Source organism: Arthrobacter sp. P1_B3 (assembly GCF_056406615.1).
In genome coordinates this window covers 1-53,418 of the sequence record NZ_JBFTZV010000027.1, presented here as the reverse complement: position 1 = coordinate 53,418, position 53,418 = coordinate 1, and the positions used below count along the sequence as shown (strand labels likewise).

The window sequence follows — 53,418 nt, the reverse complement described above, 5'->3', positions numbered from 1 at the left end:
ATTCCGGAACGCTCCGACCAGGAAGCGAACCGCAAGCGACGGGGCAGCAAGGGCGGAAGACCTGTGGGTCTAGACAAAGATGCCTACAAACGCCGGAACGTCGTCGAAAGGGCCTTCAACGTATTCAAGCAATGGCGCGGGCTCGCCACCCGATACGACAAGCTCGCCCTCACGTACCGCGGCGCCGTCGTCCTTCGCGCGATCACCGTCTGGCTCAAAGTATTAGGAGACACGCCCTAGCAGTTCACGGCAGTGTTTCGCGCGACCACTGCCGTGATCTGTCGTCTCGACGGGGACAGCAGTCTGAGACCGGGTCAGTCGCGCCGGGCCCCAATCCGGGCGGTGCGGGCAGCCGTGAGCCGAATGAGTTCGGCCGGATCCAGCTCGATGTCCAGGCCGCGCCGTCCGCCCGAAACGAGAATGGTCTCCAGCTCCAGGGCGCTGTCATCCACCACCGTGGGGGAGGACTGGCGCTGCCCCAGCGGTGAGATACCCCCGAGCACGTAACCGGTCCGCCGCTGCGCCGCTGCCGGGTCCGCCATCTCTGCCTTCTTGCCGCCCAAGGCTGCGGCCATCGCTTTGAGGTCCAGGCTGCCGCTCACGGGCACGACGCCGACGGCGAGCCGGCCGTCGACGTCGACCATCAGGGTCTTGAAGACCCGGGCAGGGTCGACGCCGAGCACTTCGGCCGCTTCCAGGCCATAGCTGGCCACCGCGGGGTCATGTGAGTAGGGGTGGGCGACAAAGGGAACCCCGGCGGCCGCGAGTGCTGCGGTGGCCGGAGTTCCCTGCGACGCGTGTTTGCGGGCCATGTGCTCTGGCTGTCCGGCGCTGGAAGTTAGGACTGCACCGGCAACTGCCGGGTTCCCGAGGCGACGACTTTCCGCTTGATCCGGCCCAGCATGGCTGTCATCCCGCGCATGCGCAGGGGAGTGATGGCCCGGGTGAGGCCCAGCAGTTCGGGCATGTCGTCCGGGACTGCCAGGATTTCCGCGGCGCTGAGCCCGTCGAGTCCTTCATGGAGCACCCCGGCAAAGCCACGGGTGGTCGGGGCCTCCCTGGGTGCCTTGAAGTAGAGCCGGACGCGCTCCGGGGCGCCGCCGTCGGCCTGTTCCGTCTCGACGGTCAGGAAGAGCGGCGTCTGGCACTCCACTACCTGCTCCAGCAGCTCCGGGTGGTCCCGGAGCCGCTCCGGAAGTTCCGGAAGTCCTTGCGAGAACTCGAGGAGAAGCTGCAGGCGGTCCGCTTCGGTCAGGGCCTGGAAATCGTCGACAATGTCCGCCAGCGCGGCGGGGAGGGCTGAAGTATTCATCATTCCCAGCTTACGCACGCGTGACGATTGTGTCCTTGTCGCTGTCCCTGCCGCTGACGGTTCCGGTTCATCATGGCCGTAACTACCGGCCGGCCGGAACCGCGCCGCGCTCGGCACCCTTGACGATCGGGACGCGCACGGCGTTGCCCCATTCGGTCCAGGAACCGTCGTAGTTCCGTACTGTCTCGAAGCCCAGCAGGTACTTCAGCGCAAACCAGGTGTGGCTGGACCGCTCACCGATCCGGCAGTAGGCCACGACGTCGTCGCCTGCCTTCAGGCCGGCCTCGCCGAGGTACAGGGCCTCGAGTTCGCCGCGGTTCCGGTAGGTGCCGTCGCCGGCCGCCGCGCGGGCCCAGGGGATGGAGGCCGCGGTGGGGATGTGGCCGCCGCGCAGCGCGCCCTCTTCCGGATAGGCGGGCATGTGGGTCCGCTGGCCCGTGTATTCCTCGGTCGAGCGGACGTCGATCAGCGGCTTGCCGAAGTGGGCCAGGACGTCGTCCTTGAAGGCGCGGATCGGGGCGTCGGTGCGCTCCACGACGGGGTAGTCAGCGGGGGAGGCCACGGTTGTTACGGTGGACAGGGCCCGGCCCTCGGCGATCCACTTGTCCCGGCCGCCGTCCAGGAGCCGGACGTCCTCGTGGCCGAAGAGCGTGAAAACCCACAGGGCGTACGCGGCCCACCAGTTCGATTTGTCGCCGTAAATCACCACGGTGCTGTCCCGGGAAATGCCCTTGGCCGCCGCCAGCGCGGCGAAGGCTTCGCCGTAGATGTAGTCGCGGGTCACTTCGTCGTTCAGATCCGTGTGCCAGTCAATTTTCACGGCGCCGGGGATATGGCCGGTCTCGTACAGCAGGACGTCTTCGTCGGATTCGACCACCACCAGGTTGCCGCCGTCGAGGGCGCCGTCCTCGATCGCCGTGGCCAGCCACTCCGTGGACACCAGGCGGTCGGGGTGGGCGTAGGCGGCGAATTTCTCGTTCTGCTCAACGGGGTAGGACATTGTGATGGCCTTTCACTGGAACGGTCAGGAGGCCGGGCGCGGAAAGCGTTCGCGGCGCCGGGCCTGTTACAACACTAGTCACGGGCCAGTGGGAATGCTCCACCGGGTTCACACGGGGAAATGTGGTCTTCCTCACGCCGGCCGCGGATCCGCACCCGCGCACGCGGGCCGGGCATGCTTTGCCGGTATTCTTGCTGGGGACAAGAGACCAGCAGAACGGACCACCTTGGTACAGATCGAACAGCTCGCCGCCCGTACGCCGGCAGTTTCCGTGGACGAACTCCTCAACGGGTTCTATCCGTCGCCGCGGTTCGGTGAGGTGTCGTTTTCCAGCTACCGGCCCGATCCCTCCCAGCCCAGCCAGGCCCACGCGGTTCATTCCCTGCAGCATTTCGCGGCGGGCGTGGGTGCCCGTGACGGAGACGGCCTGTTCAAGCGGCTCTTCGGCAAGAAGGACACGTCCCGGGCCGGGATCTACCTCGACGGCGGATTCGGTGTGGGCAAGACCCACCTGCTGGCGTCGCTGTGGCACGCCGCCCCGGGCCCTAAGGCGTTCGGCACATTCGTCGAATACACCAACCTCGTCGGGGCGCTGTCCTTCCGCAAGACCGTGGAGGCCCTGAGCCACTACAAGCTGGTATGCATCGATGAATTTGAGCTCGACGATCCGGGCGACACTGTGCTCATGTCCCGGCTCATGCGCGAACTCGCCGACGCCGGCGTGAAACTTGCCGCGACATCGAACACCCTGCCGGGCTCCCTCGGCGACGGGCGCTTCGCCGCCGTCGACTTTGCCCGCGAAATCCAGGTGCTGGCTGACCAGTTCGACGTCGTAAGGATCGACGGCGAGGACTTCCGTCACCGTGGCCTGCCGGCCGCGCCCGCGCCACTGCGCAATGATGACCTGACCCACCACATGCATGCCGAATTCGACGGCAAGACCGTGGCCCGCGATGAGTTCAGCACTTTGATCAACCACCTGGCCGGCGTGCACCCGAGCCGCTACCGCCAGCTGCTGGAAGGGATCGAAGGCGTCGTCTGGAAGAACGTGCACACGATTACCGAGCAGGCCGTCGCGCTGCGCTTTGTGGTGCTGGCGGACCGGCTGTACGACAAAGACGTGCCGATCCTTGCCAGCGGTGTGCCGTTCGACCAGCTCTTCACTGAGGAAATGATGACCGGCGGGTACATGAAAAAGTATTTCCGCGCCGTCTCCCGGCTCACCGCGCTGGCCCGCGAGGGCCAAAACCACGAACCGTCCTAGCGTCCAACCCCTCCACCTACAACGCGGGGTCACTTGCGGCCCATTCTGGGCGCGATGTGACCCTGCGTTGCTTCGTTAAGTGCCGCTGGGCGGCGTGCGGCCGAACGCCGGAGCCGCCCTTAAATGCCGGAGGTGCCGGCGCCACCTCTCGGCGGGACCGGCACCTCGCTGACGTATCTGGGTCAGAGGCCTGGCTGGCGGGGATCCCCGGTTACGGGGGGCTCGCCGGCTACGGGAGTCTGATCGGCGACGGGGGCCGTGCTCGGCCGGTCGTTCGCCTTGTCCACGAAGTCGGAAGCGCCCCGCTGCACGGCATCGATCTTGTCGGCGTGCTTTCCGCCGGTCTTAGAGTCGACGAAGTCGCCGGCCTTTTCGATGCCGTCCTTGATGGCTTCTTCGTTGCCACCAATTACTTGCTGAGCCTTGCCCTTTAGATCGTCAAGTAAACCCACGGGCACCTCCCTTCGGTCGCGGAGCCAGATCGCTCCTAGCGATTTCTACCCTAGCGGGAGGTGGCGGGGGTGCCAAGGGTGTCCGCCCAGAGGATAAAAGATGCCAGGGCCAGGTGCACAGGGTAGAAGGACCCCCAGTGCACAAAAAAGAGCACCTCCGGGGGGAGCTGCTCTTGTGGTGGGCGATACTGGGATCGAACCAGTGACCTCTTCCGTGTCAGGGAAGCGCGCTACCGCTGCGCCAATCGCCCGCAACCGGAAGGATCCGGAGTGGAGTTGTAATGAAGAGAGCGGACGACGAGATTCGAACTCGCGACATCCACCTTGGCAAGGTGGTGCTCTACCAGCTGAGCTACGTCCGCATTTTAGTCCATGCCGGCTGGGCCGGTGGTGCTGCATCAAGCAAGTTGCCTTGCTTTGGTGGGCGATACTGGGATCGAACCAGTGACCTCTTCCGTGTCAGGGAAGCGCGCTACCGCTGCGCCAATCGCCCCTTGCATCCGGCCGAAACCGGAAACCAGGGTTTTCACCGAGGTGGGTACGGGATTCGAACCCGTGTATACGGCTTTGCAGGCCGCTGCCTCGCCTCTCGGCCAACCCACCGTGTAGACAGGATTCCGAAGAACCTTTGCCGTGACAGTGTCCTGCGAGCGGACGACGAGATTCGAACTCGCGACATCCACCTTGGCAAGGTGGTGCTCTACCAGCTGAGCTACGTCCGCATTGTCGGCGTGCGTTTCCGTGCCGCATTCGGCAATTCCTCGCGTTCCAACGAGTAAGAACTCTATAGGAGGTTCCGGGAATCTACAAATCGAGGCTCATTGGACCGCGTTCGATGGCCTTACTTCCTTGATTTCTAGGGGATTTTGCTAATTACAGCGCTGTAATTAGCGTCCAACTCATGCCGCGGCTCGAAGCAGTACGGGACCGGTGCACTGCACTGTCGCACTGGGCTGCTGAACTGGACTGCGGCGGGGGAGATCGGTGCCCGTATGAGTGGAGGCTGAGGCGCAGCATGAGTGGCGGATGAGTGGCGGAGCCGGGTTCCCCGGGCCCGATTTCTAAAATCCGCCCGGGTGGGCTAGCATTCAATGTCGTTAGGGCGATTGGCGCAGTGGTAGCGCGCTTCGTTCACACCGAAGAGGTCACTGGTTCGAACCCAGTATCGCCCACTAACGAAATGGTCCGTTCCGCTGACTCAGCGGGGCGGACCATTTTGCTTTTCACCGTTGTCTGACCCCCGTGAAAGAGTCTTCATATGACCGCTCCACTCCTCGCCCACGCCACGGACTATGGCCGCATGTACGCCCGCTCCACATCGGCACAGTTCTCCGTCCCTTCCATCACCACGGTGATCGGCCAGCAGCCACACGGCCTGGATGGCTGGTTTGGATACATGGGTGCGAACAGCCTGGCCCAGAATCCAGAGCTCCCCGGCATCCTGGGGAGCCCCGCCAAGCTGCGCCAGGCGGTCAGCCGGGCTGCCAAAGCGGCGGAGTCATACCGGGACGACGCCGCCAAGCGCGGCGACCGGGTCCACAACTACTGCGAGCAGGTTGCGCTGCGCGCACTCGGCCGGCCGCACCAGATGAAGGAAACACGGGAGGCCCTGGCCGCCAACGGTGAGGAAGCCTTCGCGGCACGCTTCGACGAATGGTGGGAGCTCTTCGAAGTTGAACCCATCGCCCCGGAGATTACGGTGTGGAACAAGACTGTCGGCTACGCCGGCACGCTGGACCTCGTGGCAAGGATCAATGGCAGGACCTGTCTTATCGATTACAAGACCAAGGGCACCAGCCGGGACGGCACCGTCAAGCCGCTGGATGACAAGGTGGTCATGCAGCTCGTGGCCGGCATGAAGGCAGAAGAAAGCCTGGTCGATCCCGTAGCGGGGGAGTGGGAGGCCTGGCAGCACGGTGAATCCCCCATCCTCCTGGCCGTGGCGGTGGGCGAGACCGAAGTCCGTCCGCAGCGGGCCAACCCGGAGGTCCTGAAACACCATTGGTGGAAATTCTGCGCGCTGCGCCGCGTGTGGGAGATGTCAGCGGACACGGCGACCGCCGGGGCAGCACTGCTCCCGCTGGCGCCGCCCGTGAAGCGCTGAGCCGGAAGCACTGAACCGTCAGCAATGGAGCGGCATCGCTGAACCGTCAGCACTGGATCGGCAGACCTGGACCGAAGCGCTGCGCCGGCCTCCCGGAACAGGCATCCAGAGCAGGAGCCCGGCAGCTGCAACTAAACTGGACTGGATCCCTAGCCGCTCACCGTGAGGACAGACTGCACATGGCCATTTTGAATATCCGCATCATCGGGGATCCTGTGCTGCGCACAGTTGCCGATCCCGTGACGGAATTCGGGCCTGAACTGGCAAAGCTCGTCGCCGATATGACCGAAACCATGGAGGACGTCGAGGGCGCCGGCCTGGCCGCACCCCAGGTTGGAGTCAGCCTGCGCGTCTTCACCTACCGGATCGGCGGCGTCGAGGGTCACATCATCAACCCCGTGCTGGAAAACAGCGAGGACTTCCAGCCGGACCAGGTCGAGGGCTGCCTGTCCATCCCGGGCCTCGGCTTCCCCGTCCGCCGGTATCGCCATACCCGGGTGACCGGCGTGAACCTCCACGGCAACCCCGTCGCCGTTGAGGGCGAGGACATGCTGGCGCGCTGCTTCCAGCACGAGACCGACCACCTGGACGGCATCCTCTACACCGACCGGCTCGAGGGCGATGACCGCAAGGCCGCCTTGCGCGCCATCCGCAATGCCAACTACGACGCAATTACGGAGCAGACAACCAGCAAGCGCGCGAAGAGCGTCGGGACGAGCTTTGGCGGGTCCAGCTTCGGAATCACCCCGTGAGGGTCCTATTCGCAGGGACTCCGGCCGTCGCCGTGCCGTCCCTGGACGCGCTGATTGACGCCGGGTTCGACGTCGTCGCTGTCCTCACCCGCCCTGACGCCCCGCTGGGACGCAAACGGGTCCTGACGCCCTCGCCCGTGGCGGCCCGGGCCGCAGAACTCGGCATCGAGATCATCCACGCCACCAAAGTAGATGCCGGGGCCACCGCCCGCATTGCCGCCGCCGCGCYGGACGTCGCGGCGATCGTTGCCTACGGCGGCCTGGTTCCCCGTGCGGCCCTCGCTGTTCCCCGCCACGGCTGGGTGAACCTGCACTTCTCCCTGCTGCCGGCCTGGCGCGGCGCCGCCCCCGTGCAGCGCGCCGTCATCGCCGGCGACGACGTCACCGGCGCCGTCACCTTCCGTCTGGAGGAGGGGCTGGACACCGGTCCGGTCTTCGGAACCCTCACCGAGACCGTGCACGCCGGCGACACCGCCGGGGCCTTGCTCGAACGGCTCTCCCACAGCGGTGCGGTCCTGCTGGCCCAGACCCTGTCCGCCATCGACGCCGGCAAGGCCGTCGCGCTGCCGCAACAGGGCGATGTCAGCCTGGCACCCAAACTCAGCCTCGAGGACGGCCGGCTCGACTGGCAGCAGCCTGCACTGGCGATCGGTCGCCGGGCCCGCGGAGTCACGCCGGAGCCCGGCGCCTGGACCATGCTGGATGGCCAGCGGATCAAGCTGGAGCCGGTGCTTCCGGCCCCGGAGTCCGCCGCGCTTCGGCCCGGACAGCTGGCCATGGACGGGAAACGGGTCCTCGTAGGTACGGGTTCGCACCCGGTGGAACTGACGCGGGTCCAGCCCACGGGCAAGAAAATGATGACCGCCGCTGATTGGGCGCGTGGGCAGGCAACACTTGAAAGCGTGGTATTCGAATGAGCGAGTCCGGGACCAGCGGCAGCAGCCGAGGCAGTGGCCAGGGCGCCCGCGGCGGCAGCCGGCGCAACGCCCAGGGCAGGGAACGCAACCGCGGCCCGCAGCGCGGCTTCACCGAGAGCGCCCCATCCCAGCGGACCCGCCGCGCCGATCCGGCCCGTCTGGTGGCCTTTGAGGTGCTCCGCGCCGTGGAGGCCGAGGACGCTTACGCGAACCTGGTGCTGCCTGCCCGGATCCGGCACCACGGGCTGGACAAGCGCGACGCCGGATTCGCCACCGAGCTCAGCTACGGCGCCCTCCGCGGCCAGGGCACGTACGACGCCATCCTGGCGCGCTGCGTCGACCGGCCGCTGGACCAGCTGGATCCCGCGGTCCTCGACGCCCTGCGGATCGGCGCGCACCAGCTGCTCGCCATGCGCGTGCCCGCCCACGCCGCCCTGGACCAGACTGTGGGGCTGGCCCGCGCGGTGATCGGCGCCGGTCCCTCGGCCCTGATCAATGCGGTGCTGCGCAAAGTCTCCGCCCGCACCCTTGACGAGTGGCTCGAGCTGCTGCTCAGCACCGAGACCGACGCCACCACCATCGCGTCCATCCGCTACGCCCATCCAGAGTGGATCGTGCGTGCGCTCCGGCAGTCGCTCGTGGCCCACGGCCGCCCGGCCGCTGAGATTGACGGGCTCCTCGAAGCCGACAACGCCGCGCCCGTGGTGAACCTCGTGGCGCTGCCGGGCGTGGGCAGCTTGGACGAGGCCTTGGAAATGGGGGCTATCCCGGGTGAACTCGTTGAGGGTTCCGCGCTCTCCAGCGGCGGGGACCTCGGCCGGCTCGCCTCGGTCCGGGACGGAAGCACCCGTGTCCAGGACGTCGGCTCGCAGCTCGTGGCCCGCGCCATGGCCGCCGTCGATCTCGGCACAGGCCCCGGCACAAAAACCAGCGCGGATCCCGACGGGGAAACGGGGACGGACAGCGGGAGTGCGGGGGAGCGCTGGCTGGATCTCTGTGCCGGCCCCGGCGGCAAGGCCGCCCTGCTCGCTGCCCTCGCCCGGCAACGCGGCGCCCACCTGCTGGCCAACGAATCCGCCCCGCACCGTGCCAAACTCGTACGCCAGGCCCTCTCCGCGGTCCCGCGGGACGCCTGGGAGGTCAGGACCGGGGACGGCCGCGACATCGGCGCCGAAGAGCCCGAGTCCTTCGATCGTGTCCTCGTCGATGTCCCGTGCACCGGGCTGGGTGCCCTGCGCCGGCGCCCGGAGTCGCGCTGGCGGCGCACGCCCAAGGACCTCGTGGACCTTGGCCCGCTGCAGCGCCAGCTGCTCAACTCCGCGATCGACGCCGTCAAGCCCGGCGGCGTGGTGGCCTACGTGACATGTTCGCCGCACCCGGCAGAGACGACCGCCGTCGTGAGTGATGTCCTGCGCAAGCGCGAGGATCTCGAGCTCCTCGACGCCGGCGCCGCGCTGGACAGTGTCAGCCTCACCGGCCACCTCGAGGCCGGGCACGAGCTCACCGCCCAGCTCTGGCCGCACGTGCACCAGACGGACGCCATGTTCCTGGCGCTGATTCGCAAGTTGGCCTGAGTTTCACTGATACTGGGGCACTGCCAGCTACATATGAACCAGCTAAGTACGAACGAGAAGGAAATCCATGGCCCAGTGCTGCATCAACCCGAGCATCCTTTCGGCTGACTTCGTCAATCTTGAGGCCGAACTGCGCCGTATCAGCAATGCGGATGCGGTGCACGTGGACGTCATGGACAACCACTTCGTGCCCAACCTGACAATCGGGCTGCCGGTGGTGCAGCGCATCCAGGCCGTCAGCCCGGTGCCGCTGGACGCCCACCTGATGATCGCCGACGCTGACCGCTGGGCACCGGGCTTCGCCGACGCCGGAGTGGCCTCGGTGACGTTCCACGCCGAAGCCTCGATCGCGCCGATCAAACTCGCGCGGGAACTGCGCGCCCGCGGCGCCAAGGCCGGCATGGCGCTGCGTCCGGGGACTGCCGTGGAGCCCTACCTGGATATGCTCCCGGAACTGGATCTGCTGTTGATCATGACGGTGGAGCCAGGATTTGGCGGGCAGTCCTTTTTGGACCTGACGCTGCCCAAGATCCGGCGGGCCCGCGCGGCCATTGACGGCTCCGGCGTCGCAGTGGCGCTGCAAGTCGACGGCGGCATCACCGAGGAGACGATCGTGCGTGCCGCCGAGGCGGGAGCGAACGTCTTTGTGGCAGGGTCAGCCGTCTACGGCGCGGAGGATCCGGCGCAGGCCGTCGAAAGGCTCCGGGCCGCAGGAAGCCGCTGACGCGACGGGCCGGGGCGGTCCCCGCGATGGCTCCCGGCTGCCGCCCGGCCCAGCGCGAAGATGACGCCCGGCGTAACATCGGCATCCCGGGAATAGCCCGGTCAGCCCGGCAGTTGTGTCAGAATAACAACACACATACGTGCTCCGGGGTCGGTGTAAGTCCGAACCGGCGGTGACAGTCCGCGACCCGCGCGCCAGCGCCTTCCCTCGGGAAGGATGCCGGCAAACGGTTGAATCGGTGAAATTCCGGTACCGACAGTTAAAGTCTGGATGAGAGAAGCACGTACAGCTGTTACTGCGGCGCCCAGAAGGCGCCGCATAATTGTGCTGTCGTATACCCCCGGAGCCATCGCGGTTCTTGAGGGAAGGAACGACACACGCATGGACCTCTTGCGATGGCTCTTCGAAGCGCAGATCCCGGTAGGCGGATCTGTCCTGATTCTTCGTGAAGTGCTAGGCAACATCTTTGGCCTCGCCAGCGCCTTCGGCGGCATGCGCCGCCGGGTCTGGGCATGGCCGGTCGGCATCGCCGGCAACCTACTGCTGCTGACGGTCTTCCTGGGCAACGTCTTCGGCTCCGCCACGCCCGCCACGCTGTGGGGCCAGGCCGGACGCCAGATCATGTTCATCGGCGTCGCCCTCTACGGCTGGTACCGCTGGCAGCAGGGCAAGCAGTCCGCCAGCGGCGGGGCAGCCGTCGCGCCGCGCTGGGCCAGCAACAGGACCCGGGTAATTCTGGCCCTCAGCCTCGTGGCCGGGACTGCCGCGCTGACGCCGCTCTTCGACTCGCTGGGCTCCTACCCGCCGGTCTGGGCAGACGCCTGGACGTTCATGGGCTCGCTGCTGGCGACTTACGGCATGGCCCGCGGCTGGACGGAGTTCTGGCTCATCTGGGTGGCGGTGGACATCGTCGGTGTGCCGCTGCTGTTCAGCGCGGGCTACTACGCCAGCGCCGTCATGTACCTCTTCTACGGCTTCTTCACGCTCACCGGATTCTTCGTCTGGTGGCGTGCGTCGAAGCTGGCGAACCGGCCGGTCACTGTCGAGACCGCCTTCCCCGACCCGCTGGTGGTCAAGTGAGTGCCCGCAGCGGCGCCGGCGTGAGCGCCGGATTCAACCCCGCCCCGCTCAATCCGGCCCCGCTCAATCCGGCCCCGCTCAATTCTGCCCCTCTCAAGGCAGCCCCGTTCAGCGCTGCCGAAAACGCTGCAATGCAGGCTGCCCTGGCCGCCGCGGCGCAGGGTCCGCGGGGCGCCAACCCGCTCGTGGGTGCCGTCGTCGTTGGCCCCGACGGAACGGTCCTCGCCACCGGATACCACCGCGGAGCCGGGACTGCCCACGCCGAAGCCGACGCCATCGCCCAGGCGAAGGCGGCGGGACTGGACCTCCGCGGCGCTGCGATCGTGGTCACCCTGGAGCCCTGCAACCACTGCGGGCGCACCGGCCCTTGCGCGCAGGCGATCATCGACGCCGGCATCACCGACGTCATCTACGCCGTCGACGATCCCCATGATCCGGCCGCCGGCGGGGCCGTGACGCTCCGCACCGCGGGTGTCCGGGTCCGCTCCGGACTGGCGGCCGAGGCCGCGCTGGACCTGAACCGGCGCTGGTTCGATGCCGTCGCCGCCAAACGGCCCTTCGTCACGCTGCACATCGCGCAGACCCTCGACAGCCGCATCGCTGCCAGCGACGGCACCAGCCAGTGGATTTCCAGCCCGGAATCGCTCGCGGACAACCACGCCCTGCGGGGACGGATTGATGCCATCCTGGTGGGCACGCAGACGGTGCTGATCGACAACCCCCGGCTCACCGCACGGAACTCCGACGGCGAAGCAGACGGCAAACAGCCGCTGCGCGCCGTCATGGGCTACCGGGGAATTCCCGACGACGCCGCCATCCACGGAGCGGACGGCAACGTCCTGCACCTGGCCACCCGCGATCCGCGCGAGGCCCTGGACCAGCTGTTCGAGAACGGCGTCCGGCACCTCATGGTGGAAGGCGGCTCACGGATACTGAGCGCGTTCCTCGCGGCCGGCCTGGTCGACGAACTCATCGTCTACCTGGCGCCGACACTGCTCGGCTCCGGCACGGCCGCCCTGGAAGGCCTCGGCATCACCACCCTGGCCGATGCCCAACAGTGGGAATGGGACCCGGCATCCGGGGGAGCCGTCCAGGTCCTCGGCCGCGACCTCCGGCTCCACCTTCGCCCGGCCACCACGGCCGATCCGGCTACTCCGGCTACCCCGGCCGATCCGGCCGCCACCCCTACTTCATCCGATACAACCCCGCGCCGCACCGGCGCGGACACCGCCGCAGGAGGCAATTGATGTTTACCGGAATTATCGCCGAGCAGGGGAAGGTGCTGTCCGTTGAGCGCAACGGGGACAGCAGCGCCACTGTTCGGCTCCACGCGCCCGGCACCACTGACGGCCTCGCCCTGGGTGGCTCCATAGCGGTCAACGGCGTCTGCCTCACCGCCACGCAGATCGACGGCAGGGACTTCAGCGTCGACGTCATGGGCGAGACCCTTGTCCGCAGCACCATCGGAGAGCTCACTGCGGGCGATCCGGTCAATCTGGAACGTTGCGTCCCCGCCGGGGGACGGCTGGACGGTCACGTGGTGCAGGGACACGTCGACGGCGTCGGCCAGCTTTTGGAGCGTGAAGGCCTCGGCAACTGGGACCGGCTCCGGTTCGCTGTGCCGGCCGGACTGGCCCGGTACATCGCCGAAAAGGGGTCCATCGCCGTCGACGGCGTCTCCCTTACCGTCACGACGGTCAGCCCGGCCAACGAGCCGGCGCCCTGGTTTGAAGTGGGGCTGATCCCCACCACCTTGGCCGAGACGGGGCTGGGCCAGAAGCCCCTCGGCGGCCATGTAAACCTTGAGGTCGACGTCCTGGCGAAGTACACCGAGCGCCTGCTGTCCTTTGCCGGTGGAACGTCGCCCGCAACGCACAGAGCGCCCGACGGCACCGCCGCAGTATCCGCACCCACGGAAGGGGACGCGAAATGAGCCGCGTCAAAGACCACGTGAAAGACCAAGCCGGCCTGGCAGAGGCGCTCCGCGCCGCCGCTTCCGGCGCCGGCCGGGTAGGCCTCGATCCGATCGAGGACGCCATCAGCGCCATGGCAGCCGGGCGCCCGGTCCTGGTGGTGGACAACGAGGACCGCGAGAACGAAGGCGACATCATCTTCGCCGCCGAGCACGCGACCCCGGCGCTGATGGGCTGGACAGTCCGATACAGCTCCGGAGTGATCTGCGTACCGCTCGACGCCGAGCGCGCCGACGCGCTGGCCCTGCCGCCGATGGTGGCAATCAACGAAGATGCCAAGGGCACCGCCTACACCGTGTCCTGCGACGCCGCGGTGGGTATCAGCACCGGAATTTCCGCCACAGACCGCGCCCTGACGGCCCGGATCCTGGCCGACCCGCAAAGCCAGCCAAATTCCTTGACCCGTCCCGGGCATGTTTTTCCTCTCCGCGCCGTTAAGGGGGGAGTGCGGGAACGTCCCGGCCACACCGAGGCGGCCGTGGACCTGTGCCGGCTGGCCGGCCTGGAGCCCGTGGGAGTGATAGCAGAGCTTGTGTACGACAACGGAGAAATGATGCGGCTGGACGGATTGCGCGGCTTTGCGGTTGAGCATGGCTGCCCGCTGATTTCGATTGCGGATCTGGTGGCGTACCTTGAAGCAGGACAGCACGGCAGCCACGCAACGGACCCCGTCTGATGGAGGAGAAATAATGACGACTTCGGAGACCCGCGAAGAGACGGCCATGGCCCGCCAGCCGCATCCGGTCAGCGCAGGACCCATCGTCCAGCTGCCCACCGCCTTTGGCGATTTCGTGGCACAGGCATGGACCGATCTGGCCACCGGCGCGGAGCACTTGGCGGTCAGTTCACCGATGGCCCCGGCTGATGGCCAGCCCCCGCTGGTCCGCCTCCATTCGGAATGCCTTACCGGCGATGTGTTCGGGTCCTTCCGCTGCGACTGCGGCGAACAGCTGGCCTATGCCCTCGAGCTGATCAACGAACTCGGCGGGACTCTGCTCTACCTGCGTGGCCAGGAGGGTCGCGGAATCGGCCTGGCGAACAAGATGAAGGCCTACGCCCTGCAGGAGGCCGGTTTTGACACCGTCGAGGCCAACGAGCAGCTCGGGCTGCCGGTCGACGCGCGCTGCTACAAGGCCGCCGCCCAGATCCTCGCGGAGATGGGACTTCACGAGATCCGGCTCCTGAGCAACAACCCGGACAAGCAGGACCGGCTCGCCCAGGCAGGCGTCAAGGTAGTGGAGATGGTCCCCACGGAGGTTCCCTCCCGGGAGCAGAACATCCGATACCTGCAGACGAAGAAGGACCGGATGGACCATCGCCTGGTCCTGGACGGTGAACCCGCACCGGCCGCCGGCCTGCCCGGATTCGAACACGACCAAGACTGACCGGGCGGCCCCGCAGGCTGCCCGCAACCGCTTCGCCCCGCTTTACCTGCCAGCCCGTCCGGCCCGTCCTGCTTAGGACAGCCGGCAGGGCGGCCGGTCGGCGGCCCAACCACCAGACTCAACAGCAAGGAATACCCTATGAGCGGCCACGGCGCCCCCCAGATCGATCTCAGCACTTTCAAGCCCGAGGAAACCTCACGGCTCAAGCTGGCCATTGTTGCTGCGAGCTGGCACACCCAGATCATGGACGGACTGCTCGACGGCGCCCTGCGCGCCGCGAAGGACGCCGGGATCAGTGAGCCGACGGTCCTGCGCGTGCCCGGCACGTTTGAGCTTCCTGTCGCTGCGGCCCGGCTGGCACCGCACTTCGACGCCGTCGTGGCGCTCGGCGTCGTCATCCGGGGCGGCACGCCGCACTTCGAATATGTCTGCGAGGCGGCCACCCTGGGCCTGACCGAGGTCAGCGTCCGTACCGGCATCCCCGTGGGCTTCGGCGTGCTGACGTGCGACACCGAGCAGCAGGGGATCGACCGGGCCGGCCTGCCGGGGTCCACCGAGGACAAGGGGCACGAGGCGGTTACCGCTGCCCTGGCCACGGCAGTGACCCTCAAGCAGTTCGGCTGAGTCCCCAAGCTGCAGCCACGGCCGGCGCGGGCGCCACCCTGGCCGCCCGCGCCGGCCGTGGTTGACGTGCTGTGCAATACCTCACATCCTCACCGTCATGCAACGGCCCGGCAGGCGTTCCCGCGCCGGGAGCAAGTAGGCTTGGGGGCGTGAAGAATTTCGAGTCGCTGTTCGCAGAACTGAGTGAAAAGGCAGCCGTCCGCCCGGAGGGCTCCCGCACCGTCGCCGAACTGGATTCCGGAGTCCATGGCATCGGCAAGAAGGTCGTGGAGGAAGCAGCCGAGGTTTGGATGGCTGCCGAATATGAATCCGATGAGGCCGCCGCGGAGGAAATTTCGCAGCTGCTGTACCACCTGCAGGTTCTGATGCTCGCCAAAGGACTCACCCTGGAAGACGTCTACAAGCATCTTTAGCCGCGCCCGCACCGGAAACCGCCATGACTTTGCTGGCGGATCCCGTGCACCGCGTGGCCGATGTGCCCCAACAGATCCTTCCGAATCCAAGAGAGACTTTTCCCATGCTTAGAGTTGCCGTCCCGAACAAGGGATCCCTGTCCGAAGCTGCCGCGGCGATGCTGGCCGAGGCCGGCTACCGCCAGCGCCGCGATACCCGCGAGCTTGTCATGGTGGACCCGGACAACGATATTGAGTTCTTCTTCCTGCGCCCGCGCGACATTGCCGTGTATGTGGGCCAGGGAACGCTCGACGTCGGCATCACCGGCCGCGACCTGCTGCTCGACGCAGAGGTCGAGGCTGAGGAGCTGCTGCCGCTGGGCTTCGCCGCTTCCACCTTCCGCTTCGCCGGCCCGATAGGCGACTTCACCGAGGTCGCCCAGCTCGAGGGCAAGCGCCTGGCCACGAGCTACGACGGACTGTTGCGCGGCTACCTGGCCGAGCGCGGCATCAACGCCAAGGTGGTCCGCCTTGATGGCGCCGTGGAATCCTCCGTCCGCCTCGGCGTCGCGGACGCGATCGCCGACGTCGTCGAGACGGGCACCACGCTCAAGGCCGCCGGCATGGAGATCTTCGGCGAGCCGATCCTGAATTCAGAGTCGGTGCTGATCGGCCGCAAGGGCGAGCAGAATCCGGCCACCGAGGTACTGATCCGCCGGCTCCAGGGCGTCCTCGTGGCCCGGCAGTACGTGATGATGGACTACGACATCCGCAAGGAACTCGTGGAGCAGGCCGCCGGACTCACTCCAGGCCTGGAATCGCCCACCGTCTCGCCGCTGCGCGATTCGGACTGGGTGGCCGTCCGCTCGATGGTCCCCAAGCGGGAAACCAACCGGATCATGGACGAGCTCTACGACCTCGGCGCCCGCGCCATCCTGGTCAGCAGCATCCACGCCTGCCGCATCTAGGCGCCCACCCGCCGGGTCCCACCGCTAAATCCCTGCAGCAATTACCCGCCAGCCATTACCAGGAGAAGTCATGACTGTTGCCGTGCGCGTCATCCCGTGTCTCGACGTCGATGCCGGCCGCGTGGTCAAGGGCATCAACTTTGAGGGGCTCCGCGACGCCGGGGACCCGGTGGAACTGGCGCACCGCTACGACAACAGCGGCGCCGACGAGCTGACGTTCCTTGACGTCACCGCGTCCTCCGGCAACCGGGAGACCACGTTCGACGTCGTCCGCCGCACCGCCGAGGAAGTCTTCATCCCGCTGACGGTCGGCGGCGGCGTCCGCGGCGTGGCTGAGGTTGACAAACTCCTGCGCTGCGGCGCGGATAAGGCTGCCATCAACACCGCGGCCGTGGCCCGGCCGGACGTGATCGACGAGATCACCCGGCACTTCGGTTCCCAGGTCCTGGTGCTCTCCCTCGACGCCAGGCGCACCCGTCCGGGCTCGCAGCCCACGGCGTCAGGCTTCGAGGTCACCACGCACGGCGGACGGCAGGGGACCGGAATCGATGCCATCGCCTGGGCGCGGGAAGCGGCCGACCGCGGGGTGGGTGAAATCCTGCTGAACTCGATCGACGCCGACGGCACCAAGGACGGCTTCGACCTGGAACTGATCCGCCTGGCGCGGGCCGGGGTCAAGGTCCCGCTCATCGCCTCCGGCGGCGCCGGCAAACCGGAGCACTTCCCGCCGGCCGTGGCAGCAGGCGCAGACGCCGTCCTGGCGGCCTCGGTCTTCCACTTCGGCCCGCTGGACATGATCGCGCAGGTCAAGGCAGCGATCCGCGAGGCAGGCTTCGAAGTCCGCTGATTCCGGACTTGAGACTGCGGACAAAAAACGCGGGGCTGGTATCTGGTACCAGCCCCGCGTTTTCGTTTGTATTCTTAGGCTGCAGCGCTGGGTTAAAGTCCAACTTCGGCGGACTGCAGGAGCGCGACGGCGTCCGGCTGGCCTTCGAACGTCACGAGGGCGTGGCGGGTGCGGCCGTGGGCGTGCATGAGGAGCTCGCCCGGCTCGCCGACGATGGCCACCGACACGGGGGCGCGTTTGGCCACATGCCGCGGACCGGAGGGGCTCACCAGCACAATGCCCAGGTCCACGCCGCGGTACAGGATGGCCGCCCGCTTGACGAGCTCATCCCACAGGGCGTCCGAGTAGGCCTGGTCCAGGGCCCGCGGTGCCCAGCGGTCCACAGCGCGGCGGACGTCCTCGGTGTGCACGAAGTACTCGATCAGGTTGGAGCTCTCGTCCAGGGCCTTGATCCGCAACGGAGACAGGGCCGGGGGACCGGCACGGAAGTCGTTGACCAGCTTGGCGTAGTCCTCTGAGGTCTTCAGCGTGCGCGCCAGTTCGGCCGTTGCCTGGTCTGACGCCTTGGAGAGGCGTTTGATCAGCAGGCCCAGTCCGACGGCGATTTTGCGCTCGCGCAGGTACAGGTGCGCGGCAAGATCGCGGGTGAGCCAACCTGTGCAGAGCGTGGCGGCATCAGGGCCGGCCGCCAGCAGGGTTTCGGCCAGGACTTCTCGGGACGGTTCGACGAAATGCATCACTTGTGAAACTAGCACGAGACGGCCGTGCGTGGGCACAGGAATCGCCGCCGCAACCGTCCCTGGCGGCATCATCCGGCGGGGGACCGCGGCGGGCGCCCTGATTGGGCCACAGTGTTAAGCGGCGGGACGGACCCGCAGGCCGACCGCCTGCCCGGAGGCACTAGACTTGATCTGATGTCTGAGCAGCCCGCCCCCGCCCCCAGCCCCGTCAACGGCAGCGCCGTCGATGGCAGCCCCACCAACGGCAGCCCCCTTCCGGCCGGACTGGCGGACGCCCTCAAACGGGACAGTACCGGCCTGGTGGCCGCGATCGTCCAGCAGTTCGATACCCACGAGGTACTGATGCTGGGCTGGATGGACGACGAGGCGCTGCACCGCACCATGACGAGTGGACGCGTGACCTTCTTTTCGCGGTCCCGCCAGGAGTACTGGCGCAAGGGCGACACCTCCGGCCACGTGCAATGGGTCAAGTCGCTCGCCATGGACTGCGACGGCGATGCCCTGCTGGTCCGGGTGGACCAGGTCGGCGCGGCCTGCCACACCGGAACCCGGACCTGCTTCGACGGGCGCGAGCTCGACGCCGTCGTCGGCCACGGAGGCTAAACGCCCCCGGCGAAGGACCCCGGCAAACGCCACAGGCAAAGGAACACCGGCAGAGCGCCCCGGCGCTTCCACAGCTTCACGAACCGGACCCCACACTGGATCCCATCACCGGATCCTGTGACAGGTCCACCTAAAGAACAGGCGGAAAGCACAGCCATGCAGGACCTTGGAATCATCAGCCCCGGCCTCGAAGAGTTCCGCGAACTCGCAGGCCACAGCCGCGTCATCCCTGTCCGGCTCAAGGTGCTGGCTGACGCCGAAACCCCGATCGGGCTCTACCGCAAGCTCGCCCAGGGCCAGCCCGGGACGTTCCTGATGGAATCGGCGGCGGTCGGCGGCGCCTGGTCCCGCTATTCCTTCATCGGCTCCCGCTCCCGGGCCACCCTGACCACCAAGGACGGCAACGCGCACTGGCTGGGCGAGCCCCCGGTCGGTGTGCCGCTGGACGGCAACCCGGTGGACGCCATCCGCGACACCGTCGCAGCGCTGCGCACCGAGCGCTTCGACGGCCTCCCGCCGTTCACGTCCGGCCTGGTCGGATTCCTGGGCTGGGAAACCGTCCGGCACTGGGAGAAACTGACCAGCCCGCCGGAGGACGACCTCCAGCTGCCGGAAATGGCCCTCAACCTCGTCACGGACATGGCGGTCCACGACAACATGGACGGCACCGTCCTGCTGATCGCCAACGCCATCAACTTCGACAACAGCACCGAACGCGTCGACGACGCCTGGTACGACGCCGTCGCCCGCGTCAAAGCCCTGCTGGAAAAGATCAGCCGTCCCGTGGAGCAGCCTGTCTCCGTACTCGAAACAGCCGCCCTGGATTTCGCGTCGAGCGTGCAGGAACGCTGGGACGAATCCGAGTACCTGGCCGCCCTGGACCGCGGCAAGGAGGCGATCGTGGACGGCGAGGTCTTCCAGGTGGTGATCTCCCGCCGCTTCGAAATGGAGTGCGGCGCCGACCCCCTCGACGTCTACCGGGTCCTGCGGAACACCAACCCCAGCCCCTACATGTACCTCTTCAGCTTCGAGGACGCCGCGGGCCGCGAGTACACGATCGTCGGCTCCTCGCCGGAGGCCCTGGTCACCGTGACGGGGGATGAGGTCATCACCCACCCCATCGCCGGCTCACGGCCGCGCGGCAAGACGGTGGAGGCGGACAAGGCCCTGGCCGAGGAACTGCTGGCAGACGAGAAGGAACGCGCCGAGCATCTGATGCTGGTCGATCTGTCCCGCAACGACCTCTCCAAGGTCTGCGTCGCAGGATCTGTCGACGTCACGCAATTCATGGAAGTGGAACGCTTCAGCCACATCATGCACCTGGTGTCCACGGTGGTCGGCGAGCTGGCCCCGGCCGCCAAGGCCTATGACGTTCTCAAGGCCACGTTCCCGGCCGGCACCCTCTCCGGTGCCCCTAAGCCGCGGGCCCTGCGCCTCCTGGACGAACTTGAACCGCACCGGCGCGGCATCTACGGCGGCGTGGTGGGTTACCTGGACTTCGCCGGGGACATGGACATGGCGATCGCTATCCGCTCGGCCCTGCTCCGGGAAGGACGCGCCTACGTCCAGGCCGGCGGCGGGATCGTGGCCGATTCCGTCAACCCCACCGAGGCCCAGGAAACCGTGAACAAGGCCGCCGCGCCGCTCCGCGCCGTGCACACCGCCACTTCGCTGCACAACATCACCGCCGACACGGTGCCCGACGCCGGGGCGGACAACTGATGGAGCAGCCGCACGCCTCTGCCAAGGACACCGCCAAGAACACCGTGAAGACCACCACGCGGCCCGCCGTTCCCGGCTGGGCCCGCAAGTCCACCCTGGTCCTGGTGATCGCTGCCCTGGCGCTGGCCGTGTTCGGGACCACCACCCAGACCTGGCTCACCGTGCACCTTGACCCCACGCAGCTCGGCGCGGCCGTGGCCAGCCAGGACGGCCTGCAGGTCCAGGGCAGCAAGGCCGCGACCACTGTGACGGCCCTGGCGCTTGTTGCCCTGGCCGGCGGCCTGGCGGCCTCCATCGCTGGCCGCGTGGCCCGCTGGGTCATCACGGCGATCATCCTCCTCGCGGCCGCGGGCATCGTCGCCGCGGCAGCGGTCGTGCTGGCGGACCCTCTGTCCGCGGCGCAGGGATCAATCGCGGCCGCCACCGGGATCAGTGGCAGCAGCGTGCACGTGGACGTAACAGTGTTCCCCGTTCTCGCCGTCGTCGCCGGGGCCCTGTTGGGACTCAGCGCCTTGGCGATCGTGCCGGCCGGCCGTTACTGGAAGAGCCGCACCAAATATGACGCGGCAGCCGCCGGGCCCGCCGCCGGCGGGACTGCAGTTGGTGGTACTGCCGCGGCCGCCCCCGCGGACGAGATCGACAGCTGGGACCGGTTGTCCCGCGGCGACGACCCCACCTGAGCCGATGCCGCGGGCGCGGCCAGCGACGCGACTAGCAACGCGGCCAAAACACACAGCCAAAAAATGGCAGAATGTAAGCAGTATTCATCCTGAGGAGATTTCAATGAGCAAAGCCACTGTTTCCGCATCCACGTCCGCTGCGCCGAAGGGCGTCTACGACGACGTCGACCACAGCGAAGCACCGGGTCACGGCAACAGCCCGGCCGCGTGGACTTGCGTGATCGTGATGCTGGTCGGCGCCCTCATTGCGTCCATCGCCTTCGTCATCGCCAACACGCCGATCTTTGTCGCGGGTGCGGCGATCATGGTGATCGGGCTGCTCGCCGGCTGGGCCATGCGCAAGGCCGGCTACGGCGTCGGCGGCAGCAAGCTGAAGAACTCCGGCCACTGAGCGTGAGCGTTCTCGACGACATCAATGCCGGTGTCAGGGAGGATATGCAGGCGCGCCAGCGTCTGGTCACGCTCGCGGAACTGAAGGAGCGCGCCGCCGCGGCGGCGCCCGCCCGTGACGCCTGGGCCGCCCTGGGCGGCACCTCCAGCACCCGGGACCAGCTCAAGGTCATCGCCGAAGTTAAGCGCCGCAGCCCGTCCAAGGGCCGGCTGGCGGACATCGCCGATCCCGCGTCCCTCGCCGCGCAGTACGCCGACGGCGGGGCCGCCGTGATCAGCGTCCTGACCGAGGAGCGCCGCTTCGGCGGCTCCCTCGCCGACCTCGACGCCGTACGGGCCGCAGTGGACATTCCGCTGCTGCGCAAGGACTTCATGGTTGACGAGTACCAGATCTGGGAGGCCCGTGCCCACGGTGCCGACCTGATCCTGCTGATCGTGGCTTCGCTCTCGGACGCCCAGTTGCGCGAATTTACGGCCCTCAGCCGCGAGCTCGGCATGAACGTGCTGGTGGAGACGCATACCGCCGGGGAAATCGAGCGTGCGGTGGCCGCGGAGGCCCGGATCATCGGCGTCAACGTGCGCAACCTCAAGACGCTCGACGTCGACCGTTCCGTCTTCGCGGATCTGGCCGGCAGCATTCCCGCCGGCGCCCTCGTGGTCGCCGAATCCGGTGTGCGCAACGTTGAGGACGTCAAACACTACGCGGCCCGCGGCGCCAACGCGGTCCTGGTCGGCGAGGCGCTGGTCAGTGACGCGACGCCCCGCAAGCGGATCGCCGAGTTCATGGCTGCCGGCGCAACGGCAATCGCCGCCCGCGCCTGAGGCCGGCCGGTCCTGGCGCCTCCGTCCGGACCGTAAGCGGTACCGGGCCCGCCATTTGCCCGGACAATGAGCGGATCTCGTCTGCAGATCCGCAAAGCTAGCAGTGGAACAGGATGGTGAGACTGATGGTCGATGCGCCAGCAGCCGGCTCTGACGAAAGTGCCGTGGACGCGTTCCTGCAGGGCGAACGCCCCCAGGAGCATCCCGCGCAGGGCGAACCGTCCCTGCGGCACGCCCCGGGGCCATACTTCGGGAACTACGGCGGCCGCTGGATGCCCGAGTCGCTCATCGCGGCCCTGGACGAGCTCGAGGACACCTTCGAGAAGGCCAAGGCCGATCCGGAGTTCACAGCCCAGATCGCCGACCTGAACAAGAACTACTCGGGCCGCCCGTCCCTGCTGACCGAGGCCAAGCGCTTCGCCGAGCACGCCGGCGGGGTTCGGATCTTCCTGAAGCGCGAAGACCTCAACCACACCGGCTCGCACAAGATCAACAACGTCCTGGGCCAGGCGCTGCTCGCCAAGCGGATGGGCAAGACCCGCGTCATCGCCGAAACCGGTGCCGGCCAGCACGGTGTTGCCAGCGCCACGGCGGCAGCCCTGCTGGGCCTGGAATGCGTGGTCTACATGGGTGCCGAGGATTGCCGCAGACAGTCCCTCAACGTGGCCCGGATGGAGCTCCTCGGCGCCACGGTCATCCCGGTGACCAACGGATCCCAGACGCTCAAGGACGCCATCAACGAGGCCCTGCGCGACTGGGTTGCGAACGTGGGCAACACGCATTACCTGCTGGGCACTGCCGCCGGCGCACACCCGTTCCCGGCCATGGTCCGCTACTTCCACGAAGTGATCGGCGAGGAAGCCCGGGCCCAGATCCTGGATCAGACGGGCCGGCTTCCGGACGCCGTCTGTGCCTGCATCGGCGGCGGCTCCAACGCGATCGGCATCTTCCACGGCTTCCTCGATGACCCGTCGGTCAAGATCTACGGCTTCGAGGCCGGCGGCGAAGGCGTCGAAACCGGACGCCACGCGGCAACCATTACGCTCGGCAAACCCGGTGTGCTGCACGGCGCGCGTTCCTACCTGATGCAGGACGACGACGGCCAGACCATCGAGTCGCACTCCATCTCGGCGGGCCTGGACTACCCCGGGGTCGGCCCCGAGCACTCCTACCTCGCCGACATCGGCCGGGTCAGCTACGAGCCCATCACGGACAGCGAAGCCATGGAGGCCTTCCGGCTCCTGTGCCGCACCGAGGGCATCATCCCCGCCATCGAGTCCGCCCACGCCCTCGCCGGCGCCATCAAAGTGGGGCAGCGGCTCGCCGCGGACGCGGCCACAGGCAACGCAACAGGCGCGGCCGACAAGATTGTGATCGTGAACCTCTCCGGCCGCGGCGACAAGGACGTGGCCACCGCCGCGGAATGGTTCGACCTGCTGGACAAGGACTCACCTGAAGCAGTAATCGCCAAAGAGGGGGAACAGCTGTGAGCACCAGCCAGGACGGCAACCAGAACGCCGCGCAGCACGCCAGCAAGTCGGCGGCGGCCATTGACCGCGCCCGCGCCCAGGGAAGGGCGGCCCTGATCGGCTACCTGCCGGCCGGCTACCCGAGCGTTGAAGACACCATCGCCGCCGGCATCGCCCTGGCCGAGAACGGCGCCGACCTCATCGAGATCGGCATCCCGTACTCCGACCCGGTCATGGACGGCCAGGTCATCCAGGCGGCCACGACTGAGGCCCTCGCGAAGGGCTTCCACGTCCGGGAGGTCTTCGACGTCGTCCGCGGCATCACGAGCAAGACCGACGCCGCCGTGCTGGTCATGACCTACTGGAACCCCGTAGTCCGGATGGGCGTGGACGAGTTCTCCCGCCGCCTGGCCGAGGCCGGGGGAGCCGGGCTGATCACCCCCGACCTCATCCCGGACGAGGCCGCCGAATGGATGGCCGCCTCCGACAAGTACGGACTGGACCGGGTGTTCCTCGTGGCTCCCTCGTCTTCCCCGGAACGCATGAAACGCACTGTCGATGCGAGCCGCGGCTTCGTGTACGCCGTCTCCATCATGGGCGTCACCGGCGCCCGGACCTCGGTCAGCTCGGCGGCCAGGAACGTAGTCGCCGCCGCGCACGCCGCGGGCGCCGAACGCGTCTGCGTGGGCCTCGGCGTCTCCAACGCAGGCCACGTCCGCGAGATCGCCGAGTATGCGGACGGCGTGATTGTGGGCACCGCCCTCGTCGCGGCTATCCGGGACGGCGGCGTGGATGCGGTAGCGTCCTTGACGAAAGACCTCAGCACCGGCCTTACCAGGGAAGAAGCGTAAGCAATGCAGTCAGTCCTCCACGCGGCGGCGATGATTCCCGCGAGCATTCCGAGCCCCAGCTGGTCCGGATTCGACATCCCGCTGCCGTGGGGGGCCCTGCGCATCCACGCCTACGCCCTGTGCATCCTCGCCGGCATCATTGCCGGCCTGTGGCTCACCTCCGTCCGCTGGGCGCGCCGCGGCGCACCCGAGGGCAGCGTCTGGGACATCGCCATCTGGGCCATCCCGTTCGGCATCATCGGCGGACGGCTTTACCACGTGTTCTCCTCGCCGGATGCCTACTTTGGTCCCGGATTCGATGGCACGGGCGATCTGTCCTTGATTCCGCAGATCCAGCGCGGCGGCCTGGGCATTTGGGGCGCCGTCCTGCTGGGTGCCGTGGGCGCCTGGATCGGGTGCCGGCGTGCCGGGGTGAAGCTGAGCGCCTTCATGGACGCGGCGGCCCCCGGGCTATTGCTGGCCCAGGCGATTGGCCGGTGGGGCAACTACTTCAACCAGGAGCTCTTCGGCGGCCCCACCACGCTTCCGTGGGGGCTGCAGATCGATCCCAACAACCCGAACTTCCCGGCTGGCATGCCGGCAGAGACGCTTTTCCACCCGACGTTCCTCTACGAGTCGTTGTGGAACCTGGCCGGCGTGCTGATCCTGCTGGCCCTGGACCGGAAATTCAACTTCCGCCGTGGCCGGCTCTTCTGCGTCTACGCCATGTACTACACCCTTGGCCGCGTCTGGATCGAGGCCATGCGGATCGACGACGCCGAGCAGATCACCCTCTTCGGGCTCACCACCAGGCTCAACGTCTGGACCAGCATCATTGTCTTTGCCGGAGCCCTGCTCGCCTTCATCATCCTGGGCCTGCGCAAGCCCTCCGAGCCGGACACCCCGTTCCTCCCGGGCCGCGAACCGGCGGAGAGCAAGCCGTTGGAGTCTAAGTCGGCAGAGTCAAAGACGGACACTGAAGCGGCCGACGCCGACCGCACCACCGGCGCGGCGGGCGCTGCCGGACCGGCCGCCGTCTCCGGGGCCAACGCCCGGGCCAATGACGCCGCCGAGGGGGACCGCACCACCGTTCCCGCGGAGGCAACAGTTGTCCGCCATGCGGACTCTGCTGTCTCAGATAGTGAATCCCGTGCTAATCTCCGGAATAATCAAAGCGGACCAGTTCGCGCATCCGAGGATGCGGACAAGGACTCCACCGGCGGCACCGCGCCCGCCAACGGAGCTCCGGCAGCCGGAGTAGTATCCGGCCGCCAGGGATCTGGAACCGCGCCGGAGGCTGAGGGCACCAAGTAGCTCAGCACCGGCAGCTCGGGTTGCGGAGCCACCGCTCGCAAGACCCGACTCCACAGCGTCGTGGCAAGAGGGCTTGCTGCGGACAGCAGATAGACGCTGTCCTTGCAAGCCCGGGCCAGCACCTGCGTAACTGTTAGTACAGGAGGCCGGGCTGGCCTACAATTCCAGTTAGAAAACACTCTGTTGCGCCCGTCACACACCGGCGTTCCGAGTGGGGCCAATGTTGTCCCTCCCATACGCACGATCAGGAGGAAGGACGTCTCCAATGACCCAAACTCTTCACAGCCCCAGCTGGTCCGATCCGGACCCGACCCCGGCTGCCGCGTCACCCTTCAGCCGGTTCGCGGCGATTCCGGCAGCCGCCGGACTCTACAACCCGGAGAACGAAAAGGACGCCTGCGGCCTGGCCATCATCGCCACGCTCCGCGGCGAGCCTGGCTATGACATCGTCGACGCCGCCCTGACCGCCCTGCGCAACCTCGAGCACCGCGGTGCCGTGGGCGCCGATGAAGGTACCGGCGACGGCGCCGGCCTCCTCATGCAGGTGCCGGACGAATTCTTCCGCGCGGTCACGGACTTCGAACTTCCGGCCCCCGGACAGTACGTCGTGGGAACCGCCTTTCTGCCGGCCGAGCAGCGCGAATCGGACGCCGCCCGGTCCGGCATCGAAGGCCTCGCCGCGGACGAGGGCCTGACCGTCCTTGGCTGGCGCGAAGTCCCGATCGTGGCCGACCTGGTCGGGGCCATGGCCCGGGCCTGCATGCCGCACTTCTCGCAGCCCTTCTTCGCTTCCAGCACCGGGGAAACCCTCGAGCGCAACGAGCTCGATTCCCGCGCCTGGCGGATCCGCAAGCGCGCCCAGAACAAGTTCGGCGTGTACTTCCCGTCGCTGTCCTCCCGGACCATCGTCTACAAGGGCATGCTCACCACCGCGCAGCTGGAACCGTTCTACCCGGACCTTTCGGATAAGCGCTTCAAGACCAAGCTCGCGATCGTCCACTCGCGCTTCTCCACCAACACGTTCCCGTCCTGGCCCCTGGCCCAGCCGTTCCGCACCATCGCGCACAACGGCGAGATCAACACGGTCAAGGGCAACCGCAACTGGATGCGGGCACGGCAGTCGCAACTGTCCAGCCCGCTGCTGGGGGACTCACCCGAAGAGCTGTACCCGATCTGCACCCCGGGCGCCTCGGACTCGGCTTCGTTCGATGAGGTGGCGGAACTGCTCTGGCTCTCCGGCCGGCCCATCACGCACTCGATCATGATGATGATCCCGGAGGCGTGGGAAAACCACGCCACCATGGATCCGGCCCGCCGCGCCTTCTACGAGTACCATTCGATGCTCATGGAGCCGTGGGACGGCCCGGCGGCCGTCTCCTTCACGGACGGCAACCTGGTCGGCGCCACGCTGGACCGCAACGGGCTGCGCCCGGGCCGGTACTGGATCACCGAGGACGGCCTCATCATCTTCGCCTCCGAGGTCGGCGTGATCGACGTCGAACCCTCCAAGGTGGTCAAGAAGGGCCGCGTCTCACCGGGCAAGATGTTCCTGGTGGACACCGGGGCCGGCCGGATCATCGACGACGCCGAGGTCAAGGCCGAGGTCGCCGCCGCGAACCCCTGGGCCGAATGGGTCAAGGACAACCTGATCGACCTCAACCACCTGCCCGAGCGCGAGCACGTCGTGCACACCGCCGCCTCGGTCAACATCCGCCAGCGGACCTTCGGCTACACCACCGAGGAACTGAAAATCCTGCTGGGCCCGATGGCCCGCACGGGCGCAGAACCTCTCGGCGCAATGGGCTCCGACACTCCGGTGGCCGTGCTGTCCAAGCGCCCGCGGCTGCTCTTTGACTACTTCGTGCAGTCCTTCGCACAGGTCACCAACCCGCCGCTGGACGCCATCCGTGAAGAACTCGTCACGTCCCTGACGTGCGCGATCGGCCCGAACGGCAACCTGCTGGACACCAAGCAGGTCCGCCAGCCGCAGGTCTCGCTGCCGTTCCCCGTGATCAACAACGACCAGCTCGCCAAGATCGCGAACATCGAGAGTGCCGACGGCGGCAAGGTCGCCATGAAAGTCCGCGGACTGTACCGCCCGGAAGGTGGCGAGAACGCCCTCCGCGCCCGGCTCACCGAAATCTGCGAGCAGGTCTCCGGCGCCATCAACCGCGGCGTCCAGTACGTGGTGCTCTCGGACCGCGACTCGAACGCCCAGTGGGCGCCCATCCCGTCCCTGCTGCTCGTCAGCGCCGTTCACCACCACCTGCTGCGCAGCGCCAACCGCACCAAGACCGCCCTCGTGGTGGAGGCCGGCGACGTCCGCGAGACGCACCACGTCGCCGTCCTCATCGGCTACGGCGCCTCCGCCGTGAACCCGTACCTGGCCATGGAATCCGTGGAACAGCTCATCGCCTCCGGCGACGTCGTGGGGGTCACCCCGCAGGACGGCGTCTACAACCTGATCAAGGGCCTCGGCAAGGGCGTCCTGAAGATCATGTCCAAGATGGGCATCTCCACCGTGGCCTCCTACACCGGTGCCCAGACCTTCGAAGCCCTCGGCCTCGGCCAGGACCTGGTGGACGAGTACTTCTCCGGCACGCATTCCCAGCTCGGCGGCGTCGGCCTCGATGTCATTGCTGCCGAAGTCCTGGCACGGCACCGCATGGCCTACCCCGAGAACGGCATCGAACTGCCGCACCAGCCCCTGCTCGGCGGCGGCGAATACCAGTGGCGCCGCGACGGCGAACCCCACCTGTTCAACCCGGAGACCGTCTTCCGGCTGCAGCACGCGACGCGTGAACGCCGCTACGACATCTTCAAGGCCTACACCCGCGGCGTGGACGACCAGTCCGAGAACCTCATGACCCTGCGCGGACTGCTGAAGTTCAAGGCCGGTCTTCGTCCCGCGGTGCCGCTTGAGGAAGTGGAAGCGGTTTCGAGCATCGTCAAGCGGTTCTCCACCGGTGCCATGAGCTACGGTTCCATCTCCAAGGAAGCCCACGAGACCCTCGCGATCGCCATGAACCGGCTGGGCGGCAAGTCCAACACCGGTGAAGGCGGCGAGGACGTGGACCGCCTGCTCGATCCCGCACGCCGTTCCGCGGTCAAGCAGATCGCCTCCGGCCGCTTTGGCGTCACCAGCCTGTACCTGTCCAACGCGGACGACATCCAGATCAAGATGGCGCAGGGTGCCAAGCCCGGCGAAGGCGGCCAGCTGATGGCGCAGAAGGTCTACCCCTGGGTGGCCCGCACGCGGCACTCCACACCCGGCGTCGGCCTCATTTCGCCGCCCCCGCACCACGACATCTACTCGATCGAGGACCTCGCGCAGCTGATCTACGACGCCAAGCGCGCCAACCCGTCGGCGCGGGTGCACGTCAAGCTCGTCTCCGAGGTCGGGATCGGCACCGTGGCGGCCGGCGTCACCAAGGCGAAGGCCGACGTCGTGCTGGTTTCCGGACACGACGGCGGTACCGGCGCCTCGCCGCTGAACTCGCTCAAGCACGCCGGTGTCCCGTGGGAACTCGGCCTCGCTGAGACCCAGCAGACGCTCATGCTCAATGGCCTGCGCGACCGTGTGGTGGTGCAGGTGGATGGCCAGCTCAAGACCGGCCGCGACGTCGTGATCGCCGCGCTGCTCGGCGGCGAGGAGTTCGGTTTCGCCACCGCTCCGCTGGTGGTCTCCGGCTGCATCATGATGCGTGTCTGCCACCTGGACACCTGCCCGGTCGGCGTCGCGACGCAGAACCCCGAGCTGCGCTCCAGGTTCAACGGCAAGCCCGAGTTCGTGGTGAACTTCTTCGAATTCCTTGCCGAGGAAGTCCGCGAAATCCTCGCGGAACTGGGTTTCCGCAGCATCGAGGAGGCGATCGGCCATGCCGAGATGCTCGACTCCCGCGACGCGATCAACCACTGGAAGGCCGAAGGGCTGGACCTGGATCCGATCCTGCACGGCCTCGAGTTCGACGACGACGCGCCGCTGCGCAATCTCACCGGCCAGAACCACGAACTCGACAAGCACTTCGACCAGCGCCTGATCGCCATGGCGGCCGAAGCCCTCAGTGACCGCACGCCGGTGAAGATCTCCGTGAACGTCATCAACACGGACCGCTCGGTCGGCACAATGCTCGGCCACGTGGTCACGAAGACCTTCAGCACCGACGTCCTGGCCACGGACACCATTGACATCACGCTCAATGGCACCGCCGGCCAGTCGCTCGGGGCGTTCCTGCCGGCCGGCATCACGCTGCGCATGTTCGGCGACTCCAACGACTACGTCGGCAAGGGACTGTCCGGCGGCCGCATCATCGTCCGGCCGGACCGCACCAACGTTTTCCCGGCCGAGCGGAACGTGATCGCGGGCAACGTGATCGGCTACGGCGCCACGAGCGGTGAAATGTTCCTGCGTGGCCAGGTGGGCGAACGCTTCCTGGTCCGCAACTCAGGCGCCACCGCGGTGGCCGAAGGCATCGGCGACCACGGCTGCGAGTACATGACCGGTGGCCAGACGCTCATCATCGGCCGCACCGGCCGCAACTTCGGTGCCGGCATGTCCGGTGGCACGGCCTATGTGCTGGACCTGCAGACCGAACGCGTCAACAAGCAGGCCCTCGAGTCCGGCGAGCTGCAGCTGCTCGAGCTCGACGCCGAGGACCGCGACATCGTCCACGGGCTGCTCGTCAAGCACGTCGAGGAAACCGAATCGCTCCACGCGGCCCGGCTCCTCGAGAACTTCGATGACACTGCAGCCCGCATAACCAAGGTGCTGCCGCGCGACTACGCGGCAGTCCTGCAAACCCGTCTTGACGCCATCGAAGAGGGCCTGGACCCCGACGGCGAAGAAGTTTGGTCTCGAATCCTGGAGGTGACCGGTGGCTGATCCACGCGGATTTCTGAAAGTACGTCAGCGCGAAACCCAGCCCCGCCGTCCCGTTCCGGTCCGCATCATGGACTGGAAAGAGGTCTACGAGGCCCAGGAAAAGGGTGTCCTCAAGAGCCAGGCCGGCCGCTGCATGGACTGCGGTGTCCCCTTCTGCCACCAGGGCTGCCCGCTGGGCAACCTCATTCCGGAATGGAACGACCTCATCTGGCGGGACAAGGGCGAGGAAGCGATGGAACGGCTGCACGCCACCAACAACTTCCCCGAGTTCACGGGCCGGCTGTGCCCGGCCCCCTGCGAGGCGTCCTGCGTGCTGGGCATCAACCAGCCCGCGGTGACCATCAAGCAGGTCGAGGTATCCATCGTGGACCAGGCCTTCGAGAACGGCTGGGTCAACCCCCTGCCGCCGGCGCGACTGACCGGCAAGACGGTCGCCGTCGTCGGTTCCGGCCCCGCCGGGCTCGCCGTCGCCCAGCAGCTGACCCGGGTGGGCCACACCGTGGCCGTTTACGAGCGCGACGACAAGATCGGCGGACTCCTGCGCTACGGGATCCCCGACTTCAAGATGGAAAAAGAGCAGGTGGACCGCCGGCTGGAGCAGATGAAGGCCGAAGGCACCCGGTTCCGCACCGGCGTGGCCGTCGGCACCGACGTGACCTGGGAGCAGCTGCGCCGCCGGTACGACGCCGTCGTGATCGCCACTGGTGCCACCGTCCCGCGTGACCTGCCGATCCCGGGCCGCGAGTTCGAGGGCGTCCACTTCGCCATGGACTACCTTGTGCCGGCCAACCGGGTGGTGGCGGGGGAGACCGTGGAGAACCAGATCAACGCCGCGGGCAAGCACGTCGTCATCCTCGGCGGCGGCGACACCGGAGCCGACTGCCTCGGTACCGCGCACCGGCACCAGGCCGCGTCCGTGACCACCCTCGCGATCGGCAAGCAGCCGCCCGTCGAGCGTGCCGGCCACCAGCCGTGGCCGACGTTCCCCACCCTGTTTGAGGTCGCCAGCGCGCACGAGGAAGGCGGCGAACGCACTTACCTCGCCTCCACCGTTGAGTTCGTGGGGGAAAACGGCAAACTCACGGGCGTCAAGGTGGCGGAGACGGAATTCGTCGACGGCAAACGCCTCCCGACGGCCGGCACCGAGCGGATCATCCCCGCGGACCTCGTGTTCCTGTCCCTGGGCTTCACCGGCCCCGAGCCTGCCGGGATCACGGACCAGGTCCAGGCCGACTTCGACGGCCGCGGCAACGTGGCCCGGGACGGCTACTACATGACCAACACTGAGGGTATCTTCGTCGCCGGCGACGCCGGTCGCGGCCAGTCCCTGATCGTCTGGGCCATCGCCGAAGGGCGCGCCTGCGCGGCCGCGGTGGACAAGTTCCTGATGGGCAGCACCATCCTGCCGGCACCCGTGGCGCCGACCGACCGTGCGATGGCCGTTCTGTAGTCCAACAGGTCACTGATCCAACAGGCCCTCTGGGATTCACACTCGCTTCAACTTCATCCATGCAACAGACCACTAGGGTAGGTATATGAGACGCGCTAAAATCGTGGCCACGTTCGGACCGGCAATCGCAAGCTTTGACAACACGCTTGCCGTGCTGGAAGCCGGCGTCGACGTGGCACGCATGAACATGAGCCACGGCGATTACTCCGTGCACGACAACACCTACGAGAACGTCCGTAAGGCTGCGGGTCAGCTCGGCAAGGCCGTGGCCATCATGGCCGACTTGCAGGGCCCGAAGATCCGCCTGGGACGCTTCGTCGACGGACCGCACCTTTTGGAGGTCGGTGACACGTTCACGATCACCACCGAGGACGTTCCCGGCACCAAGGACATCTGCTCCACGACGCTCAAGAGCCTCACCGAGGACGTCAACCCCGGCGATGCCCTGCTGATCGACGACGGCAAGGTCGCCCTCCGCGCGATCGACGTCGACGACGTCAAGGTGGTTGCCCAGGTGATTGTTGGCGGCTGGGTCTCCAACAACAAGGGCATCAACCTGCCCGGCGTTGCTGTCAACGTGCCGGCGCTGAGCGAAAAGGACGAGGACGATCTGCGCTGGGCCATGCGCCGCGGCGTGGACATGGTTGCCCTGTCCTTCGTGCGGGATGCTTCTGACATCGTCCGCGTGCACGAGATCATGGACGAGGAAGGCCGCCGCGTGCCGGTGATCGCCAAGATCGAGAAGCCGCAGGCCGTCGAGCAGCTGCACGAGATCATCGACGCCTTCGACGCCATCATGGTGGCCCGAGGCGACCTCGGCGTGGAACTTCCCCTCGAGGAAGTGCCGATCGTGCAGAAGCGCGCCATCGAACTGGCACGCCGCTGGGCCAAGCCTGTCATCGTGGCCACCCAGGTCCTGGAGTCCATGATCGAGAACCCGCGCCCGACCCGCGCCGAGGCCTCCGACTGCGCCAACGCCGTGCTCGACGGAGCCGACGCGGTCATGCTCTCCGGCGAAACCAGCGTGGGCAAGTACCCGATCGAGACGGTCAAGGTCATGGCCCGGATCATCGAATCCACCGAAGAGCACGGCCTGGAGCGCGTTCCCCCGCTGGGCACCAAGCCCAAGACCCGCGGCGGTGCCATCACCCGCGCCGCCGTCGAGATCGCCGACCAGCTGGAAGCGAAGTACATCTGTACCTTCACCCAGTCCGGTGACTCGGCACGCCGCCTCTCGCGTCTGCGCCCCATCAAGCCGGTCTTCGCTTTCACCCCGGTGGAGCACGTCTGGAACCAGCTCGCACTGACGTGGGGCATCCAGCCGGTCCTGGTCCCGATGGTTGGCCACACCGACGAGATGACGGCCCAGGTTGACCGCAGCCTGCTGGAGCTGGACGTCGTCGAGGACGGTGACCTGGTGGTCATCGCCGCCGGTTCGCCTCCCGGAAAGGCCGGTTCGACGAACCTGCTGAAGGTCCACAAGGTGGGCGACCTCGCCGACATCGGCGGCCAGGGCGAAGCCGCCGTGGCCAAGGACAAGCTCGGCCCGTGGCCGGAAAAGAAGAAGAAGAACCGGGTCCAGGCCTAGTTCTGAAAGCTTGAATGCAAAAGGGAGGATCCCCGCCGGTTGGCGGGGATCCTCCCTTTTTGGTGCTTTGTGGCTGTGTTGCTTGGTGCTGAGTCGCTTCGAGCCCGGCGCTAGTTGACCTGGTTGATGATGGTTTCGGCGACCTCGCGCATGCTGAGGCGGCGGTCCATCGAGGTCTTCTGGATCCAGCGGAAGGCTTCCGGCTCCGTCAGGCCCATCTTGGTGGTCAGGAGGCTCTTGGCGCGCTCCACGAGCTTGCGGGTGGCGAACTGCTCCTGCAGGTCGGTGACCTCGCTCTCGAGGGCCTTGATTTCCTCGTGGCGGGAGAGCGCGATCTCCAGAGCCGGGATGAGGTCCGCCGGGGTGAACGGCTTGACCACGTACGCCATGGCGCCGGCGTCGCGGGCGCGCTCCACGAGTTCTTTCTGGCTGAAGGCCGTCAGGAGGACCACGGGGGCGATCCGGGCCTTGACGATCTTCTCTGCGGCCGAGATGCCGTCCATGACGGGCATCTTGACGTCCATCAGGACCAGGTCGGGCTTGAGTTCCTCGGCGAGCTGCACGGCCTTCTCGCCGTTGTCCGCCTCGCCGACGACGTCGTAGCCTTCGCCGCGCAGGATCTCGATGATGTCCAGGCGAATGAGAGTCTCATCCTCGGCGACAACAACGCGGCGAGCCGGCTGGGAAGTGGGGGATGACTCCGTCTGTTCTGACACGGGAACTCCTTGGAAAGGTACGGCGGGAACTACACCATCATAGGTTTCGTCCGCCGATGTACTTGGACCGGTTTGGTTCGATGCGGCGTCACTGGCGCGATTCTGGAATTCAGCCTATCTGCATGTAGAGTAATTTCGCGCACTGGAAGCGATCGCGTTGCTCACAGCACTGTGGTTGAGTGATTGTTACACCGGTGTACTCCGCGCCCGAGTGGCGGAATTGGCAGACGCGCCGCACTCAAAATGCGGTATCGAAAGGTGTGTGGGTTCGAGTCCCACCTCGGGCACAGTGTATTCCCTCGTCAGGGGCGATTTTGTTTTGACGTGTGTACAAAGCTTGCGATCGCGTCGTCTGACGGGTTGGGTCGCGGGCTGTGGCCTGGCCGCCGCGGGGCCTATTCAGGTGTGTGGGTGGCGGGTTCAGGACTCTGGCTGGTGGGTCCTCCGCCCGCTCTGGACTGGGGCTATGCGGTTCCTCGCTTCCGGTTTCGTCGGGTAGGCCCGGGGTGGCCTACACCTATTCATGTGCCGGGGGAGCGGGCACTACATGACCGCCGCGATTCTGGTCGTCGGCCTCTGGGCGCGAGATCTCAGCTAGGTAGGAGAGCGTTGCGGCCCTCTTTTTGTCCAGCCAAAGGGGTGTGGACTCTGTACACACTTACGTCTGTTTTATTGCTATGCCTGGGCAGAGACTCGTTGTGCACTGCAACTATTCAACGCATTTCCGCGCGCAGACGCCTTCGGGTACCTGTGATCGAAAGGTGCTCGAGCGCCGCGAAGGGCCTGACCGGTTCGGCGTGTTCGCCCCCCTGGTCAAGGAGACCGTGCAGACCTGCTCGGTCACGCCGCAGCCGGGACAGTCCGCGTCAATGTGACCGCCGTGCTCGACCTTGAACAGGCGGCCGCGGGGCTCGCGACGATCGCCGAGGGAGAGGCTGCCGGCAACATCGTCGTCCAGGTCAGCTGACCTCAACGGGATCGTCAACCCGACGACGCCCCGCGTCGTCGATTGGGGCATGGACGGCGTCTGGGCCCCGAACCGCGGCGGGGGCCAGATCGACCCGTCGGTGCCGACGACGCTCGTGGTGCCGCCCGAGATCGTCGGCCGGGTGGGGGTCGCGTGTCGGCCGTCTTCGACTCGGGTGTGTACGGCCGCGCCGACGCAATAGTCGCGCTTGCCCCCGGCGCGACCGCGGTGGCGATCGGCCGACCGCACTCCTACGGCCTCGCCGTCGCGGGGGAAACCGACGTGCGCGCAATGTGCTGCACAACCGTCTGGCGTAACTGACGTCACGCCGGGGCTCGCGGGATGCACGTCGCTCCACGGGGTGGATCGCGACGTGCTACACACCGTGTGAGGTGACCGTGGCGCTCAGCGGCCATCGCGAGGCGAGCGGTTCGCGCCCTCCTGCCAGACGCCGAACGAGAGTAGGAAGTCCTCGGTGAGCTCGAGGGCGTCTCTCGTCGATGCGACGGCCTTCGGACGCGACACGTGYGTGCGTTGCGCGCTCGTGTCTAGGGCTCGGCTCGTCGTGATCGTGATGAGCAGGTGCTCCGGCTGCACCTCGACGCGCAGCGTGCAGACTCCGAACATCGCCTCGTCTCTCATAGCTGCCTCTCGCGGATGGTGAACCGATGGGGATCAACGCTTCCTCATTAATCTGGCGAGTGAGTCACCAGCACGATGATCACGTCGAGAGGAGCATCGGCGTAAGCGCGGATCGGCAGATGCCCGTACGCACTGTCGAGGGAGATCGTGAAGAGGCCTGCGCGCAGTGCAGCAAGCATGCGGTCCGGTCCTCTGGTCAATGCGACGACGCCCATGGGGTCGAACCCGCGATCGTCGTGCTCCTTCTTTAGGAAGGCGATCGTCTTTTCGCCTGCCTCGCTGCGGTGGTACGCCCATGCCTCGCGCGGAAAGGTCACGGGGCCCATGTCCTCTTCGAGACGAGCGACGAGCTCCTTCAGCTGATGCTCGTCGAGGTCGAGATCGGAACCGATCTCGAGATGGTCCGCTTCCTGCACATAGACCTCGACGTCTTCTGTCGGCGCCTCCGGTGCGGGTGGCACCACCGGGTCGGGGCCACGTCGGACGAAGGCGACCCAGCCGTACGCGGCGGTGTTCAGCTCCGCCTTGTCCGCTTCCTCGGTCGGGAGGAGGACGTCGATCTTCGGCGCGGGCCGCGGTGTGTGCGCTCCCAGCGGGATGCGATCGCGGTGCTGCGCGGCGAGGATCTCCTCGGCGACCTGATCGGCGCGCACACGACGGACGCGCACTTCGACGTTGTTCCCGAACACCCCCGAGACCCGGCGTTCGACGTCTTCCGCATTCTCGTTCAACGGGAGGTAGCCGGCTGGCGGAAGCTCGCCGATTCCGAGATACTCCGAGACGGGGACCGGATCGTTCTTGGCGAGAGGGCTGGTCGAGGCCTGCTCCCAGGCGTTCATGAACCCCTTGAACTCATCCCGGTTGCGCACGCCGTGATCCGATGGCTTGACGTCGTCGATGAACCGCCGCGCGCCTTCGAAGAGTTCCCGCGCCGCACGGAGGGATTCGTAAGCATCGCCGAGATCCAGGACCACCGCGCCCGCCGGCTGCGACCAACCTGCGACGCTGCCAAGGATCTCTGCCTCGAACTGGAGGATCTGCGCGAGGAAGATCGACCACGGGCGCATCGCGAGTCTGCCCTGCCAGGTCGCGTGGGCGGCCGGCCCATCGACGAGCCGTCTTGCCGTCCACTCCTGCAGGCTGTAGCCGCCGCCCGAGCGTTCGGGGATGTACACGACCCCGAGCGGTACGCCTCGCTCGTCGGATGCCGGCGTCCCGTCCGCCCAATCGTGCGCAGCGACGGAAGGCACCGGGATTCCCTGGCCCGACGGGACGAGCCACGGCTGACCGCCGGCGCGTTCGCGCTCGAAGTACGCGGACGAGAGCCAGTTGCCGCGCAAGTCCGGGGCCACCGCGTCGAAGCCCGGCAGCGCGTCGGGCGCAAAGCGGATCTCGACACCCTCGTCGCGCCATTGCCGGATCGTGGCTCCGCCGTCAGCGCAGTTGTCCGTGCAGAGACTCCCGTACACCGGGGCCGACCCGGAGGTGTCCGACGCCCACAGCAGCTCCACCCGCCAGAACCCGTCGACCGGCAGCGCCGGCAGATGGGCGTCGTCGAGTGGGACCGTCACCGCACCTGCGAGCAGGAGCAGCCTGCCGCGCGGGCTGATCGCGAGCCCCGGTGACACCGTCAGTGCGTTCGCGGTCTGCGAGAGCTCGAGCCCGTGCACGATGCCCGTGCCGCTCGCGGTTGCGACGGCGGTGGTGAGTGCGCGCGAATAGTCCTGAATCGCGGCGAGATGCTCGCCCCGCAGGAAGAGCCCGTCCTGCGGGTTGAGCGCACGGAAGCCCCCGAGATCGACCACGCCGGTCTGCGCGGAGCCGGCCGAGGTGGCGGACTTCGCCGGTGCCGCGACATCCCGCGGTACGAAGACCGTCTGGCGTGAGAGTGATGACGCGAGAGCCGTCTTGACCGCCGCGCCGGAGTCGTGGCATCCGCAGTCACTATTCGTCTTCGTCACCGGACTCAGCCTCCTCCTGCTGCGCGGCCTCTTCGTACCGCGGATTCACGTCGGTCAGGATGGCGTCACGCCCCTGGCCGGTGCTGCCGGGGTCATCACCCACGACGCCAGCGAGCGGCACGACCGGGTCGGCCCCGTAGACCGGAGTCAGCCCGGTTCCGACCATGAGCACCCGGATGAGCGGGTTCGCGGGACGATCGGCGAATCGGACGATGACGCGGCCGGATTCGGCGTGGTAGCGCGGCCGCCCGTCGAGGTCCTCGACGACCCAGCCCGAGGGCGACAGCGAACTAACCTGCACGGTGTCGCGCGTCAGCGTCGCGGGGAGGACGTCGGCTGTCATCTGGAAGGAGAGCTCCGCTTCATGCGGCCCCCATTCGATGCTCCCCGGCACCGCCTGCGGTCCCACCCCGACCACCGTGTCGCCGGCGCCGATGAGCCCCGGGGCCAGGGCGCACACGAGATCCTGGATGACCGTGGTGGGCAGCACCGTGCGCCGGCAGCAGTAGTCGATCGTGACATCGACGATCTCGGGGCAGCCCGACTCGTCCCGCATCGTGAAGTGCAGGCAGCCCAGCACGATCCCGGCATCGCCCTCGGCGACGGGGAAGAGCTCGTACTCGCAGGCCTCGCCGAAGGGCACGCGATCGGCCGCATCGCGCGCGGCGAGACAGCGGAACCGTCGCAGCAGCTCGCGGGCCCTCTCGTACGCCGGCGCCGCGAGCACCTCGTTGCGTGCGGCGAGCGCCTCCTTGCCGGAAGTGTCATCGTCGCCGACGAGGTCGAGTCCGAGCAGGACGCGCACCCGGTGGTAGGAGGCGGGACGCCGCGGGTGACCGCGCACGAATCCCAGCCGTGCGCGCTCGACGACGCGGGAGTACTCCTGGCTCTCGCGCGTGACGTCGCAGGGGTCGGCGAGCGCGGGAACCGGACGATCGAGGCACGCGTCGAACCCCAGGACGAGGCACAGCTCGACTTCCCAGGTCTTGCACGCGGGATCGTGGTCGACGTCGAGCAGGTCCTGGAACGAAAGGCACCGCGGGGCGTCGAGGTGCAGCTCGCGTCCGTGACCATCGATCGCGAGCCCGGGCGAGATCTCCAGGTCCCACTCGCCGTGTGGTTCGACGGAGAGCCCCCACACGACGCCGCTGCCGTGCAGCCAGGCGTTGTGGAGCATGTGCGTGGCCCGGGGGTGTCCCAGGAGCACTTCGAAGTCGTCGCTGTCGAGCAGCATCCCTCTCGCCGGTCGCAGCTCGCTCCACGGCCACAGGGGCAGCAGCGCCGATGGGTCGGAGGCTTCGCGGGCGCCACTGGTGCCGGCCACTTCACCGATTTTGGTCATCTCGTCTCCTTGGTGGCTCCCCAGGGAACGGGGTCGAGGCCTTCAGATACTCCCGGCGCACCGCGTCGATCAGGCGGCGCTGCGTGATGGGCTCTCCACTCGTCGCCGCGCTGAAGGCGGCGGCGACAGCCGCATTGCGGATCCAGCCGCCGGGGATGGGATAGATCCGAGCGAGGGCATCGAGATCAAGGTCTGGTCCGCGAACCTCGCCCAGCACCTCGGGCAGCGACCGGCGCCAGAGGGCGAGACGGGCCGAGAGGTCGGGCAGCGGGAAGTCGATGACGAAGTCGAGACGCCGGGTGAACGCGGGATCGATGTTCTGCCGCAGATTGCTCGTCAGCACGATGAGCCCGTCGAACTGCTCCACGCGTTGCAGCAGATACGCCGTCTCGAGGTTGGCGTAGCGATCGTGCGAGTCCGAGATCTCGGTGCGCGTGCCGAAGAGCGCGTCTGCTTCGTCCAGCAGGAGGACCGCCCGCGTGCGCTCGGCGGCCTCGAAGATGGCGGCGAGGTTCTTCTCCGTCTCGCCGAGCCACTTCGACACGAGCCGCGCGACATCGACCACCATGAGGTCGGTGTCGATCGCAGTCGCGAGCGTCGCCGCGGCGAGCGACTTGCCCGTGCCGGGCTGGCCGGAGAAGAGCATGCGGACGCCTCTGGTCGCCTGCGAGTGCTCGCGCATCCGCCAGTCATCGAGCACGGTCGTCTGCTGATCGAGCCGGTCGACAGCGGCATGGAGCTGGTCGAGCACATCGGACGATAGCACGAGCTGCGACCAGCCGACGTCCGGTACGACGAGGCGCGAACCCGCAGGAAGATTCACTCCCGTCCGGCCGCGGACCGCCTTCGACACCTCCCCGGAGTCGGGGTCGTGGCCGGCGGCCGCGAAGTCGAGGGCGAGCTGAGCCGTGATGGCGGGATCGAGGGGATGCCGCGCGGCTACGTCGCCTGCGTCGACGCCAAGCGCGGGCAGCGCGGCCGCCCAGGCGTGACGTACGGACGCGAGCGGCACCGGTCCGGCGTCGACGCGGAGCACGGCACGGCCCGGGGGTGCGAGCAGGATGCCGGGACGCGTGGCGACCAGCACCGCGCCCGGGAAGTCGCCGAGATCGACGGCGCCCGCCCGTTCGGCGCTGTCGGGCAGAGTGATCATCGGAAGACCGCCGCGGGCGACGGCGTGGGCGAGCAGAAGACGGATGCCGCGGCCGTCGTTGGCCGCGATCATCCCCCCGACGACCGTCGTCCCGACCGCGGAGGCGATCGCCTCGCACCGTGCCTGGGCGACCTGCGGGTCGTCGTGCGGCACCGCGACGAGGACGCGCGCCGACCTTCGCACGGCCCCGATGACGGCGCGCACATCGGCGAGCTCGAGCCAGGCATCCATCCCCGCGGGAGGGCCGACGCACGCGACCCGCGCCAGCTCCGCCGGCCAGGCATCGCACCCGTGGAGGGCCTGCCACAGCTCGGCAGCGAGCACGAGCGAGCGTTCGAAGAACGGGGCCGATCCGTCGGCGCACACGAGTCCGTTGCGCACCGCCGAGCCGGAGGACAGCAGTCCGCGCAGGCGCCCGCGCTCGGCCGGACGGCCACCGAGCACGAGCGCCGCGAGCCCTGCCGTCGGTCGTGGCTCGGCGGCGGGATGCAGAGAGCGGAAGGTCGAGGCGAGTCCTTCGTGCTCTTCGGGCAACCCCGCGAGCAGGACGAGGTCGGCTTCGTCGCCGGTGAGGTCGTAGCCGTCGACGAGGCGCTGCAGGGGCGATCCGGCAGGGGGTTGGTCGGGGAAGCCGGCGGCATCCGCCCAGTCGCGCAGGAACGCCACGGCCTGCTCAGCGCCGGACTCGGGGGTGCAGTACTGTTCGATTACGGCGGCCACCCGGGAGGCGAGCAGACCGGCACGGGCCGTGAGGTCGGCGCTCACGATGTCGATGGTCGGCGGGACGATGAACGCGAGCTCACTCATAGCGGAACCTCACGACCTGTCCCAGCCACGCGACCCACCCGGGGTCGAGGTCGAGGCCAGCGCGGCGCACGTCGACATCGACGTCGGCGACCGGCAGGCTGATCTCGACCCAGCCGGGGTCTCGGATGACGAGCGCGTCGCGCCGGAGCACACGGGCGACCAGTTCGGCGTCGTCGCCCTGTGTGCCCGCCGCGCGGAGCCGATCGGCGGTCGCGGTCGTCCAACGCGTGGCGCAGGCGTCGAGCGCCTGCCGTTCCGGCTCGTCCTCGTCTGCTGACGGAGGGGCCGTGAGCCCTGAGAAGGCGAGCAGGGCCGGGTCGTCCGGCTCAGCCGCGGCGAGCCGTACGGCAAGGTGATGCAGCGCCCATCCTGTGTGCCGGGCGAGGAAGGGCGGCTCGGCGATCGATGTCGGGATGCGGGCCTCCGCAGCAGTGTTGAGGAGGAACAGCAGACCGCCCCACGCCGTGAACGAATCMGCGCGCGGGGGTTCGGCGTCCCCTCGAATGTCGTCTCGCGTGGCCTTGCCCGATCCATGCTTCGGTGCGGACGCGCGTCGCGGCGCAGGGACAGCCGCGGTCGCGAGGCCGAGCGTCGGCTGCCGGTCGGCGTGCGGCGCGAGCCGAGCGGCGACGGCACGCACGAGTGCGTGCCGGGTCGCGTCATCCCGGCGCAGGAGAACCGGGTCGAGGTCTGCGATGGCGATGAGCGCCCACGATTCGAGCGTCGCGTCGTCCACGCGCAAGCCCGAGCGGAGCAGGGCCGAGGCGAGGACTCCGGATGCCGCGACCGCCGCCGCGAGACGCTCCACCGCGGCATACTCCGCTGCGGCAGGGCCCGAGGCTTCGCGACCCGCATGCGCTGTTCGACGGGCGCCGCGTTCAACGGAGTCGAGGGCCTCTGCGCGCCGGCCGCCCCCGTCGACGCTCGATGCACGCGGGCCGTCGCCGATGTCGGCTGCCTGCCGCTCGTCGCCGTCGACGCTCGCGAGGGTCGAGCCAGGCGCCCAAGGGATGCCGGCATCCCGAGCCACGATCAGGCCGGCGTGGGCCCAGCCCTCCGACCCGAGCAGACGGTGCAGGGGCGCGGCGCCGACGTCGGCCACGAGCCGTGTCAGAGCGGCGCCGGCGGCGTGGTGCAGCCTCGCGAGCGCCGTGAGGAAGACCGCGCGCGGCTCGGCGGCAGGTTCGGGATCGCCGGGCTCCAGAAGGCGCACCTGACGCCACGCCCATGCGCGATCGTATCGGCGGAGGGTCAACCCTCTAAGAAGGTCGTCCACTGCCTGCTCGGGGCGCTCGTAGCGCACGACGTCGCTGGATCCGTCGCGCAGCGACTGCCTGAGCACCGCGAGGATCCGGTCGGCCCATCGTGTCTCGAGTGCGCTAAGCGGACGCTCGGGATCGAGTTCGAGCGCGATGTCCAGGCGACGCACGCACCACTCGCCGTCGGGCAGGGGGTGCTCGCGCAGCGCGTCTTCGAGGCGGTCTTCGGCGAGATGGCGAAGCATGACGGGCACCTGCCCGTCGTCGGGCCAATCCGCGACGGAGGCGCTCATGCGGCCGATCAGCAGATCGCTCATCCGACTCGCACCCCCCCAAGGCGTGTCTCGCCCACGCGGGACGCGACCGCCGGAGTGCCGACGACCGTGCCGCCTCCGAGCCGCGCGCGTCCGATAATGCCGGTGGCGCGCCCCCGCGGCGGTGCGACGTACGCCGTGAGTCCGAGACGGAGTCTGCCCACCGGCATCCCGCTTCCCAGTTCGCACACGTCGCCGAGCGTGTGCGAGGGCTTCTGAGCGCGGACGAGGTCGCCGACCACCTCACGCTGCTCGTCCGTCAGACAGCCGGGGATGAGCACGGTGAAGCGATGCGCGAGCTTCTCGTACGAGTCGGCGCCGGGCAGAGCGCCGCCGATCGTGAAGTGGCCGAGCATTCCGGCGCTACGGGTCGTGCCGGCGACGGTCGGCGAGTCCAGGCCGCCATCCGGCTCGAACCCGAGGATTCCGCCTCCGAGCCCGCGCAGACGCCACCGTTCGACGATCCGGGCGTCCCTGCCGAGGTAGAGGCGCAGCATCCGTTCGAGCGCCGCCTGCGTGCCTCGGCGCGCGTAGAGCGCGTAGACCTCGGCGAGCAGAGCGCGGCGCGCCTCCTCAGGCCACCGCAGGTCGAGTGCGATCCCTGCGAACGATGCGAGCCAGGGCAGGAATTCGTCGGGGGTCGTCCGCGGATCGACCAGCATGCGCCGTTCGGCCGCGGCCGTGTCGAGATCGTGCAGCATGCCCTCTGCAGGGGTGAGGTAGCCGTGCAGGAAGTCGGCCTGCTCATCGACGCTCGAGAACATCCGCGGCAGGGCATTCAGGAGCGCGTGGCCCGGGTGCTCGATTCGCAGCGCCCGCACGCGGGGCGATGTGCGCTCGGTGCCCGTCAGTTCGAGCTGAAGCCACAGGTATCTTCCGGGAGGGGCCGCTACGCCGGTCTCATAGGTGGTCCATTCGGGGCCGGTCACGATGGGGTCGGCCGCGCCGAGTGCCACGGCGGCGCCGCGACGTACGACGGGCTGCACGTCGGAGTCGTCGAACGCGTCGGCGGGTGGCAGCGGCGGCGTCTGATCGGGATCGCGGACCGCACGCGTGCCGCGCGCGGGCGGTGTTGGGGGACGGGGATCGCCCACCTCGTCTTCGTCGGTCGTGAGTGCGCGGATCGTCAGCCCCGTGCCCGTCGGCAGGCACGCATGGACGAAGATGCGGCCCCAGCGGGTGCGATAGGTGCCGCTGTCGAGGCGATACGTCGTGACGGATCCCTGGCGTACGTGTCGCGTCTTCGGGCCCTGCGTCGTGCGATGGCCGCCGCGAGTCGTGTAGACCACACGGCCGGTCGCGTCTATCGTGACAGCGCCGCCGTCGTAGTCCTCTGCCGCGAGCGGCTCGTCCTCGATGAGCGCGCCGCCTTCTTCGGAGAAGCGGCGGATGACGTCGCCCGGCCCGAGTGCGACGACCAGTCGCCCGGCGGTCGTGCCCTCGATGTCGGTTGCGCCCGGCTCTTCGAGGAGTTCTTTACCCAAAAGGTCCGCGATCACGGCGGTGCCGTCGCCCGACCACAGCACGACGGGGCGGTCGGAGAGCAGGGCGATGCGAGTCGGCCTTAGCTGCGGATGCCCGCAGGGCCGTCGGAGCTTCTCGTTCCGCGTGCAGGCGCCGGCTCCATCGATTCGCAGAACGCGGTGCGGGGAACGGGTGAGGACGTACGCCCCCGCACCTGAGCCGCTGCCGATTCCCGCCTCGGGGCCCGTCGCGGCGGCGGGCGAGACGACGTCGATGGGACGCCCGCTGACGGGCACCCGGTGAAGCACGCGCCCCGACCAGAGGTCGGCGACCATTACCGCGTGGCCCGCGGATTCTGCGACATAGAGGCGGTCGAGGGCGTCGACGGCGACGCCGGTGGGATGCCGGAGCCCTCCGGGGCAGTCCGCCTCCGGGGCATCGCTGCTCGTGGTCACCTCGAGCGATCCGTCGAGCGGCCGCGTGCGCCAGGCGCGGCACCAGCGATCGTAGGCGAGACCGGCGGCACAGCCCGGCTTCTCCTTCTTGAACGGTGTGCAGGAGCCGCACTCGTCGTCCCACGGCGACGGCACCGCGATGGGCTGCCAGTCCAGACCGATCCCTCCGCCGGCGAGCAGCACGGTGCGATCGTGGGCACAGCGGGCCCACTGGTCCTCATGCGCGAGCAGGGCGATCCCCCGGTCGGCGTACATCAGCACACCTCCGGCGGGAGAGGTACGGGCACCTTGGGTGTCGGCGCGGGGCCGCTCGACGTGCCGGGAAACAGCGGGTCGCCGCGCTCGACGTCGATCGCCACGACCGCGGGGAGCTGCCATGCCTGCAGTGCCACGACATCCTGCTCCACGACATACCGGGGAGTCGTCTCGGTCTCGGGCGTGACGACGGCCAGGCGGGCGCCGACCGCATACTCGACCCCCTCGACCTGGACGGCGACGGCCTCGAGCTCAGCAGCGCGCACGGTGCGGCCGAAGGGCCATCCTTGGCCGTCCGGACCGTTCGGTGGCACAGCGGAGAGGTACTGACGCACGATCTTCTCGACCCAGCGGCGCACGGCGTCGACCTGGTAGCCGGTGCGCACCTGAACCCCGATCGACACCGCCACCCGCACATATTCCGGCGGGATCACGTATAGCTCGGCCGTCACGAGGCGCCGCGGTTGGAGGTACCGCGCGACCCGGCGCAGCAGCCCGATGTCGGGCACGGGCGCATCGGGGTCGCGAACGTCTTCGTCGGGGAGGATCAGCACCGACGTGACGCCCGCGGCCTCGATCGTCGGGGTGTCGGGGTGGAAGGTGGGGAGCACCTCGGCGCGGGCGACATCGGTGACTTCGAGTGCGAGTGCGCGATAGTCGTCGGCGGTCACGGCCCGATCGCGACGATGCACTTCACCGGGAATGGCGGCGAGAGCATCGCTCAGCGGCATCGAGTCGGCACCACCCGCGGTGGGGAACGGGTTGCTCACGGTGACAGCGGGGTGCTGCGTGAAGGCGGTGATCGACCCGGGCGGCAGGTTGCCCTTCTGGCCCTCGCTGTAGCGGTATGACGGGACGCGGATGCGTTCGCCGAGCTGCGGCACCCGGGCGCGGCCGAACACGATCGCACCACTCTCGTGATCGACCGTGAAGTGGCGGTCGTCGAGGGTGCTGACGGCGAAGTTCTCCACTTCGAGCCAGTCGGTCCAGCCGTCCGGCTCCTCGACCTGCAGTTTCACGGTCTTGGGGAGCACGGGGGAGTGATTCAGCGGAAAGCGCTGGTCGGCGTCGCCCGTGCCCGATCCGAGCAGTTCCGGGGGCGGGGTGCGCGACTGTTCGGCCGAGACGCAGTTCGCGCCGACCCAGCGGACGCGGTGGATGGCGTCCCCGATGTCGTTGCTCGCCGGTCGGGTCACACGAAGCCAGGCGACGATCCGTCCGCGGATATCGTCGTCGTCGATGATCGGCGGGTTGTCAGCCAGGCCGTCTCCCGGACCGCGCAGCAGGGGAAGCGCAGGGAGCTCGAGTTTGACGACCCCCGTCGTGACCATGCCATGCGTGGTGTCGCCGAGCAGCGGCAGGGGGACGAGCGATGCGTCGGCTCCCGTCCACAGCTCCCAGAGTGTCGCCGGTGGGGCGTCTGTCAGAGCGCCCGACCGAAGGGCGTCGGTCTCGTCGTGGGTCAGCTTCTCGAGCACGGGGGGAGTCTCGAAGCGCTCGTCGAAGACGACGCCGAGGAACAGGGTCCGCCGCGCGAACATGGCGCGGTCGATGGTCGGGGGGGCCAGCAATGCGATCCAGAGCGCCCGGTCGATCTGCTTGCTGACGTCGATGGTCGTCGCGTCGGGCAGGTTCGGGTCGAGCGGTGTGACCACCGTGCGGTAGAATGCGGCATCTTCAGCTGCGATCTTCGCTCGACTGAGCGCATCCGCGCGGCTGTCGCCGGCTCCGGCATCCGTCGCCGTCTTGCCCGCCGCGATCGCGGTGATCGGCCACACATAGAGTTCGTCGGTGGTCTGGAACGAGATAGCCCCCGCCGCCGCCTCGGACTCCTTCAGCACCTGCTCGCCCGCCGGCTGCTCGGTGGTGGCAGACAGCAGCACCTGCGCCGCCTGCGCGGGACGAGGCTGCACGCCGAGYAGGCGCAGGAACTCGATGCGCGTCGTCTCGGGGATCTGGTTGAAGCGGTACAGCAGCGACTCGCCCAGGTGGGCGAAAAGCTCGAGCAGAACGATCCCAGGGTCGCTCTTGTTGTAGTTCGTCCAGTCGGTGGAGTACGCCGGGATGAGGCGCACCAACTCGTCGCGCAGCTGCTCCTGCGTGCGATTGTCGAGGATCGGTCCGATCAGCGCCATCGGAGGATCACCTCAGATAGAAGGGGTAGACGAGATTGTCGGGCCGCAGGTCCGCCCGCCGCACATAGGCTATGTCGACCCACACGAGGTAGGGGTTGTCACCCTCCGTGACCGCCACTTCGGTCAGCTGGATGCGCGGCTCCCAGGTCTCGAGCGACGAGCGGATGTCGGAAGCCATCGCCGTGCGTGTCGTGAGGTTGTTGGGGGCCATGAGATAGCGACGCAGACCGCACCCGAATCCGGGAAGCATGATGCGCTCGCCGGGCTCGGTGTCGAGGATCGTAGTGACCGCCTGGCGGATGAGGTCCATCCCCCCGAGCCACGCGAGGTTGGTGAGGTCGGGTGCGTTCGGCGCGTTCGGCACGTTCGGCTCCCTCGCTTCGGGGAGGAAGGGAAGCCGGATGCCGGTGCCCGTCCACTGATCTACCACGTCCACCATGGGTAGATCGTCGCGGATGGGGCGTCACGGGGGCGTTGCGCGGGAAACGTCGGCGGGACGAAGTACGGGCGAAAACGTTCGTTAGTCACTGAGGCGTCACCAGCGAGCCCGGCGCATTGCGGCTCCGGGCGGGCGAGCCTATCCTACGTGCATGCCCCATGTCGCTCCGCAGGCGCGCCCCCGATCCGAGACTCGTCGCCCTCTTCGACTGGACGACAGTGACGGGAGCGCCGAGCGCGCGGCGGAGGATGCCGCGGTGCACGTCGACGGCGGTGGGCAACTGGCCCGGTCGATCGCCAGCGTCTCCGATCGTGGGCGCGGCGTCGCTCCGGAATCCGTCACCGACGCGTTGCGCGAGCCGGGGCGTCCGCTGGCATCGGCAGACCGGTCGGGGCTCGAAGCTCGTTTCGGCGCCGATCTGGGCTCCGTCCGCGTGCACGACGGAGCTCGCGCCGCACGGTCGGCCAGCGACGTCGACGCGGCGGCGTACTCGTTCGGCAGCCACGTCGTGTTCGGCGGCGGCTCATACGAGCCTTCGTCACCCCGTGGGCGCCATCTGCTTGCGCACGAACTGGCCCACGTGGTCTCCGGCGGGCGCCAGCCTGACGCGGGCTTGGTCGTCAATCGGTATCGGAGCAAGGATTCATTCGCCTTCGGCGAGCGCAACACGAAGTCGCTCGTGGAAGAGTCGTTCGACACGAAGAAGGACAAGGAGAAGAAGCCTTGGATCGAGCTCGTCGAGGTGACGTTCACCGGAACCCAGTCCGACGCCAGCGGCAACGTCTTCTCGACGGGCCAGGCGAAGGTGAGCTATCACGCCAATCCCGTGGCGCTCCCCGGATTCACTTTCTCGATATCCGGTGGATCGGGCCGCATGAAGACGGATGCCGGTTCCTTCACGGTTCACCGCATCGAAGGGTTCGGCTACAACAGCGGGAGCGCGTCGGGCACGCCCGGCGTCGACTTCAAGTGGTCCGATCGTGAAGGGCCGGACAAGCGGTACACGAAGCAGGGCTCGACTGGCTTCCGTGCGGCCAACATGAGCTTCGCCGTTTTCTACAACGCGGGCGAGGCGCTGCACGCCGGCCCGCTCGACTTCACCTCCCACGGCTGCGTGCACGTCGACTGGAACAACGAGGACACGATCAAGCAGCTGAACTACCACAGCGTCATCGGCCTGACGAAGGTGAAGGTCTCTTACCCCAAGGCCCCGTGACGGCGTCGGCTGAGGTTGCCCGGGATACTCGTGCCGTTGGCTGGCAGTGCGGTGCCGGATCAGGGCCGCTGGTCGGGGAGCAGGCAGTCCTCGAGGACCGTGTCGTTCAGGTCGGCTCCGACCAGCACAGTGCCCCGCAGATCGCATCGTCGCAGGGTTGCTCGCGCGAAGGAAGAGCCAGTGAGGTCGGCGTCGGTGAGCCGGCAGTCCTCGAGGAGCGCAGCCTCGAAGGTCCCGCCGCGGCAGGCGACGCGCGCGAACTCGCAGTTGATCAGTGTAGCGCCTCGCAGATTGGCTCGATCGAGGATCGCGTCCTCCAGGAACGACGAGACCAGATCCGCGGCGACGAGGCTCGCGTCGCTCAGGTCGCACCGGCGCAGAGATACCTGATCGAGGCGTGACTCGTCGAATGAAGCGCCGACGAGGATCGCGTCATCGAAGTCGCAATCGATCAGGACCGCGCGCTCCCAACTCGATCGTGCGAGGTCCTGGGACCGCAGATCCACGCCTTCCGCCTGTACAGAGTCCAACCTGCTGTCGGGCATCGCTCGAGCGCGAACCGCGGCCGCTGTCGTAATCACCACGGCCTCGCTGGCAGCAGGGGCACTTGCTGCCGTGAGCGCGGAGTGTCCGCGGAGCACCGCCTCGTCGTCCGACAGTTGGGGCGCGAGGTCCACGCGCACCATTCCTCCGCCGATCTCGTGACTCGTCACCGGTTCGGGCGGCTCCTCCTCGGGAATCAGCTCCGTGGCGTGCGGATGCGACATCCAGGTGCGCCATCCCCATCCGCCGAACTCTTCCCCACCCAAGATCGGCCCTGACAGCGCTGCGAGGTCGAGGAGTCGATGATCGTCACCGGAACCGAGAATCGGCCACGCCCACATCAGGTCGGGGAGCAGGGTGACCGCCAGGCGGTCCCCGATCGCGTCGAGGGTTGCCAGATCAGGCAGTTCGAGGCGCACATGGGTCCGCTCACCCGGCCAGAGCCGGGCTTCGAATGCGCCACCGGCGCCAGTGAGCCGAATGCTGGGGACGGTCGACTCCAGCGCCGCCCGTTCGTCGAACGGCATCGGGCCATCCTCCTCTCGCAGCGTCAGGGTCTGCGGCTGCAGCCCAGCGCTCCGGAGTATTCCCAGGACACCCGACAGGAGTTGCGCACGCGGGGCAGCCCGACCGATGGACAAGAGGGCCCAGCGTCTGGGTCTCACGGCTGCGCCTTGTGGCCGGCTTGCCAGGTGTCGGTCGTCGGGTTGTAGGTGTGGGTGATCGCGCCGTCGTGGAGGTAGTACACAACGCACCCGGGGGCCTGGCCGACCGTCTTGCTCGGCCGGACCTGGGGCAGGCCATCCGCCCCGAGTGGTCGGTCGCTGGAGAGGATGAGCTCGTGCCGCCCCTTGCCTTCCCGTTGTACCATCTCACGCTGGGCGCGAAGCTGGAGGCTGTCGTGAAGGACGTCGCCCTCGGGGCTGGTCATATGCTTGTGCTCGATGACGTCGAACCCGCCGTCAGGACGTGGCCGCACGCCGTCGGGGCGGGTCGTGATCTCTGTGAAGTCCGCGGCATTGCTCGGCCGCCGACCGCCGGTTATTCCTGTGCGGATGACCTTGCCCTGCTTGTCCACCCACTCTCCGTAAGTGTACGACTTCTGTCCGCCGACTCCGAGAGCTTCGTTGTTGAGGAAGCCTCCGGTCTGCTCGATCGCCGTGCGCTCGAAGGGCGACGACGCGTCCCTGTTGACGTTGGCTCGGAAGCCCGCCTCCGCCCACTTTGCGAACTGGTCGCTTGTCCGCGGTCCCATGCGATCAACGTACCGTTTCCAGCGCCACAGGATCCGCGGCTCCGAGGTCGGCTCGGCCGTGCGTGAGAGCTTCATGACCTCTCCGACGCTCAGCCCGGTCTGGGCTTTGAGCTCGGCGCCGGAGAACTCGTCGGCATTGGTGATGCCCCACTCGGCGCGGTGTCGATCGACGGGCGTCTGGGCTGCCATCATCCGGGCACGTCCGCTGCGCTCGTCGGCAAGCGCACGTGCGGCAGCGGCGCCGAGCGTGACCCTCGACCCCGCCGCCTCGGGTGAGAGATCCGCCCGCACGAGATCCCGGTAGCCGTGTGGCTTCTGCAGAGTCGCGACGATGGCGTCGTCTGTGACACCGCCGTTGCGCAGCCGTTGGTAGGTGCCGACGCTGACCAGTTGGGCGAAGCTGTCCAGTTGGCCCAGCTTGTCGAGATCCCTGACGAAGTCGCGGGCTTCGGCCGGATCTGCCCCCCGACGCAGCAGTGCATCTCGGACCGTGGCGCGGGAGTCGACGGCCGCGACGAACCCTCGGCCCGCCTGCAGAGATCCGAGGTCACGGGAATGGAGTTCGATCTGCGACTCGATGGACCGCAGCTGGGCATCCGCCTCCGCCCGTTCCGCGGCCGAGAGCGGTCGGTCGACCTGACTTGCCCTGCCCTCGATCCAGTCGCGTCGCGCCTTGAGATCCTCGGCGATGAGGGCGAGCTTCGCGATCTCCTGCTCAGCCTCTCGACCCCGGGTGCCCCGTGCCCGACGTCCCGCCAGCAGGTCCGTGTAGCCTTCCAGCGTGGCCCGGACCTTGCCGAGCGTTCCCGTGAAGCGGGCCTGATCGCGGGCGGTGCCCAGATGCTGCTCGACCTCCGCCCGCGTTGCATCCGGCCCGACGCGGATCTGCACTTCGTTGGCGAGCGGGACCGAATGGACGGTGTTTCCCGACAGCAGCGGGTCCTGCACGACCCGGACCCGAGCCCGCAGGTCGGCGGGCACGGCGTCTCGAAGCGGGGCTATCTCGGCATCGGTGCGCAACCGGAACGACGCCAGGGGTCCCGTCGTCAGATCGACGGCCTTGGATGGCTGGATGACGCTGTCCCGCGCCGTCTCGATCTCTGCCCGGGGTGATGTCGTCTGGGTCACCTCGACCTGCATGGCTTCGAGCAGCCGGTACTCGGGTGTGTTGTGCTTGCCCGCCCGTCCGAGCTCGGTCAGCTGCGCGTTGATCTCGGCAAGCATGGGCTCCTTCGCGCCCTTGGTGCGCGCGACCTCGCCCATGGCGGCGACGAGACTTCGAGGGGATGCGGCGGGACCCTGCGTGATGCGGGTGATCGCCGCGTGCGCCGTCTTTGTCGCGGCGCGGCTCACGACCTCGTCCATCAGGCTGAGCAGGTCGGCGACGGCCGCCTGTGAGGCGAACGCGTAGGCGCGCGCGTGCCGGAAGTCCGTCACCTTGGCGACTTGGTGCATCCACATCGCGAGGCCGACGACTGCCGCCAGCGGAGAGCAGTTGTTCGACTGGAGATACCCGCTGATTCCCGCATTGACGACCTTGCCCAGCGGCCCGAGGTTGTCCAGGATCGCGGTTCCGAAGGTGATGCCGGTGGCGTAGGCCGAGACCTCGAAGAAGTGCCCGGCAGATGTGCCCTCGTCGAGCGTCCGCTTGATCCCGTGTTCAGCCTGGGCGATCACCAGGACGGCCGCCACCCGGAACGCCGTATCGGACTTGGCCCGGAGGAACTCGTCGAGATAGTCGGTGAGTTCCCGCACCAGATCGCCGGGCTGCGGTTGAGCAGCCCGCTTCGCAGTGGCGAGATGGTCGGCGGCCTTCTTGACCTCGGGGGAGACCACAGCCGGCTCCCCCTTCGCCGTCGCGGCGTTCACCGCCGTGGCCGCGACCAGGCCTTGGGTTCGGACTGCGGCCTCTCCGACTGCTGCACCGGACTGCGCTCCCGAACCGGTGGGGAGCCGTGGGACTGTGCTCGCGCCCTGCAGCGCGTTGAGTTGACGTTGCGCGAGCAGGTATCGCGCGACCTCGGGTGATATAGTTCGCTGCTCGCGGGCGACGATCTCGGGTTCCGATCGACCGTGAGCGCGCGCCGTCGACTCGTCCTCCCAGACGTCGACGAGGTATGTCCAACCCTCGTCGGCCGTGACTGCGCGAATGCCCACCAAAGCCGCATCGGGGTTCTTCAGTTTTCCCGCTTCGGGCCCGATCAGCCGGACCAGGTCCTTCTGGTTGGCTCCTGGGCCCTGGGTGGGGTTCTTGGCGACATCGGTGAAGCGGCCGGAGCTGGTCTCGGAGCCGTGGCGCGCCGTGGTGGGCGGGCTGGCGATCTTCGCGCCGGCGGGCGTGCTGATCTCGAATCCAGTGGTGCGTCGCGCGGAAGGGCTGGTTGCGCTGCCCGTGACCTTGATCGGATCAACCCGAGCGGGAGGGAGGCTGCCGGTGAACTCTGTCGTCGCGTCTCCCATCGCTTCCGCAAGGCGATCGACGAAGATCCACATCATGAATGCCCGTGCTCCCGCCCCGCTGATCGAACTGATGCCAGACGGAATCCCGGTCAGCTCATAGGGCGTTCGCACCTTCTCCAGCTGCTTCTGCCGTTCTTCAGGGTCTTTGGACATCCCACCAGTGGCGTCGAGCATGGC

44 protein-coding genes, 7 tRNA genes and 1 riboswitch are annotated in these 53,418 nt (G+C 68.0%); of the genes, 31 read left to right on the top strand and 20 right to left on the bottom strand.

What is annotated here, in order from left to right; all coding sequences use genetic code 11:
• Positions 1-240: transposase (locus AC1D2F_RS20555; RefSeq protein ID WP_476967591.1), on the top strand; the 240-nt coding region annotated here is incomplete at its 5' end.
• A 74-nt stretch (positions 241-314) separates the two neighbouring features.
• Here the strand turns inward: AC1D2F_RS20555 and ybaK are convergent.
• The 3 genes from ybaK to AC1D2F_RS20540 form a co-directional block, all read right to left on the bottom strand.
• On the bottom strand, positions 315-812 hold the full coding sequence (ybaK, locus tag AC1D2F_RS20550) for a Cys-tRNA(Pro) deacylase (protein WP_476967590.1): 498 nt from the start codon (positions 810-812) through the stop codon (positions 315-317).
• A 26-nt stretch (positions 813-838) separates the two neighbouring features.
• Complete coding sequence (locus AC1D2F_RS20545) at positions 839-1,312, bottom strand: SufE family protein (RefSeq protein ID WP_229993287.1); 474 nt, start codon at positions 1,310-1,312, stop codon at positions 839-841.
• Positions 1,313-1,394: 82 nt separating this feature from the next.
• Positions 1,395-2,312: a sulfurtransferase gene (locus AC1D2F_RS20540; RefSeq protein ID WP_229993288.1), complete on the bottom strand. Its 918-nt coding sequence runs from the start codon at positions 2,310-2,312 to the stop codon at positions 1,395-1,397.
• 226 nt (positions 2,313-2,538) lie between these two features.
• Between AC1D2F_RS20540 and zapE the strand changes: the two genes are divergently transcribed.
• Positions 2,539-3,576, top strand: a complete 1,038-nt coding sequence (gene zapE / locus AC1D2F_RS20535) for a cell division protein ZapE (protein WP_364748973.1) — start codon at positions 2,539-2,541, stop codon at positions 3,574-3,576.
• Between the two features lie 182 nt (positions 3,577-3,758).
• Here the strand turns inward: zapE and AC1D2F_RS20530 are convergent, their stop codons facing one another.
• The 6 genes from AC1D2F_RS20530 to AC1D2F_RS20505 form a co-directional block, all read right to left on the bottom strand.
• Positions 3,759-4,028, bottom strand: a complete 270-nt coding sequence (locus AC1D2F_RS20530) for an antitoxin (RefSeq protein WP_229995682.1) — start codon at positions 4,026-4,028, stop codon at positions 3,759-3,761.
• Between the two features lie 176 nt (positions 4,029-4,204).
• Positions 4,205-4,279, bottom strand: a tRNA-Val gene (locus tag AC1D2F_RS20525).
• 38 nt (positions 4,280-4,317) lie between these two features.
• A tRNA-Gly gene (locus tag AC1D2F_RS20520) sits at positions 4,318-4,390 on the bottom strand.
• Between the two features lie 56 nt (positions 4,391-4,446).
• Positions 4,447-4,521 (bottom strand) — tRNA-Val (locus AC1D2F_RS20515).
• A gap of 39 nt (positions 4,522-4,560) precedes the next feature.
• Positions 4,561-4,631, bottom strand: a tRNA-Cys gene (locus tag AC1D2F_RS20510).
• 46 nt (positions 4,632-4,677) lie between these two features.
• Positions 4,678-4,750, bottom strand: a tRNA-Gly gene (locus tag AC1D2F_RS20505).
• A 378-nt stretch (positions 4,751-5,128) separates the two neighbouring features.
• Here AC1D2F_RS20505 and AC1D2F_RS20500 point away from each other — a divergent pair.
• The 15 genes from AC1D2F_RS20500 (at position 5,129) to hisF (ending at position 17,368) form a co-directional block, all read left to right on the top strand.
• Positions 5,129-5,200, top strand: a tRNA-Val gene (locus tag AC1D2F_RS20500).
• An 86-nt stretch (positions 5,201-5,286) separates the two neighbouring features.
• Positions 5,287-6,132: a cytochrome gene (locus AC1D2F_RS20495; RefSeq protein WP_364748970.1), complete on the top strand. Its 846-nt coding sequence runs from the start codon at positions 5,287-5,289 to the stop codon at positions 6,130-6,132.
• Between the two features lie 179 nt (positions 6,133-6,311).
• The gene (gene def / locus AC1D2F_RS20490; protein WP_229995680.1) at positions 6,312-6,884 is read left to right on the top strand and encodes a peptide deformylase; all 573 of its coding nucleotides are present in this window, start codon (positions 6,312-6,314) and stop codon (positions 6,882-6,884) included.
• Positions 6,881-7,801: a methionyl-tRNA formyltransferase gene (gene fmt / locus AC1D2F_RS20485; RefSeq protein WP_476967589.1), complete on the top strand. Its 921-nt coding sequence runs from the start codon at positions 6,881-6,883 to the stop codon at positions 7,799-7,801. The genes def and fmt overlap by 4 nt, the downstream gene beginning before the upstream one ends.
• Positions 7,798-9,375 carry an RsmB/NOP family class I SAM-dependent RNA methyltransferase gene (locus AC1D2F_RS20480; RefSeq protein ID WP_476967588.1) on the top strand — a complete coding sequence of 526 codons (1,578 nt, stop codon included), beginning with the start codon at positions 7,798-7,800 and terminating at the stop codon, positions 9,373-9,375. Before fmt ends, AC1D2F_RS20480 begins: the two co-directional genes overlap by 4 nt.
• 67 nt (positions 9,376-9,442) lie before the next feature.
• Positions 9,443-10,099: a ribulose-phosphate 3-epimerase gene (rpe, locus tag AC1D2F_RS20475; RefSeq protein ID WP_229995677.1), complete on the top strand. Its 657-nt coding sequence runs from the start codon at positions 9,443-9,445 to the stop codon at positions 10,097-10,099.
• 135 nt (positions 10,100-10,234) lie between these two features.
• A riboswitch (FMN riboswitch) is annotated at positions 10,235-10,386 on the top strand.
• Positions 10,387-10,480: 94 nt separating this feature from the next.
• Positions 10,481-11,179, top strand: coding sequence for a nicotinamide riboside transporter PnuC (gene pnuC, locus AC1D2F_RS20470; RefSeq protein WP_476967587.1), 699 nt, complete (start codon positions 10,481-10,483; stop codon positions 11,177-11,179).
• A 131-nt stretch (positions 11,180-11,310) separates the two neighbouring features.
• Complete coding sequence (gene ribD / locus AC1D2F_RS20465) at positions 11,311-12,426, top strand: bifunctional diaminohydroxyphosphoribosylaminopyrimidine deaminase/5-amino-6-(5-phosphoribosylamino)uracil reductase RibD (RefSeq protein WP_229995684.1); 1,116 nt, start codon at positions 11,311-11,313, stop codon at positions 12,424-12,426.
• Complete coding sequence (locus tag AC1D2F_RS20460) at positions 12,426-13,112, top strand: riboflavin synthase (RefSeq protein ID WP_476967586.1); 687 nt, start codon at positions 12,426-12,428, stop codon at positions 13,110-13,112. The genes ribD and AC1D2F_RS20460 overlap by 1 nt, the downstream gene beginning before the upstream one ends.
• The gene (ribB, locus tag AC1D2F_RS20455; protein WP_229995674.1) at positions 13,109-13,828 is read left to right on the top strand and encodes a 3,4-dihydroxy-2-butanone-4-phosphate synthase; all 720 of its coding nucleotides are present in this window, start codon (positions 13,109-13,111) and stop codon (positions 13,826-13,828) included. The genes AC1D2F_RS20460 and ribB overlap by 4 nt, the downstream gene beginning before the upstream one ends.
• 13 nt (positions 13,829-13,841) lie before the next feature.
• Positions 13,842-14,537: a GTP cyclohydrolase II gene (ribA, locus tag AC1D2F_RS20450; RefSeq protein ID WP_229995673.1), complete on the top strand. Its 696-nt coding sequence runs from the start codon at positions 13,842-13,844 to the stop codon at positions 14,535-14,537.
• 138 nt (positions 14,538-14,675) lie between these two features.
• Positions 14,676-15,161, top strand: a complete 486-nt coding sequence (ribH, locus tag AC1D2F_RS20445) for a 6,7-dimethyl-8-ribityllumazine synthase (RefSeq protein WP_229995672.1) — start codon at positions 14,676-14,678, stop codon at positions 15,159-15,161.
• A gap of 149 nt (positions 15,162-15,310) precedes the next feature.
• Positions 15,311-15,574: a phosphoribosyl-ATP diphosphatase gene (locus AC1D2F_RS20440; protein WP_018772463.1), complete on the top strand. Its 264-nt coding sequence runs from the start codon at positions 15,311-15,313 to the stop codon at positions 15,572-15,574.
• A gap of 104 nt (positions 15,575-15,678) precedes the next feature.
• Positions 15,679-16,521, top strand: a complete 843-nt coding sequence (gene hisG, locus AC1D2F_RS20435; protein ID WP_229995671.1) for an ATP phosphoribosyltransferase — start codon at positions 15,679-15,681, stop codon at positions 16,519-16,521.
• Positions 16,522-16,591: 70 nt separating this feature from the next.
• On the top strand, positions 16,592-17,368 hold the full coding sequence (gene hisF / locus AC1D2F_RS20430; protein WP_090581810.1) for an imidazole glycerol phosphate synthase subunit HisF: 777 nt from the start codon (positions 16,592-16,594) through the stop codon (positions 17,366-17,368).
• 92 nt (positions 17,369-17,460) lie between these two features.
• Here hisF and AC1D2F_RS20425 read toward each other — a convergent pair whose 3' ends face one another.
• The gene (locus AC1D2F_RS20425; protein ID WP_229995670.1) at positions 17,461-18,105 is read right to left on the bottom strand and encodes a TIGR03085 family metal-binding protein; all 645 of its coding nucleotides are present in this window, start codon (positions 18,103-18,105) and stop codon (positions 17,461-17,463) included.
• 177 nt (positions 18,106-18,282) lie between these two features.
• Here AC1D2F_RS20425 and hisI point away from each other — a divergent pair, with 177 nt between their 5' ends.
• From hisI to pyk, 11 genes are all read left to right on the top strand, one after another.
• On the top strand, positions 18,283-18,711 hold the full coding sequence (gene hisI, locus AC1D2F_RS20420) for a phosphoribosyl-AMP cyclohydrolase (RefSeq protein WP_476967585.1): 429 nt from the start codon (positions 18,283-18,285) through the stop codon (positions 18,709-18,711).
• Between the two features lie 156 nt (positions 18,712-18,867).
• The gene (locus tag AC1D2F_RS20415; protein WP_364748951.1) at positions 18,868-20,433 is read left to right on the top strand and encodes an anthranilate synthase component I; all 1,566 of its coding nucleotides are present in this window, start codon (positions 18,868-18,870) and stop codon (positions 20,431-20,433) included.
• Entirely contained in the window at positions 20,433-21,113 is a 681-nt protein-coding gene (locus tag AC1D2F_RS20410; RefSeq protein ID WP_364748948.1) for a Trp biosynthesis-associated membrane protein, read from the top strand. Before AC1D2F_RS20415 ends, AC1D2F_RS20410 begins: the two co-directional genes overlap by 1 nt.
• Before the next feature lie 103 nt (positions 21,114-21,216).
• Positions 21,217-21,504, top strand: coding sequence for an HGxxPAAW family protein (locus AC1D2F_RS20405; protein ID WP_229995248.1), 288 nt, complete (start codon positions 21,217-21,219; stop codon positions 21,502-21,504).
• A gap of 2 nt (positions 21,505-21,506) precedes the next feature.
• Positions 21,507-22,325 (top strand): indole-3-glycerol phosphate synthase TrpC, encoded by an 819-nt coding sequence (gene trpC, locus AC1D2F_RS20400; protein WP_364748944.1) that lies wholly within the window; start codon positions 21,507-21,509, stop codon positions 22,323-22,325.
• Positions 22,326-22,450: 125 nt separating this feature from the next.
• Entirely contained in the window at positions 22,451-23,815 is a 1,365-nt protein-coding gene (gene trpB, locus AC1D2F_RS20395) for a tryptophan synthase subunit beta (protein ID WP_229995246.1), read from the top strand.
• Positions 23,812-24,645, top strand: coding sequence for a tryptophan synthase subunit alpha (trpA, locus tag AC1D2F_RS20390; protein WP_229995245.1), 834 nt, complete (start codon positions 23,812-23,814; stop codon positions 24,643-24,645). Before trpB ends, trpA begins: the two co-directional genes overlap by 4 nt.
• A 3-nt stretch (positions 24,646-24,648) precedes the next feature.
• Positions 24,649-25,938, top strand: a complete 1,290-nt coding sequence (gene lgt, locus AC1D2F_RS20385) for a prolipoprotein diacylglyceryl transferase (protein WP_476967584.1) — start codon at positions 24,649-24,651, stop codon at positions 25,936-25,938.
• Between the two features lie 265 nt (positions 25,939-26,203).
• On the top strand, positions 26,204-30,820 hold the full coding sequence (gltB, locus tag AC1D2F_RS20380; protein ID WP_364748940.1) for a glutamate synthase large subunit: 4,617 nt from the start codon (positions 26,204-26,206) through the stop codon (positions 30,818-30,820).
• Positions 30,813-32,270, top strand: coding sequence for a glutamate synthase subunit beta (locus tag AC1D2F_RS20375; RefSeq protein ID WP_476967583.1), 1,458 nt, complete (start codon positions 30,813-30,815; stop codon positions 32,268-32,270). The genes gltB and AC1D2F_RS20375 overlap by 8 nt, the downstream gene beginning before the upstream one ends.
• Positions 32,271-32,355: 85 nt before the next feature.
• Complete coding sequence (pyk, locus tag AC1D2F_RS20370) at positions 32,356-33,858, top strand: pyruvate kinase (protein ID WP_229995241.1); 1,503 nt, start codon at positions 32,356-32,358, stop codon at positions 33,856-33,858.
• A gap of 110 nt (positions 33,859-33,968) precedes the next feature.
• On the opposite strand, the gene AC1D2F_RS20365 is transcribed toward pyk, so the two are convergent.
• On the bottom strand, positions 33,969-34,574 hold the full coding sequence (locus AC1D2F_RS20365; protein WP_090581781.1) for an ANTAR domain-containing response regulator: 606 nt from the start codon (positions 34,572-34,574) through the stop codon (positions 33,969-33,971).
• Positions 34,575-34,779: 205 nt separating this feature from the next.
• On the opposite strand from AC1D2F_RS20365, the gene AC1D2F_RS20360 reads away from it, so the two are divergent.
• Both AC1D2F_RS20360 and AC1D2F_RS20355 read left to right on the top strand, forming a co-directional pair.
• Positions 34,780-34,861, top strand: a tRNA-Leu gene (locus tag AC1D2F_RS20360).
• A gap of 833 nt (positions 34,862-35,694) precedes the next feature.
• Complete coding sequence (locus AC1D2F_RS20355; RefSeq protein ID WP_476967582.1) at positions 35,695-35,862, top strand: alpha-hydroxy-acid oxidizing protein; 168 nt, start codon at positions 35,695-35,697, stop codon at positions 35,860-35,862.
• A gap of 368 nt (positions 35,863-36,230) precedes the next feature.
• On the opposite strand, the gene AC1D2F_RS20350 is transcribed toward AC1D2F_RS20355, so the two are convergent.
• The 7 genes from AC1D2F_RS20350 to AC1D2F_RS20320 are packed head-to-tail and all read right to left on the bottom strand — an operon-like array spanning position 36,231 to position 47,767.
• Positions 36,231-38,144, bottom strand: coding sequence for a hypothetical protein (locus AC1D2F_RS20350; RefSeq protein WP_476967581.1), 1,914 nt, complete (start codon positions 38,142-38,144; stop codon positions 36,231-36,233).
• Entirely contained in the window at positions 38,128-39,486 is a 1,359-nt protein-coding gene (locus tag AC1D2F_RS20345; protein ID WP_476967580.1) for a hypothetical protein, read from the bottom strand. Before AC1D2F_RS20345 ends, AC1D2F_RS20350 begins: the two co-directional genes overlap by 17 nt.
• Entirely contained in the window at positions 39,470-41,446 is a 1,977-nt protein-coding gene (locus AC1D2F_RS20340; RefSeq protein ID WP_476967579.1) for an ATP-binding protein, read from the bottom strand. The genes AC1D2F_RS20345 and AC1D2F_RS20340 overlap by 17 nt, the downstream gene beginning before the upstream one ends.
• On the bottom strand, positions 41,439-43,022 hold the full coding sequence (locus AC1D2F_RS20335) for a hypothetical protein (RefSeq protein ID WP_476967578.1): 1,584 nt from the start codon (positions 43,020-43,022) through the stop codon (positions 41,439-41,441). The genes AC1D2F_RS20340 and AC1D2F_RS20335 overlap by 8 nt, the downstream gene beginning before the upstream one ends.
• Positions 43,019-45,193, bottom strand: coding sequence for a phage tail protein I (locus AC1D2F_RS20330; RefSeq protein ID WP_476967577.1), 2,175 nt, complete (start codon positions 45,191-45,193; stop codon positions 43,019-43,021). The genes AC1D2F_RS20335 and AC1D2F_RS20330 overlap by 4 nt, the downstream gene beginning before the upstream one ends.
• Complete coding sequence (locus AC1D2F_RS20325) at positions 45,193-47,328, bottom strand: putative baseplate assembly protein (protein ID WP_476967576.1); 2,136 nt, start codon at positions 47,326-47,328, stop codon at positions 45,193-45,195. The genes AC1D2F_RS20330 and AC1D2F_RS20325 overlap by 1 nt, the downstream gene beginning before the upstream one ends.
• A gap of 7 nt (positions 47,329-47,335) precedes the next feature.
• Positions 47,336-47,767: a GPW/gp25 family protein gene (locus AC1D2F_RS20320; RefSeq protein WP_476967575.1), complete on the bottom strand. Its 432-nt coding sequence runs from the start codon at positions 47,765-47,767 to the stop codon at positions 47,336-47,338.
• A 151-nt stretch (positions 47,768-47,918) separates the two neighbouring features.
• Here AC1D2F_RS20320 and AC1D2F_RS20315 point away from each other — a divergent pair, with 151 nt between their 5' ends.
• Entirely contained in the window at positions 47,919-48,983 is a 1,065-nt protein-coding gene (locus AC1D2F_RS20315; RefSeq protein WP_476967574.1) for an eCIS core domain-containing protein, read from the top strand.
• Between the two features lie 59 nt (positions 48,984-49,042).
• Here AC1D2F_RS20315 and AC1D2F_RS20310 read toward each other — a convergent pair whose 3' ends face one another.
• Both AC1D2F_RS20310 and AC1D2F_RS20305 read right to left on the bottom strand, forming a co-directional pair.
• A complete protein-coding gene (locus tag AC1D2F_RS20310) occupies positions 49,043-50,053 on the bottom strand; it encodes a pentapeptide repeat-containing protein (protein WP_476967573.1) in 1,011 nt (336 codons plus the stop codon).
• Between the two features lie 134 nt (positions 50,054-50,187).
• Entirely contained in the window at positions 50,188-53,394 is a 3,207-nt protein-coding gene (locus AC1D2F_RS20305) for a hypothetical protein (RefSeq protein ID WP_476967572.1), read from the bottom strand.
• Positions 53,395-53,418: the final 24 nt, after the last annotated feature.

What these genes read in the sequence shown, in the direction of transcription:
- lgt (WP_476967584.1), top strand. Translation starts at nt 24,649, where the DNA reads ATGCAGTCAGTCCTCCACGCGGCGGCGATGATTCCCGCGAGCATTCCG.
- ribA (WP_229995673.1), top strand. Translation starts at nt 13,842, where the DNA reads ATGACGACTTCGGAGACCCGCGAAGAGACGGCCATGGCCCGCCAGCCG.
- AC1D2F_RS20320 (WP_476967575.1), bottom strand. Translation starts at nt 47,767, where the DNA reads ATGGTGGACGTGGTAGATCAGTGGACGGGCACCGGCATCCGGCTTCCC.
- pyk (WP_229995241.1), top strand. Translation starts at nt 32,356, where the DNA reads ATGAGACGCGCTAAAATCGTGGCCACGTTCGGACCGGCAATCGCAAGC.
- def (WP_229995680.1), top strand. Translation starts at nt 6,312, where the DNA reads ATGGCCATTTTGAATATCCGCATCATCGGGGATCCTGTGCTGCGCACA.
- hisF (WP_090581810.1), top strand. Translation starts at nt 16,592, where the DNA reads ATGACTGTTGCCGTGCGCGTCATCCCGTGTCTCGACGTCGATGCCGGC.
- AC1D2F_RS20415 (WP_364748951.1), top strand. Translation starts at nt 18,868, where the DNA reads ATGCAGGACCTTGGAATCATCAGCCCCGGCCTCGAAGAGTTCCGCGAA.
- ribB (WP_229995674.1), top strand. Translation starts at nt 13,109, where the DNA reads ATGAGCCGCGTCAAAGACCACGTGAAAGACCAAGCCGGCCTGGCAGAG.
- pnuC (WP_476967587.1), top strand. Translation starts at nt 10,481, where the DNA reads ATGGACCTCTTGCGATGGCTCTTCGAAGCGCAGATCCCGGTAGGCGGA.
- gltB (WP_364748940.1), top strand. Translation starts at nt 26,204, where the DNA reads ATGACCCAAACTCTTCACAGCCCCAGCTGGTCCGATCCGGACCCGACC.
- AC1D2F_RS20405 (WP_229995248.1), top strand. Translation starts at nt 21,217, where the DNA reads ATGAGCAAAGCCACTGTTTCCGCATCCACGTCCGCTGCGCCGAAGGGC.
- ribD (WP_229995684.1), top strand. Translation starts at nt 11,311, where the DNA reads ATGCAGGCTGCCCTGGCCGCCGCGGCGCAGGGTCCGCGGGGCGCCAAC.
- hisG (WP_229995671.1), top strand. Translation starts at nt 15,679, where the DNA reads ATGCTTAGAGTTGCCGTCCCGAACAAGGGATCCCTGTCCGAAGCTGCC.
- AC1D2F_RS20345 (WP_476967580.1), bottom strand. Translation starts at nt 39,486, where the DNA reads ATGACCAAAATCGGTGAAGTGGCCGGCACCAGTGGCGCCCGCGAAGCC.
- AC1D2F_RS20330 (WP_476967577.1), bottom strand. Translation starts at nt 45,193, where the DNA reads ATGTACGCCGACCGGGGGATCGCCCTGCTCGCGCATGAGGACCAGTGG.
- AC1D2F_RS20340 (WP_476967579.1), bottom strand. Translation starts at nt 41,446, where the DNA reads ATGAGTGAGCTCGCGTTCATCGTCCCGCCGACCATCGACATCGTGAGC.
- AC1D2F_RS20315 (WP_476967574.1), top strand. Translation starts at nt 47,919, where the DNA reads ATGCCCCATGTCGCTCCGCAGGCGCGCCCCCGATCCGAGACTCGTCGC.
- rpe (WP_229995677.1), top strand. Translation starts at nt 9,443, where the DNA reads ATGGCCCAGTGCTGCATCAACCCGAGCATCCTTTCGGCTGACTTCGTC.
- AC1D2F_RS20305 (WP_476967572.1), bottom strand. Translation starts at nt 53,394, where the DNA reads ATGTCCAAAGACCCTGAAGAACGGCAGAAGCAGCTGGAGAAGGTGCGA.
- AC1D2F_RS20540 (WP_229993288.1), bottom strand. Translation starts at nt 2,312, where the DNA reads ATGTCCTACCCCGTTGAGCAGAACGAGAAATTCGCCGCCTACGCCCAC.
- AC1D2F_RS20410 (WP_364748948.1), top strand. Translation starts at nt 20,433, where the DNA reads ATGGAGCAGCCGCACGCCTCTGCCAAGGACACCGCCAAGAACACCGTG.
- hisI (WP_476967585.1), top strand. Translation starts at nt 18,283, where the DNA reads ATGTCTGAGCAGCCCGCCCCCGCCCCCAGCCCCGTCAACGGCAGCGCC.
- AC1D2F_RS20425 (WP_229995670.1), bottom strand. Translation starts at nt 18,105, where the DNA reads ATGCATTTCGTCGAACCGTCCCGAGAAGTCCTGGCCGAAACCCTGCTG.
- ribH (WP_229995672.1), top strand. Translation starts at nt 14,676, where the DNA reads ATGAGCGGCCACGGCGCCCCCCAGATCGATCTCAGCACTTTCAAGCCC.
- AC1D2F_RS20545 (WP_229993287.1), bottom strand. Translation starts at nt 1,312, where the DNA reads ATGAATACTTCAGCCCTCCCCGCCGCGCTGGCGGACATTGTCGACGAT.
- trpB (WP_229995246.1), top strand. Translation starts at nt 22,451, where the DNA reads ATGGTCGATGCGCCAGCAGCCGGCTCTGACGAAAGTGCCGTGGACGCG.
- ybaK (WP_476967590.1), bottom strand. Translation starts at nt 812, where the DNA reads ATGGCCCGCAAACACGCGTCGCAGGGAACTCCGGCCACCGCAGCACTC.
- AC1D2F_RS20495 (WP_364748970.1), top strand. Translation starts at nt 5,287, where the DNA reads ATGACCGCTCCACTCCTCGCCCACGCCACGGACTATGGCCGCATGTAC.
- AC1D2F_RS20310 (WP_476967573.1), bottom strand. Translation starts at nt 50,053, where the DNA reads ATGCCGTTCGACGAACGGGCGGCGCTGGAGTCGACCGTCCCCAGCATT.
- AC1D2F_RS20480 (WP_476967588.1), top strand. Translation starts at nt 7,798, where the DNA reads ATGAGCGAGTCCGGGACCAGCGGCAGCAGCCGAGGCAGTGGCCAGGGC.
- AC1D2F_RS20460 (WP_476967586.1), top strand. Translation starts at nt 12,426, where the DNA reads ATGTTTACCGGAATTATCGCCGAGCAGGGGAAGGTGCTGTCCGTTGAG.